The organism is Vreelandella sedimenti (genome assembly GCF_013416325.1).
In the GTDB taxonomy this organism is placed as follows: Bacteria; Pseudomonadota; Gammaproteobacteria; order Pseudomonadales; family Halomonadaceae; genus Vreelandella; species Vreelandella sedimenti.
In genome coordinates this window covers 57,672-100,055 of record NZ_JACCGK010000020.1, presented here as the reverse complement: position 1 = coordinate 100,055, position 42,384 = coordinate 57,672, and the positions used below count along the sequence as shown (strand labels likewise).

At 53.6% G+C, this 42,384-nt stretch carries 44 protein-coding genes and 2 tRNA genes (1 of these 46 cut by a window edge); 34 read left to right on the top strand and 12 right to left on the bottom strand.

Annotated features, from left to right (window positions below; genetic code table 11):
* The first annotated feature begins 93 nt into the window (after window positions 1-93).
* The 6 genes from HZU72_RS20115 (at window position 94) to HZU72_RS20090 (ending at window position 3,568) form a co-directional block, all read left to right on the top strand.
* Window positions 94-501, top strand: a complete 408-nt coding sequence (locus HZU72_RS20115) for a hypothetical protein (protein ID WP_180095264.1) — start codon at window positions 94-96, stop codon at window positions 499-501.
* A gap of 195 nt (window positions 502-696) precedes the next feature.
* Window positions 697-1,068, top strand: coding sequence for a GFA family protein (locus tag HZU72_RS23915; RefSeq protein ID WP_328738025.1), 372 nt, complete (start codon window positions 697-699; stop codon window positions 1,066-1,068).
* Window positions 1,069-1,130: 62 nt separating this feature from the next.
* Entirely contained in the window at window positions 1,131-1,460 is a 330-nt protein-coding gene (locus HZU72_RS20105; protein WP_180095258.1) for a DHCW motif cupin fold protein, read from the top strand.
* 253 nt (window positions 1,461-1,713) lie between these two features.
* Complete coding sequence (locus tag HZU72_RS20100) at window positions 1,714-2,136, top strand: GFA family protein (protein WP_180095256.1); 423 nt, start codon at window positions 1,714-1,716, stop codon at window positions 2,134-2,136.
* A 157-nt stretch (window positions 2,137-2,293) separates the two neighbouring features.
* Complete coding sequence (locus tag HZU72_RS20095; RefSeq protein ID WP_180095253.1) at window positions 2,294-2,860, top strand: macro domain-containing protein; 567 nt, start codon at window positions 2,294-2,296, stop codon at window positions 2,858-2,860.
* Window positions 2,861-3,112: 252 nt separating this feature from the next.
* Window positions 3,113-3,568 carry a GNAT family N-acetyltransferase gene (locus HZU72_RS20090; RefSeq protein WP_180095250.1) on the top strand — a complete coding sequence of 152 codons (456 nt, stop codon included), beginning with the start codon at window positions 3,113-3,115 and terminating at the stop codon, window positions 3,566-3,568.
* A 31-nt stretch (window positions 3,569-3,599) separates the two neighbouring features.
* Here HZU72_RS20090 and HZU72_RS20085 read toward each other — a convergent pair whose 3' ends face one another.
* The gene (locus HZU72_RS20085) at window positions 3,600-4,514 is read right to left on the bottom strand and encodes a LysR family transcriptional regulator (protein ID WP_180095247.1); all 915 of its coding nucleotides are present in this window, start codon (window positions 4,512-4,514) and stop codon (window positions 3,600-3,602) included.
* 158 nt (window positions 4,515-4,672) lie between these two features.
* Between HZU72_RS20085 and leuC the strand changes: the two genes are divergently transcribed.
* The 15 genes from leuC to HZU72_RS20010 all read left to right on the top strand — a co-directional run bounded on the left by leuC (window position 4,673) and on the right by HZU72_RS20010 (window position 21,794).
* A complete protein-coding gene (gene leuC / locus HZU72_RS20080; protein ID WP_180095245.1) occupies window positions 4,673-6,124 on the top strand; it encodes a 3-isopropylmalate dehydratase large subunit in 1,452 nt (483 codons plus the stop codon).
* Between the two features lie 3 nt (window positions 6,125-6,127).
* Window positions 6,128-6,775, top strand: a complete 648-nt coding sequence (gene leuD, locus HZU72_RS20075; protein WP_180095242.1) for a 3-isopropylmalate dehydratase small subunit — start codon at window positions 6,128-6,130, stop codon at window positions 6,773-6,775.
* 99 nt (window positions 6,776-6,874) lie between these two features.
* On the top strand, window positions 6,875-7,954 hold the full coding sequence (leuB, locus tag HZU72_RS20070; protein WP_180095239.1) for a 3-isopropylmalate dehydrogenase: 1,080 nt from the start codon (window positions 6,875-6,877) through the stop codon (window positions 7,952-7,954).
* Window positions 7,955-8,227: 273 nt separating this feature from the next.
* Complete coding sequence (gene asd / locus HZU72_RS20065) at window positions 8,228-9,340, top strand: aspartate-semialdehyde dehydrogenase (protein ID WP_022523215.1); 1,113 nt, start codon at window positions 8,228-8,230, stop codon at window positions 9,338-9,340.
* Window positions 9,341-9,518: 178 nt separating this feature from the next.
* Window positions 9,519-11,435 (top strand): type IV pilus assembly protein FimV, encoded by a 1,917-nt coding sequence (locus HZU72_RS20060; RefSeq protein ID WP_180095236.1) that lies wholly within the window; start codon window positions 9,519-9,521, stop codon window positions 11,433-11,435.
* Window positions 11,436-11,444: 9 nt separating this feature from the next.
* Window positions 11,445-12,383, top strand: coding sequence for a tRNA pseudouridine(38-40) synthase TruA (gene truA / locus HZU72_RS20055; protein WP_180095233.1), 939 nt, complete (start codon window positions 11,445-11,447; stop codon window positions 12,381-12,383).
* Window positions 12,380-13,018 (top strand): phosphoribosylanthranilate isomerase, encoded by a 639-nt coding sequence (locus tag HZU72_RS20050; protein ID WP_180095229.1) that lies wholly within the window; start codon window positions 12,380-12,382, stop codon window positions 13,016-13,018. Before truA ends, HZU72_RS20050 begins: the two co-directional genes overlap by 4 nt.
* Before the next feature lie 190 nt (window positions 13,019-13,208).
* Entirely contained in the window at window positions 13,209-14,396 is a 1,188-nt protein-coding gene (gene trpB / locus HZU72_RS20045; RefSeq protein ID WP_180095288.1) for a tryptophan synthase subunit beta, read from the top strand.
* A gap of 24 nt (window positions 14,397-14,420) precedes the next feature.
* Entirely contained in the window at window positions 14,421-15,224 is an 804-nt protein-coding gene (trpA, locus tag HZU72_RS20040) for a tryptophan synthase subunit alpha (protein WP_009286954.1), read from the top strand.
* Between the two features lie 94 nt (window positions 15,225-15,318).
* Window positions 15,319-16,338, top strand: a complete 1,020-nt coding sequence (accD, locus tag HZU72_RS20035; protein WP_180095227.1) for an acetyl-CoA carboxylase, carboxyltransferase subunit beta — start codon at window positions 15,319-15,321, stop codon at window positions 16,336-16,338.
* Entirely contained in the window at window positions 16,316-17,674 is a 1,359-nt protein-coding gene (gene folC / locus HZU72_RS20030) for a bifunctional tetrahydrofolate synthase/dihydrofolate synthase (protein ID WP_235976191.1), read from the top strand. The genes accD and folC overlap by 23 nt, the downstream gene beginning before the upstream one ends.
* Entirely contained in the window at window positions 17,661-18,383 is a 723-nt protein-coding gene (locus tag HZU72_RS20025) for an SPOR domain-containing protein (protein WP_180095225.1), read from the top strand. Before folC ends, HZU72_RS20025 begins: the two co-directional genes overlap by 14 nt.
* A gap of 3 nt (window positions 18,384-18,386) precedes the next feature.
* Window positions 18,387-18,962, top strand: a complete 576-nt coding sequence (locus tag HZU72_RS20020) for a CvpA family protein (RefSeq protein WP_180095222.1) — start codon at window positions 18,387-18,389, stop codon at window positions 18,960-18,962.
* Window positions 18,963-19,049: 87 nt separating this feature from the next.
* A complete protein-coding gene (purF, locus tag HZU72_RS20015) occupies window positions 19,050-20,570 on the top strand; it encodes an amidophosphoribosyltransferase (RefSeq protein WP_180095220.1) in 1,521 nt (506 codons plus the stop codon).
* Window positions 20,571-20,582: 12 nt separating this feature from the next.
* Window positions 20,583-21,794: an O-succinylhomoserine sulfhydrylase gene (locus HZU72_RS20010; RefSeq protein ID WP_180095218.1), complete on the top strand. Its 1,212-nt coding sequence runs from the start codon at window positions 20,583-20,585 to the stop codon at window positions 21,792-21,794.
* 114 nt (window positions 21,795-21,908) lie between these two features.
* Here the strand turns inward: HZU72_RS20010 and HZU72_RS20005 are convergent, their stop codons facing one another.
* Window positions 21,909-22,187, bottom strand: a complete 279-nt coding sequence (locus HZU72_RS20005) for a hypothetical protein (RefSeq protein WP_180095216.1) — start codon at window positions 22,185-22,187, stop codon at window positions 21,909-21,911.
* Window positions 22,188-22,538: 351 nt separating this feature from the next.
* On the opposite strand from HZU72_RS20005, the gene HZU72_RS20000 reads away from it, so the two are divergent.
* The 3 genes from HZU72_RS20000 (at window position 22,539) to HZU72_RS19990 (ending at window position 25,217) form a co-directional block, all read left to right on the top strand.
* Entirely contained in the window at window positions 22,539-23,096 is a 558-nt protein-coding gene (locus HZU72_RS20000; RefSeq protein WP_180095214.1) for a cytochrome b, read from the top strand.
* Between the two features lie 108 nt (window positions 23,097-23,204).
* Window positions 23,205-23,789 carry a YceI family protein gene (locus tag HZU72_RS19995; RefSeq protein ID WP_180095212.1) on the top strand — a complete coding sequence of 195 codons (585 nt, stop codon included), beginning with the start codon at window positions 23,205-23,207 and terminating at the stop codon, window positions 23,787-23,789.
* An 81-nt stretch (window positions 23,790-23,870) separates the two neighbouring features.
* Complete coding sequence (locus HZU72_RS19990) at window positions 23,871-25,217, top strand: MATE family efflux transporter (RefSeq protein ID WP_235976190.1); 1,347 nt, start codon at window positions 23,871-23,873, stop codon at window positions 25,215-25,217.
* Here the strand turns inward: HZU72_RS19990 and HZU72_RS19985 are convergent.
* The 4 genes from HZU72_RS19985 to HZU72_RS19970 all read right to left on the bottom strand — a co-directional run bounded on the left by HZU72_RS19985 (window position 25,214) and on the right by HZU72_RS19970 (window position 29,295).
* Window positions 25,214-26,698, bottom strand: coding sequence for an NCS2 family permease (locus HZU72_RS19985; protein ID WP_180095210.1), 1,485 nt, complete (start codon window positions 26,696-26,698; stop codon window positions 25,214-25,216). The genes HZU72_RS19990 and HZU72_RS19985 overlap by 4 nt on opposite strands.
* A gap of 134 nt (window positions 26,699-26,832) precedes the next feature.
* A complete protein-coding gene (locus tag HZU72_RS19980) occupies window positions 26,833-28,023 on the bottom strand; it encodes an amino acid aminotransferase (protein WP_180095208.1) in 1,191 nt (396 codons plus the stop codon).
* Window positions 28,024-28,362 carry a 4a-hydroxytetrahydrobiopterin dehydratase gene (locus HZU72_RS19975; protein ID WP_180095206.1) on the bottom strand — a complete coding sequence of 113 codons (339 nt, stop codon included), beginning with the start codon at window positions 28,360-28,362 and terminating at the stop codon, window positions 28,024-28,026. It lies immediately after the preceding gene.
* A 30-nt stretch (window positions 28,363-28,392) separates the two neighbouring features.
* Window positions 28,393-29,295: a GGDEF domain-containing protein gene (locus HZU72_RS19970; protein WP_180095204.1), complete on the bottom strand. Its 903-nt coding sequence runs from the start codon at window positions 29,293-29,295 to the stop codon at window positions 28,393-28,395.
* A gap of 243 nt (window positions 29,296-29,538) precedes the next feature.
* On the opposite strand from HZU72_RS19970, the gene cobA reads away from it, so the two are divergent.
* The 4 genes from cobA (at window position 29,539) to dcd (ending at window position 33,310) form a co-directional block, all read left to right on the top strand.
* Window positions 29,539-30,360 (top strand): uroporphyrinogen-III C-methyltransferase, encoded by an 822-nt coding sequence (gene cobA / locus HZU72_RS19965; protein WP_180095202.1) that lies wholly within the window; start codon window positions 29,539-29,541, stop codon window positions 30,358-30,360.
* 200 nt (window positions 30,361-30,560) lie between these two features.
* Window positions 30,561-31,757, top strand: coding sequence for a coiled-coil domain-containing protein (locus HZU72_RS19960; RefSeq protein ID WP_180095200.1), 1,197 nt, complete (start codon window positions 30,561-30,563; stop codon window positions 31,755-31,757).
* A gap of 174 nt (window positions 31,758-31,931) precedes the next feature.
* Complete coding sequence (gene apbC, locus HZU72_RS19955) at window positions 31,932-32,732, top strand: iron-sulfur cluster carrier protein ApbC (protein WP_180095197.1); 801 nt, start codon at window positions 31,932-31,934, stop codon at window positions 32,730-32,732.
* 11 nt (window positions 32,733-32,743) lie between these two features.
* Complete coding sequence (gene dcd / locus HZU72_RS19950; protein ID WP_040481325.1) at window positions 32,744-33,310, top strand: dCTP deaminase; 567 nt, start codon at window positions 32,744-32,746, stop codon at window positions 33,308-33,310.
* A 231-nt stretch (window positions 33,311-33,541) separates the two neighbouring features.
* Here dcd and purN read toward each other — a convergent pair whose 3' ends face one another.
* On the bottom strand, window positions 33,542-34,297 hold the full coding sequence (purN, locus tag HZU72_RS19945) for a phosphoribosylglycinamide formyltransferase (protein ID WP_180095195.1): 756 nt from the start codon (window positions 34,295-34,297) through the stop codon (window positions 33,542-33,544).
* Window positions 34,294-35,361, bottom strand: a complete 1,068-nt coding sequence (gene purM / locus HZU72_RS19940; protein WP_180095194.1) for a phosphoribosylformylglycinamidine cyclo-ligase — start codon at window positions 35,359-35,361, stop codon at window positions 34,294-34,296. The genes purN and purM overlap by 4 nt, the downstream gene beginning before the upstream one ends.
* Here purM and HZU72_RS24070 point away from each other — a divergent pair.
* The 3 genes from HZU72_RS24070 to hda all read left to right on the top strand — a co-directional run bounded on the left by HZU72_RS24070 (window position 35,360) and on the right by hda (window position 37,480).
* Window positions 35,360-35,482 (top strand): hypothetical protein, encoded by a 123-nt coding sequence (locus HZU72_RS24070; protein ID WP_268896487.1) that lies wholly within the window; start codon window positions 35,360-35,362, stop codon window positions 35,480-35,482. The two genes, purM and HZU72_RS24070, sit on opposite strands and share 2 nt — an antisense overlap.
* 163 nt (window positions 35,483-35,645) lie before the next feature.
* Window positions 35,646-36,776, top strand: a complete 1,131-nt coding sequence (locus tag HZU72_RS19935; protein WP_009286941.1) for an AI-2E family transporter — start codon at window positions 35,646-35,648, stop codon at window positions 36,774-36,776.
* Complete coding sequence (gene hda / locus HZU72_RS19930; protein WP_180095193.1) at window positions 36,773-37,480, top strand: DnaA regulatory inactivator Hda; 708 nt, start codon at window positions 36,773-36,775, stop codon at window positions 37,478-37,480. The genes HZU72_RS19935 and hda overlap by 4 nt, the downstream gene beginning before the upstream one ends.
* 126 nt (window positions 37,481-37,606) lie before the next feature.
* On the opposite strand, the gene HZU72_RS19925 is transcribed toward hda, so the two are convergent.
* Window positions 37,607-37,981 carry a phasin family protein gene (locus HZU72_RS19925; protein ID WP_180095279.1) on the bottom strand — a complete coding sequence of 125 codons (375 nt, stop codon included), beginning with the start codon at window positions 37,979-37,981 and terminating at the stop codon, window positions 37,607-37,609.
* 295 nt (window positions 37,982-38,276) lie between these two features.
* Between HZU72_RS19925 and HZU72_RS19920 the strand changes: the two genes are divergently transcribed.
* A complete protein-coding gene (locus tag HZU72_RS19920) occupies window positions 38,277-39,653 on the top strand; it encodes a class II fumarate hydratase (RefSeq protein ID WP_180095192.1) in 1,377 nt (458 codons plus the stop codon).
* 36 nt (window positions 39,654-39,689) lie between these two features.
* Here the strand turns inward: HZU72_RS19920 and HZU72_RS19915 are convergent, their stop codons facing one another.
* Window positions 39,690-40,760: an endonuclease/exonuclease/phosphatase family protein gene (locus tag HZU72_RS19915; protein ID WP_180095191.1), complete on the bottom strand. Its 1,071-nt coding sequence runs from the start codon at window positions 40,758-40,760 to the stop codon at window positions 39,690-39,692.
* 233 nt (window positions 40,761-40,993) lie between these two features.
* On the opposite strand from HZU72_RS19915, the gene HZU72_RS19910 reads away from it, so the two are divergent.
* Together HZU72_RS19910 and HZU72_RS19905 are read left to right on the top strand one after the other, a co-directional pair.
* Window positions 40,994-41,070 (top strand) — tRNA-Val (locus HZU72_RS19910).
* Window positions 41,071-41,092: 22 nt separating this feature from the next.
* Window positions 41,093-41,169: transfer RNA gene (locus HZU72_RS19905), tRNA-Val, on the top strand.
* A gap of 72 nt (window positions 41,170-41,241) precedes the next feature.
* Here HZU72_RS19905 and msrC read toward each other — a convergent pair.
* Both msrC and HZU72_RS19895 read right to left on the bottom strand, forming a co-directional pair.
* The gene (gene msrC / locus HZU72_RS19900) at window positions 41,242-41,721 is read right to left on the bottom strand and encodes a free L-methionine (R)-S-oxide reductase MsrC (protein WP_180095190.1); all 480 of its coding nucleotides are present in this window, start codon (window positions 41,719-41,721) and stop codon (window positions 41,242-41,244) included.
* 101 nt (window positions 41,722-41,822) lie between these two features.
* Window positions 41,823-42,384, bottom strand: partial view of a MetQ/NlpA family ABC transporter substrate-binding protein gene (locus HZU72_RS19895; protein ID WP_180095189.1) — the 3' portion only. 230 nt of this gene lie beyond the right edge of the window; the window shows 562 of its 792 coding nt (coding positions 231-792); the start codon falls outside the window, past its right edge; its stop codon occupies window positions 41,823-41,825.

Below are 42,384 nucleotides of genomic sequence, written 5' to 3'. Positions count from 1 at the left end.
AGCTGGGGGAGAAGGCTCAATGAGTATCAAATCACTGAAGGCGGACGCATGGGACGCGCTGCTTCGTTTTAAAGCTATAACTCAGAGTAAAGCATGGAATGTTTTCCAATACAGAAAATTGAGTTCACGAAGGCCAAGCTTCAGGGAGTAGCCGGAAACGCTTCTATTGAGATTAGTGTCGTACACTTTGAATTGAGCCTAGATGGGTATTCTGAAACTGTAGACACATTTATTCGCCTCGACTCTGTTCGTATTCCCGTAAATCCGGCAGATCTTAAGGGCAAGCAGTTTACATTTCCGATAAATCCGGTGTTTGGCTATATAGAGGGTTCTATATATTTCTTTGCAGCTCACAATCCGGTGGATGTAATTAAAATCGTATTTGGTGAGATTCAGATTGATAGTCTGCCAATTACGCTTGAAACAAATTGGATTCTTGAGTACGAAAGAACGGGCTTCAAAAATTTAAGAAAAACGGTGGTTACGAGTGTTGAGTTATAACAATGCCTGCCACGGCGACTTATCATTTATTCCGTAGCCACCGCGCTGAGTGTCTTGCCGTCATACCCAGGCTAATGGACGGATAAGGCTCTAAAATATTAAACTTGGGGATAGGATTTGGTGAACAGTGCGCCTCATAATATTAAAGGTCGGTGTCGTTGCGGGCAGGTTGAGTTTGAGGTTGGCGCAAAGCCCATGATCACAATGGCTTGTCACTGCACAGGCTGTCAGCAAATGACTTCAAGCGCGTTTAGCCTTAGTTCGCTATTTTCAAGCGCTGCCTTTTCGATTACAACTGGAGTGCCCGTTATCGGAGGGCTTCACGGTAATACATGCCACTTTTTTTGTGGGCATTGCATGAGCTGGCTATTCACACGTCCTGAATGTGGCTCGGCGCACATTAATCGGCTGCAGCGGCGCAATTTACGCTGCACTTCAATCACCCATGAGCCCGAACACAAGCGCCTGGTCACGACTTACTCAATATTGCGCAGTGTCGGAGTGCCGGTCGGTAAAAAAGATTATATGCTTCACCTGATGCCAAAAGTGAAACAAAGTGCAATCTAACCAGCGCTTCGCACTGGCTCCTGCGCAGCTCAAGCTCCGTTAAGTGCTTATCGAGAAGTAATTTGAACATTACAGATTTACCTTTCGGGGTCACGGATTGGTCTGAAGTTGAGAGGATTGAACACACCGGAGAACACGGCGTTGCTTATTGGAGGACTCGAAATTTCGGGGATATCCGGGTTCGTATGGTTGAGTACAGTCCTGGCTATCTGGCGGATCATTGGTGTGCTAAAGGGCACATATTGCTCTGCCTCGAAGGTGAGCTGCATACTGAGCTAGACGATGGTCGTTGCTTTGTTCTCACGCCTGGTTCGAGCTATCAAGTGGCCGACAATGCCGAACTTCATCGTTCTTCGACGGAGCAGGGAGCTAAGTTGTTCGTTGTCGACTAGCATCCCATAAGCACTCTTCCAACTGTTCCGCCTGCTTATAAGTCGCTTCCTGTAAAGCTGATCGTGCGGCTACTCGCCAGTAGGCTTCAGATGATTATTGGCCAGTGATGACTAACAGCTCACTCAAATCGAGGCCTGTATTGAGGGATTCATTTTGAGCTATCTTGGTCAAGGTTGCTAAAAAACCTCGTAGCTATTTTGGCTTTTGACGGTTAAACACGATCTAAGCGCTGTAGAACTGAAGGAGAGACACATGGTAACCAACACAGAGCTTCATGGGGCTTGCCTTTGCGGGATTGTCAGCATCGCCGTTACCACCAAAAGCAACCATGTCGGCGTTTGTCACTGCTCGATGTGTAGAAAGTGGGGTGGGGGGCCGCTGTTTGCGGTGGAGTTTGCCGGTGATGTGGACTTTAACGGCTCGGAGCATATAACTACCTTCAGTTCCTCAGAGTGGGCAGAGCGTGGTTTCTGCCAACAGTGTGGCACCCACCTCTTCTATCGCTTAAAGCAGGGTGGGCATTACGCGCTTCCCGTAGGCCTTCTTGATAGCGCGGATGATTGGAAAATAACCGAACAGATATTTATCGACCAAAAGCCCACCTACTATTCACTAGCAGAAAAAACCAAGCAGCTGACCGGGGAAGAAGTGTTTGCCCAATTTGGGGAGCAGTAGAGGCTCAGCTCATGGTGCACAAACTTCCGATCTCTTACTAATGCTGGCTTGAACCGGAGCTTGGGTTTGCCAAAATGAGGGTTATAACTGGCAGCACTTGGCAAGGAGTGCCTTCATCAGCGGCGCTACGTAATGCGTGGTAATCGACGGGGAGCTTATGAGCGACAAGAGCAGAATCAGCGTGCAGTGCGTGGTGGGCGATATCGCTCGACAATCCGATGTAGATGCCGTGGTTAATGCCGCCAATGCACAATTGAGAACCGGTGGGGGCGTTGCCGGGGCGCTTCATCGCGCTGCTGGGCCTGGCCTGGCCGAAGAGGGGCAGTCAATGGCGCCCATCAAGCTGGGCCAAGCGGTACTCACCGGCGGTCATAATCTGCCCAACCGCTGGGTGATTCACTGCCTGGGACCGGTATACGGCGTCGACAAGCCGGAGGATCAACTGCTGGCGGAGTGTTACCGCAATGCGCTGAAACTGGCCGATGAGCACGGTATAGAGCGGCTTGCTTGCCCGGCACTGTCTACCGGTGCTTTCGGCTACCCGGCGGAAGAAGCCGCTCAGGTGTGTGCGGCTACCCTCGAAGCCATACTGCCCAGCTTGCATAAAGTGCGCCTCATCCGCTTTGTGCTGTTCGACGAAGCCGCCCGGCATACCTTCCACCAAGCTCTGGCTCAACGCTTAACCATCGATCCGCCATTGGTGGTGATAGGCTCTAAGTTCTAAAAGGAGCATCACATTGAGCACGCTCAAATGCCTTCTAACCCTCGGCTTCTTTTTTCTCGCCAACGGGATCACATGGCTTATAGCTGGCCTAACCACTCATTTGACGACGCTTTGGTCGATTAGCCCCTCGTTTATTGTGCTTGGCATTGTCTGTTTAGCTATTTCCAAGTCTCGCAAGAGCGCTCATAACAGCGCTTCTTCCTCTTGAGGAAGTGGGCCTAAGTACGGTGTATTCGTTCAAGGTACTTGCGTATGTCGTTGTGCTTTAGAGAGACACGTTGTGACGATGTAGACGAGCTTTTCGATGTACGCAGTAAAACACGTGAAAATCCTATTTCCAGAACTAGATTGGCTCAACTAGGTATTACCCATGCTAGTAGCGTCGAAGGGTTTGAGTCGGGTGACCTTTATGGATGGGTATGTGTGAGCCATGAGAAAGTGGTTGGCTTCTGTACCGGGCAGATCTCCACTGGTAAGGTGTTAGTCCTGGCAGTGTTGCCAGCTTTTGAAGGTCTAGGGGTGGGCAAGCAGCTACTCGGCAAGGTGGTCGCTAAGTTACTCCAAAGTGGCAAAAATCCAGTGTGGCTGGCTGCTGATAGTAACTCTGCTGTTCGTGCCCATGGTTTTTACCGTCGATTGGGCTGGGAGCCTATCGGTCAAGTGTTAGAGAACGGTGATGAGATTCTAGAGTATCGTGGCGCTTCCTAACGCTATGGGTAAGCTCAAGGCTTACCAGGCGCTAGGGTGATGGGGTCTTACTTCGCGTATTTTCCAGCTCTTCGATCATCCGGCGCGCTGCATTGGAGAGCGTTCGATTGGTATGCACTAAATACCCTAACGGACGGTGGATGGGGGCAGTGTCCACTTCAAGCTCTACGAGCTCGCTATCGATCATCTTTTCCGGCAGCAGGCTCCAGCCTAATCCTACGCTACACATCATTTTCAGTGTTTCTAAATAGTTGGTCGCCATGCTAACGGGCAATTGTAGACTTGCCTCTGCAAAGCGTTGCGCAATTAGCGAGCCAGTAAAGGTTTTTGCCCCTGGCATGATGCAGTTAAAATCACATAGTGCAGAGAGTGATAATGCACCTTGGTCAGTATGTGCCTGGTTTTTTGCGTGAGAGGCGAGCGGGTGGTCAATCGCACAGGTAAAACAGAGCCGATCACGCCAAAGCTCTACGACCTGCAGCTGTTCATGAGGATGGGGGGCGAGAGTCACCACCGCCATTTCCAAAGTGCCATCCAGCACCCCCTGGTAAGCCTGCTCAGAATCCAGAAAGTGTAGGTCGAGTTCGACTTCCGGATGGCGCTGGGTGTACTGCTTTAATAGTGGTGGTAAGCGGTGTAGGCCAATATGGTGACTGGTGGCCAGGGTAAGCCTGCCGCCCACTTGGCCAGAAAGGTTGGCTAGTGCCCGGCGGCTGTCCTCAACGGTAAACAGGATGCGCCTCGCTTGGGGCAGTAAGACATTACCGGCTTCGGTTAGCGCAATACGCCGACCAATGCGGTCAAACAGCCGTGCACCTACCTGAGACTCCAAGGTAGCGATGCGTTTGCTAACGGCGGGCTGGGTAAGATAAAGCTGCTCTGCCGCGCGGGAGAAACTTTGCGTATCGGCGACAGCCAGAAAGGCTTGTAGGCTTTGGGTATCCACTTACGAATCCTTGAATAAGTATTCCTTTTTGGAATCTAATCTATGAATAACATGAATTGCTTTTATGCGCGAGTCGCGTAACACTCGTGATATCGCCATATAAGCAGCACGAAGAGGCTGCCATACTGAACTAGCAGGGCACCGCCCAGGAGAGCCATATGTCAGGTCAAACCCTTTACGACAAACTTTGGAATCAGCACTTGGTAAAGCAGCGTGACGACGGCACCGCGTTGATCTACATCGACCGCCAGCTGCTTCACGAGGTGACTTCGCCTCAAGCGTTTGAAGGCCTGCGTTTAGCTAATCGTAAGCCGTGGCGTCTAGATGCCAACTTGGCCACGCCTGACCATAACGTGCCGACGACCATTAAAGAGCGCGCCGAGGGCAACAGCGGTATTAAAGACCCGGTGTCGCTGATTCAGGTGCAAACCCTGGATGATAACTGCCTTGAGTACGGCATCGAAGAGTTCAAAATCAACGACCCGCGCCAGGGCATTGTGCACGTAGTTGGCCCCGAACAGGGCGCAACGCTGCCAGGAATGACCGTGGTGTGTGGCGACTCTCACACCGCGACTCACGGTGCCTTTGGCGCTTTGGCTCACGGGATTGGTACTTCGGAAGTTGAGCACGTCATGGCGACCCAGTGCTTGCTGGCGCAAAAAATGAAGAACATGCAGGTGCGCGTGGAAGGAACGCTGGGCCTGGGCGTAACAGCAAAAGATGTGGTGTTGGCTATTATCGGCAAGATTGGCACCGCTGGCGGCACTGGTTATGCCATTGAGTTTGCTGGTAGCGCAATTGCTTCGCTCTCAATGGAAGGGCGCATGACCGTGTGCAACATGGCCATTGAAGCGGGCGCTCGGGTTGGTTTGATCGCCGTTGACGAGACCACTATCGATTACCTGGCCAAGCGCCCCTTTGCGCCTACCGCAGAGCAGTGGGAAGCCGCCGTGGCAGATTGGCGCAATCTGGTTTCTGACGTCGATGCCGAGTTCGATAAAGTGGTTACTTTGCAGGCTGAAGAGATCGAGCCACAGGTGAGCTGGGGCACCAGCCCGGAAATGGTCACCGGTATTTCCGGCCAAGTGCCCGATCCTAGCGCTGCGCTGGATGAAACCGTTCAGCGCAGCCACACTCGTGCCTTAGAGTACATGGGTCTTCACGCCAATCAGAAAATCACTGATATCAAGTTGGATAAAATCTTTATCGGCTCCTGCACCAACTCGCGTATTGAAGATTTACGCGAAGCCGCCAAAGTCGCCAAGGGCAACAAGGTAGCTGATTCCATCAAGTTGGCCATGGTGGTGCCGGGTTCTGGCTTGGTGAAGCGCCAAGCTGAAGCGGAAGGTCTGGATAAGATCTTTATTGAAGCAGGCTTTGAGTGGCGAGAGCCGGGCTGCTCCATGTGTTTGGCTATGAACGCGGATAAACTGGGGGCCGGTGAACACTGCGCGTCTACTTCTAACCGCAACTTTGAAGGGCGCCAGGGCTACGGTGGCCGCACGCACCTGGTCAGCCCGGCCATGGCAGCGGCAGCGGCGATTGCCGGTCACTTTGTCGATGTTCGCAGCTTGCCCGCTAACGACGCCACTCACGCTCAGGAGGCTTAAACCATGAAAAAATTTGAACGTTTTGAAGGCGTGGTAGCGCCCCTTGACCGCGCCAACGTCGACACCGATTTGATCATCCCGAAGCAGTTTTTGAAGTCGATCAAGCGCACTGGCTTTGGCGTTAACCTGTTTGACGAACTGCGTTACTTGGATGAAGGCCAGCCTGGGCAAGACTGCTCACAGCGCCCGCTGAACCCTGATTTTGTCTTGAACCAGCCGCGCTTCAAAGGCGCGGAAGTACTACTTGCTCGGCGCAACTTTGGCTGTGGCAGTTCGCGTGAACACGCGCCTTGGGCGCTGGAAGATTTCGGTTTCAAGGTAGTGATTGCGCCTAGCTTTGCCGATATCTTCTACAATAACTCGTTCAAGAACGGCATTTTGCTGATTACCTTCCCGGAAGATGTGATCGATCGCCTGTTTGCCGAGGTGGAAGCCAATGAAGGCTACCAGTTGGATGTGGACTTAGAGAATCAGCGGGTCATTGCCCCGAGCGGTGAGATTTTAGAGTTTGAAGTGGATGAGTTTCGCAAGCACTGTCTGCTTGAAGGATTGGACGATATTGGTCTGACGCTAAAAGACGAAGACGCCATTCGTGCTTTTGAGCAGAAGCATAAAACTGCGCGCCCCTGGCTGTTCCGGCAGTCTGCCTAAACGCTTTCCAGTTTTCACAGTAAGCTTGATAGCGCGTTGCAACCCCATTGCAATGCGCAAAGCGGCCAAAGTCGCTCGATAACATGTTAAGGATTCAGCATGACTCATAAGGTATTACTGCTGCCGGGTGACGGTATTGGCCCCGAGATTGCTGCCCAGGCGGCACGTTTGTTAAAGGCGTGCCAAGAAGCGGGCTTGGATATTGAAGTGGATGAAGGTTTGGTGGGCGGCTCCGCCTACGATGTTCACGGCGAGCCGCTGCCCGCGGAAACTTTGGAGAAAGCCAAAGCCGCTAGCGCTATTTTGCTGGGTGCCGTGGGTGGCCCCAAGTGGGACAAAATTGAAGACCTCTCCAAGCGTCCTGAAAAAGGCCTGCTGGGGCTGCGTAAAAACCTTGGATTGTTTGGCAATCTGCGCCCGGCAATGCTCTACCCGCAGTTGGCCAGCGCCTCTAGCCTGAAGCCGGAACTGGTGGCCGGTCTAGATATTATGATCGTCCGCGAACTCACCGGCGGTATCTACTTCGGCCAGCCTCGTGGCATTGAAGTACGAAACGGCGAGCGGGTCGGTTTTAACACCTATATCTATTCTGAAAGCGAAATTGAGCGTATTGGCCGCGTCGCGTTTGAAATGGCCCAGAAGCGTGGCAAGAAGCTTTGCTCGGTAGATAAAGCTAACGTGCTGGAAGTGACCATCTTGTGGCGTGAAGTGATGGAGCGTTTAGCGCCGGAATACCCGGACGTCGAGCTTTCCCATATGTACGTCGATAACGCCGCCATGCAGCTAGTGCGCTCACCCAAGCAGTTTGACGTGGTGGTGACTGGCAATATGTTTGGCGACATTCTCTCTGACGCTGCCGCTATGCTGACCGGCTCCATCGGTATGCTGCCTTCTGCTTCGCTAAATGAAAGCGGGCAGGGCATGTACGAGCCATGCCACGGTAGCGCGCCGGATATCGCCGGTCAGAATGTAGCTAACCCACTGGCCATGATGCTTTCGGTAGCCATGATGCTGCGTTATTCGTTGGGTGAAAATGCCATGGCGGAGCGTATTGAAGCCGCCGTCGGCAGCGTGCTGGATGACGGTCTGCGCACTGCAGATATTGCCTCTGAAGGTATGCAGACCATTGGTACCGATGCCATGGGCGATGCGGTGCTAGCGGCGTTTGCTAAGCAGTGAGTAAAGTCGTCGGGCTACTCCGGCGATAGGTCTACGAGGGGGCGCTGTAAACCCCTCCCTGGGCGCTACATTTGCCACTGACCGCCATGGATGGCGGAAATGCCGTGATTGCATGGACGCATTTCACGGCCATGGCAAATGCCCCCCCCCTACGACCTATCCCCGGCGCCTTTGTTTGTTCCGCCATTAACATTAGCCGTTCAGTGCGGCTTCAAAATCACCGTAAAGAAGTGTGTATAATGTGAGTACTCATTCTTTGCAGGAGGACTTCATATGTTGAAAGTCGGTTTCGTGGGATGGCGCGGCATGGTGGGCTCAGTGCTGATGCAGCGCATGCAGGAAGATGGTGATTTCAACGGCATCGAGCCGGTGTTCTTCACCACCTCCCAGGTAGGCCAGCCCGGCCCCGACATCGGTGTCGACGTACCTCCGCTGAAAGATGCCTTTGATATTGAAGCGCTAAAAGCGTTGGATGTTGTTGTCACCTGTCAGGGCGGTGACTACACCAAGCCGGTCTATAAAGACCTTCGCAGTGCAGGCTGGAAAGGCTACTGGATTGACGCAGCCAGCACGCTGCGTATGGAAGATGAAGCGACGATCGTGCTGGATCCGGTTAACCGCAAGGTTATCGACGACCAGCTAGCCAAGGGCGCCAAAACCTTTGTGGGCGGCAACTGTACCGTGAGCCTAATGCTGATGGGCTTGGGCGGTCTATTTGAAGCCGATATGGTCGAGTGGATGACCTCCATGACCTACCAGGCGGCTTCTGGTTCGGGCGCTAAGCACATGCGTGAGCTGCTCAACCAAATGGGCCAACTGCGCGACAGCGTCGGCGAAGAGCTAAAAGATCCGTCAAGCGCGATTCTGGATATCGACCGCAAAGTAACGGCTGCCATGCGCAGCGGTGACTTTCCGACCGATAACTTTGCCGCGCCGCTGGCGGGTAGCCTGCTGCCATGGATCGATACTAAGCTGGACAACGGCCAGAGCCGCGAAGAGTGGAAGGGCAGCGTTGAGACCAATAAGATTCTCGGGCTCGACAACAATCCGATCCCCATCGATGGCCTATGTGTGCGTATCGGTGCGATGCGCTCGCACAGCCAGGCATTCACTATCAAGCTAAAGCACGATGTGCCGTTGGATGAGATCGAAGATCGTATCGCCAAGCACAACGAGTGGGTCAAACTGATTCCTAACGATAAAGACGCCACCATTGCTGGCCTAACGCCTGCGGCTGCCACTGGCACGCTACAAGTGCCGGTTGGGCGCCTGCGTAAACTGCAAATGGGCGGCGAATACCTCTCGGCATTTAGCGTGGGTGACCAATTGCTGTGGGGCGCCGCAGAGCCGCTGAAGCGTATGTTGAAGATTCTTCGCGAACAGTAATTGTTTATTGTTGTACGCCAGTCGAAAACGGGAAGCTGTTCGCAGCTTCCCGTTTTTTTGCGGCTAGTCATCTTGATAGTGGGAATAACGCCGTTATTTCGTTAAGTTATGACAAAAAGACTTAGTAAAATTATTTGGCATCAGCCGCTAAAAGTAAGTAGGTGATCAGGGAACATTCATGAAAAAATCACTGGCATGGATTACATGGCTCTCGTTGAGTGTAGTAAGTCCGATTGCGCTGGCCGTTGGTTTTGGGCAGGCGAGTGTCAGCTCATATCTGGATGCGCCTTTAGATGCTTCGATCCCTCTGCTCGAAAGCAGTGATTACGCCCTCGAAGAGATTCATATCAGCGTTGCCGAGCCACCAGCCTTTGCCTCAGCAGGCCTTGAATGGACGCCATTAGCGGCCAGCGTGCGCGTCCAGATTCAACAAGAGCAGCAGGGGCGCCGAAAGGTACGCTTAAGTTCGGATAAAACGGTTCAGGAGCCCTGGCTTGATTTGCTGTTAACGGTTGAGTTGCCAGACGGGCAACAGTTTCGTGACATAACCCTACTGTTTGATCCCCCAAGCTATGCTCAGGATCAAGCGCTTGCTCAAAATGCTGCCCCCAGCTCGTCATCTGTAAGCAGTGTCGTCACGCCCCCGGTTGCTCAGCCTATTTCGACGCCGCCATCGAGTGCCTATGTGGGGAGCGGCGATACTCTATGGAGCGTTGCCGAGCGTATTAAACCTGACGAGGTGAGCGTACAGCAGATGATGGTGGCGCTGCGGGAGGCCAACTCTGAGGTCTTTCCATCGGGCAACATAAATGACATGCGTGCAGGGCTAACGCTGCGGGTGCCTAATACTGAACGCATTCTGGCGCGCTCTCACGGTGATGCCGATGCTGCTATCAAAGCGATGAATGAAGCCTGGCAGCACCGCCGCAATGGCTTATTGCAAACAGTGGCGTTACCGAAGGTTGAAGCCGCCACGTCTGTTTCTGATATCCTGATAGCCGCCCAAGCGCTACCGGCTAACGAACCGAATAATCCTGATAGCGCGCTCGCCGCTGGTGGTCTTGAATCGGTCGGATTAGAAGCAGTCGATCAAGCCGGGGTTGAAGAAGCCGACCAGCCTGAAGAGTTAACGCGTTCGGAGCTGACCGAGCAACTGCGCCTAAGCCAAGCGACATTACAGCAGATTCTCGAAGAGCGTGAATTGATGCGCTCAGAACTTGACGAACTGCGTGGCGGGGTTGCCTCGTTAATGCAGGCGCTAAGCGATACGTTGGCTGCTCAAGAGCAACCTTCAGCGCCACTCATTGCTAGCATGGATGAGACGAATAGCCCGGGTGCGGCTGGCTTAATTGAGCGCTACCAGTGGCCGTTAGCTTTGGCCTCCATCACACTGCTGTTAGCGCTGTTGGTATGGTTACGTAAGCGCCGAAAGGAGACCTGGAAAGATTTTCCGCTGGCTGAACCTGTGGTTAAGCCAGCAGCTCAGCCTCGCGTAGAACCCAAGGCTGAGCACGATGCTCCTGCCGCTAACGCTACGCCGACATTAGATACCGATCAATGGCTGGTCGACGATCAAGGGCAGACGCCATCGCAAGACGACACACTAAACTATGAAAAAAGTCAGGCATCAGGACTCGCTAAGCAGGGGCGCAAGCGATGGTTAGGGCTAAATGCTGTTGCCGCTGACAGTTCTGAAAATGTCTCTTTAGCACCACCGCCGAGTTCTATGCCCAGGAGCCAACTGCTGGCTTCAATCCGTGCCGTTATTCCTGCCTCTGAGCCTGCGGCTGCGAATGCTCATGTGCAGCAAACCGACAAGCCTTCTGAAACAGCGGAGAATCCAGGCCATCGCTTTATCGATTACCACCCGCCGATCTTAAACAGTACTTCTAGCCGCACTTTAAACAGTCAGGGCGGCCTGCGTACCGAAACCCCCATGCAGCCTACGGTAGAGTTCTCCAGCGAGTCACATGCCGAACCGGTGCCTCCCGCGGAACAGCCACCTAGGCCAGTTGAAGAGGAATGGGAAATTGAAGAGGTAGCATTCAAGCCGCGAGGCCTGGATAATAGCGATCCTTCAAAATCTTCAAAATGATGTGGCTTGATGACGCTGTTCTATCACTTCGATGAGAAAATTCCGCTTACCGGCCGCTTGGCAATGGGTATCGAGTACGACGGTACCCGCTATTGCGGTTTTCAGCGCTTAAACCATGCCGCATCGGTTCAGGCATCGTTAGAGGATGCGCTGTCCAAAGTGGCCAATGAGACTATCAGGGTAAGTGCCAGTGGGCGCACCGATTCGGGGGTGCATGCGACCCGTCAGATCGTCCATTTTGACCCGCCGGTAGGGCGCTCCGAAAAAGCCTGGATCTTTGGCGCTAATACCCATTTGCCCCGCGACGTTGCTGTACGCTGGGTGAAGCCAGTGGGCGATGACTTTCATTCACGCCTATGCGCCCTGGGTCGCCGCTACCGCTACGTGCTGTTGAACCAGATCAGCCGCCCGGTATTGGAGCGTGCCAATGTGACCTGGTGCCGTGACCCGTTAGACGCCGATGTCATGCACCGGGCCGCCCAGGCGCTGGTAGGCGAGCACGATTTTTCCAGCTTCCGTGCCGCTGGGTGTCAGTCCAAAACCCCCTGGCGACATATGCACTTTGTGGACGTAAAGCGCTATGGCCAGTTGGTGATGATCGATATTCAAGGCAACGCGTTCTTACACCACATGATTCGCAACATTGCCGGGGCGCTGGTGAGCGTCGGACGCGGTGCCCAAGATGAAGCTTATATTGGTGAACTTTTAGCGCTTAAAAACCGTCGCAAAGGGGATGTAACGGCACCCGCCTGCGGGCTGCATTTTGTCGATTCGGTCTACGATGAGCGCTTTGATTTGCCTAAAGAGCCGTTGGGGCCGCATCTGCTCACATTTACTGGAGAGTGGACGGGAGAGCGCGAGCTTCCTGATACGCCACGGGTAGCCTATCGACGCAATCGCTCGTTGCGTAACCCGGCAGCTACCCCTGAACAGGAGGCGTCGCCATGAGTGCTTCCCCGCAAACCCGCACCCGAATCAAGTTCTGTGGTTTTACGCGTGGTGAGGATATTGACCTCGCCGTGGCGCTGGGCGTGGATGCCTTGGGTTTCGTGATTTGGCCAAAAAGTGCGCGCAGCGTGAATGTCGAACAACTGGCGGCGCTCTCTGCCCGCGTGCCTGCCTTTGTGACCCGCGTGGGGCTGTTTGTTGACCAGCCTGCTGAGCTCATTGAGCAGTGCTTGCCCTATCTCGATATGCTTCAATTTCATGGCAATGAAACGCCCGTTGAGTGCCAGCGCTTTTCGCTACCCTGGATGAAAGCGCTGCGCATGCGCGATGAGATAGATCTTACCCATGAGGCAGAGCGCTATCATCACGCTCAGGCGTTACTGCTAGACGCGTATCGACCGGGGACACCGGGGGGCACGGGGGAGACCTTTGATTGGTCTAGAATCCCCGCAAATCTTGCAAAACCTGTTATCCTCGCCGGTGGGTTGAGTGCTGATAACATTGCTGACGCAGTGCGTCAGGTAGCGCCTTATGCAGTGGATGTGTCCGGCGGTATTGAAGTCTCTCACGGCTGTAAAGATGCTGACAAGATGGCGTCTTTCGTGCGTCATGTGGCGTTAGCCGACACCCGCTAGCGTTTCCCGGATAAGTTTATGTAAGCCTAGTTTTTGTGTAATTTATGCGTATTGCTTATGGGTATTTTATCGAGCTACGTGTTTACGTCGATTCATTTATTGTTTGCCTGCTCTGGCGATCTTGTGAGGTATCCCTGTGACTGTTTCTGCGACGCCTACACCCAAAACCAAGTTCAGTGATTTGACCCGAATGCCGGATGCCCGTGGTCATTTTGGCCCTTACGGTGGTCGGTTTGTGTCAGAAACCCTGAGCTTTGCGTTGGAAGAGTTGGAGAAAACGTACTTAAGCCTGCGTGATGATCCCGACTTTCAGGCCGAGTTTGACTACGATCTTGCCCACTATGTGGGACGTCCATCGCCGCTCTACCACGCTAAACGCTGGTCAGCGAGTCTTGGGGGGGCGCAGATTTGGTTGAAGCGGGAAGATCTGAATCATACCGGTGCTCACAAGGTAAACAACACCATTGGTCAGGCACTGCTGGCCAAAAAAACCGGCAAGCCACGTATTATCGCTGAAACCGGGGCGGGCCAGCATGGCGTTGCCTCGGCGACTGTGGCCGCTCGCCTAGGGCTTGAGTGTGACGTGTATATGGGGGCTGAAGACGTACAGCGCCAAAAGCTAAACGTTTACCGTATGCGCCTATTGGGCGCTCGGGTCATTCCGGTAGAGTCCGGTACCCGCACTCTCAAAGATGCCATGAACGAAGCGCTGCGTGACTGGGTCACCAACGTTGACAACACCTTCTATATCATCGGTACCGTGGCGGGCCCGCACCCTTATCCGCTGCTGGTGCGCGATTTCAACGCGGTGGTAGGGCGTGAAGCGCGCCGCCAGTCGCTTGAGCAAATCGGCCGTCTACCTGACGCACTGATTGCCTGTGTGGGCGGTGGCTCTAACGCCTTGGGTCTGTTCTATCCCTTTGTGGAAGATGACGACGTGGCTATGTATGGCGTGGAGGCCGGTGGCGATGGCGTCGAAACCGGCCGCCACGCAGCACCGCTGGCATCCAATGCGCCGCGCGGCGTGCTCCACGGTAATCGCACCTACTTAATGTCAGATGAAGCCGGGCAGGTGTCGGATACGCACTCCATTTCAGCTGGCCTGGATTACCCTGGCGTAGGCCCCGAACACGCGCTTTGGAAAGACGTGGGGCGGGTTTCCTATGTGGCCGCTAACGATAAGGAAGTGCTCGAAGCGTTTCGCGAGCTGACCCACATGGAGGGCATTATGCCGGCCCTTGAGTCGGCCCATGCGCTGGCCCATGCCAAGGTGTTGGCGCCTACCATGCGTCCTGACCAGCATATCGTGGTTAACCTCTCCGGGCGTGGCGACAAAGACATCATGACCGTTGCTAAGGTTGATGGCATCGAATTTTAAGGTCAGCTTTTTTTAAGGGCGAGCATGAACCGTATTGATCAGCGTTTCAGTGAACTTAAGCAGCAGGGCCGCAAGGCCCTGATCCCTTACATCACCGCAGGTGATCCAGCACCTCAGTACACCGTTGGTTTTATGCATGCTCTGGTGGAAGCAGGTGCCGATGTGATTGAGCTAGGCGTGCCTTTTTCCGACCCCATGGCGGATGGCCCGGTCATTCAAAAAGCCTGTGAGCGTGCGTTAAAGCAGGGCACACGGCTGGTCGACCTTATGCAGATGGTCAAAGAGTTCCGCCAAACCGATACCACGACACCGGTTGTGTTGATGGGCTACTTGAATCCGATTGAGCGAATTGGCTACGAAAACTTTGCCGATCAAGCTGCCAGCGTGGGCGTTGACGGTGTGCTGATTGTAGATATGCCGCCTGAAGAGGCCGAAGAGATTGGGCCGCTGCTGAAATCGCGGGATTTAGCGGCGATTTTTTTGGTTGCGCCTACCACTTCTAACCAGCGTGCCGCTACAATATGCGCCCATGGCGAGGGCTACCTCTACTACGTTTCGCTGAAAGGCGTGACCGGTGCCGCCACCCTGAACGCAGACGATGTGGCCGAGCATTTGGCGCCGCTGCGGGGAATGACCGATTTGCCGCTATGTGTTGGTTTCGGCATCCGCGATGGTGTGACGGCCGCTGAAGTAGCTAAAGTCGCCGATGGTGTGATTGTAGGTAGCGCTTTGGTTAATCGCATCGCTGAAAGTGTCGATGCGCCGGAAACCATTGCGGGCCAGTTGAAAAGTGTATTAGCAGAGATGCGTACGGCGATGGATGCCTAAAGCGAATTGCTTTATCGCCTATACTGAATAGATTCACGACACTCATCGAGCCTGGTTCTGCCAGGCGTTGACGTATAACGGAAGCCTTTTTGATATGAGCTGGTTAGACAAGATCGTACCCTCCATGGGTCGCATCCAGCGTAAAGACCGTCGCGCTAGCGTGCCCGACGGCCTCTGGCGTAAATGTCCCAAGTGCGAAGCGGTTCTCTACCTCCCTGAGCTAGAGAAACATAACAGCGTCTGTCCCAAGTGCGATCACCATCTGCGCTTGACGGCACGCAAACGCTTGGACTGGTTCTTGGATAAAGCAGGACGCGAAGAGATCGCGGCGGAAATCGAACCCAATGATCGGTTGAAGTTTCGCGACTCTAAAAAATACAAAGACCGCCTGACCGCGGCGCAAAAAGATACTGGCGAGAAAGATGCGCTGGTCGCTATGCGCGGTGAGTTGGATGGTCTTCCGGTCGTTGCCGTTGCCTTTGAGTTCACCTTTATGGGCGGCTCAATGGGGGCAGTGGTCGGCGAGAAATTTGTTCGGGCCGCTTCCTTGGCGCTGGAAGAAAACATCCCGCTGGTGTGCTTTGCCGCTTCCGGTGGTGCACGCATGCAGGAAGCGCTCTTCTCTTTGATGCAGATGGCTAAAACATCCGCCGCGCTTGAAAAGCTCAAACAAGCGGGTGTGCCGTATATTTCTGTGCTCACAGATCCCGTCTTTGGCGGTGTTTCAGCCTCACTAGCCATGTTGGGTGACTTGAATATTGCCGAACCCAATGCCTTGATTGGTTTTGCAGGCCCCAGGGTCATCGAGCAAACGGTGCGTGAAACCTTGCCAGAAGGGTTCCAGCGCAGCGAGTTTCTGCTTGAACACGGTACCGTCGACATGATTCTTCATCGACATGAAATGCGTGCCCGCGTGGGTAGTGTGCTGCGTAAGTTAACCCACCATGACGCAACGCCGGTGAGTTCGATCAATCCTGATGATGCTGAGGTCGTTGAGCCTATCGTTGAGGAAGATACCTTGGCGGAAACCGCTGACGTCACGTTTGAGAAAGTTGAGGCGCCTCAGAAGGACACCACTTTCGTTAAGAGTGATGACCATTCGCGCAATGCCTGACTCTCTACAGACACCTTCTGTGCCGCTCTACTCTTTGCAACAGTGGCTCCAGCATTTGGAAACACTGCATCCGGTAGGGATTGATATGGGCCTGGAGCGGGTCTCGCAGGTGGCTAAACGGATGGGGCTGCTTTCAAGCCCCATCGCCCCCCGCGTTATTACGGTAGCAGGCACCAACGGCAAGGGCTCAACCCTTGCCATGATTGATAGCGTTGCCCGTGCCCATGGTTGGCGAGTGGGTACCTACACTTCTCCTCATTTATTGCGCTACAACGAACGCGTTAAAATCGACGGCCAGGAAGCCGACGACCAACTGCTGGTGCAAGGCTTTGAGCAGGTTGAGCAGGCGCGATTGCAGGGCAGTGAAATCAGTCTGACCTATTTTGAAGCGGGGACACTGTGCGGTCTGTGGTGCTTGTCCAATGCAACGCTTGATCTTGCGGTACTAGAGGTGGGACTGGGTGGTCGACTTGATGCGGTCAATATTATTGATGCGGACGTGGCCATTGTTACCACTATTGCTCAGGATCACGCTAACTTTTTAGGCACCGATTTAGCTCAGATTGGACGTGAAAAAGCCGGTATTTTTCGTGCCAATCGTCCTGCCGTGCTCGGTAGCCAAACGTTACCTTCCAGTGTCGCTGAATGTGCCCAGGTGCTAGCGGCGCCTATGTTTTGTTTGGGCCAGCAATTTGCCCATCAGGCGATGGCCTCTGAGCCTTCTCGATGGCGCTGGCAGGGACAGCATCCGGATGGTCAACGCATTGTGATTGACGAACTTCCCGAGCCGGGGCTGCCTATCGATAACGCCGCCACGGCCTTGCAGGCGCTTGTGCTTGCAGGGCTTGGGTTGGAAACAGTGCTCGTGCAAACTGCGTTGAGGTCTGTTCAGTTGCCGGGGCGGCTGCAATGGGTAGGGCCTTGGTGCCTGGATGTAGGTCATAATCCTCATGCTGCCGAGTATGTTGTTCGCCATTTGCCGCAACCTCCGGAAGGTGGTCGGCAGTGGGGCCTAATTGGCATGTTGAATGATAAGGATATAGACGGTGTCATACAGGCGTTAGCGTCTCGCATTAGTGATTGGGTGTGCGTGTCGCTGAGCGGGGAGCGAGGTTGCCAGGCAAGCGAGTTGTCGCAACGTATTATAGCTCAGGGAGGGCGGGTGCATTTTAGTGCTGATTCGCCGCAAGTAGGCGTCGATTGGCTGGCTCAGGTGTTAACGCCCAATGATCGTGTCTTGGCCACCGGGTCGTTCTTTACAGTAGCGGCACTGTTAGCTCGGCCACTGCCAACAGGCGCTGCGTCGCTTGATGGAGACGGAAATGAAATACGGTAAAACGGAACGCATTAGCGGTATTGTGATTCTACTCGCGCTACTGGCGATCTTTGTGCCGTGGCTAATGAGCGACCCCGCACCAAGGGAAGAACGTCCCCAGCCGAACTTTGTGATCGAGCAACCCGTTGAAGTGGAGCGCCGTGACGTTCCTGCACCGGAAAGGCCTTCAACCATCGGCGAGCCATCGCTATCGTCATCGCCTCGTAATGAAGAGGGCGATGTGCCTATCGATGTCGATCCGAGGTTGCCGGAAACCGATCAAATTGCTGCTTCTAATCAGTCGCCCTCCAGTCCCGAAGCGGCGGGATCCAGTGAACCGGATGAAGGGCCGGCGACCTCCGATAGCGACCCTATTGCTGACCTGATTGCCAGCAATAGTGGCAGCGGTCAAAGCAGCAGTGAAGGCTCTTCACAGGGCTCTTCACAACGTTCATCGCAAAGCTCCTCATCTAGCTCACCCACCCCCTCAGCAAGCGCTCAGGGAGAGTGGGCGGTGCAAGTCGGCAGCTTTGGAGAGCCCGGTAATGCGCAGCGCCTTAGCGAGCAGCTTTCGGGTGAAGGGTTTACTGTTTATCAGCGTGAGCGCGATAACAATATGACCACCGTCTTTGTGGGCCCTTATGCCACTTCTGAGGAGGGGGAGTCTGCCATGTCCTCGATTAAAGAGCGGGCCAATGTGCAGGGCCTGCTTGTTCGGGTAAGAGACTAAACGATGGCATTAACCTGGATTGATGCGGTGTTCTTGGCCGTGCTGGCGCTATCAATGCTAGCCGGATTCGTCCGGGGATTTGTTCGCGAGGCATTGGGTTTGGCCGCCTGGGTCGTTGCCTTAATGGTTGCCCGAGTACTCGCCGAACCGGTGGCCGAACTGATGAGCGGGTTTATCGATAGCTTTGATGCCCGCCTAGTGCTCGCTTTTATACTGGTGATCTTTGCCGTTATTTTGCTTTGCGGCATAGTCATTCGCTTGGTGCATGCGGCGATTGAGTGGGTAGGCATGGGGCTTTTGAACCGTGTGGCGGGGGCGGCTTTTGGTGTTGCTCGTGGGGCGGTTATTTTGCTTATTGCTACCGTGCTGATTACCCTCACGCCGCTGGCGGAACTGCAGGCATGGCAACAAGCCGAGCTGCGATCGACCTTTATTCAACTGCGCGATTGGGCGGTGAGCCAATTAGATCAGTGGGATCGTGAGCTGCCGGAGGCGCCATCGTCGCTGCGCGACATATCTCTACCTGAGCTGCGTCTGCCTAGTGCGACGGAGCGTGAGGTTATCCCGGCAGGTGATTGACCTGCTACTGAAGTCGATTCTACGAACGTTCGGGCTTTCTTAGGTATGTGACTTAGGTAAGCCATGGCATTAAGTGAGGTAACGTGAATGTGCGGTATAGTGGGCCTTCTGGGCAAGCAGGCGGTAAATCAGGGAATCTACGATGCCCTGACCGTACTTCAGCATCGTGGCCAGGACGCTGCCGGCATGATGACATGGAGCGAGGGACGCTTCTTACTGCGCAAGAGTAACGGCTTGGTACGTGATGTGTTTCACACCCGTCATATGGCCCGCCTAAAAGGTAATCTAGGCATTGGTCACGTGCGTTACCCGACGGCAGGTTCTTCAAGTGAAGCTGAGTCACAGCCGTTCTATGTTAACTCTCCTTATGGTATTGCACTGGCGCATAACGGCAACCTGACCAACTCTGAGCAGTTAAAGCAGGAGCTGTTCTCTACCGATCTGCGTCATATTAACACCAGCTCCGATTCTGAAGTACTGCTCAACGTCTTCGCTCACGAGCTGGGCAAGCAGGGTTTGCACCTGGAAGCCGAAGATATCTTCGACGCCGTTCGCCGTGTTCACCGTCGCTGTAAGGGTGGTTATGCCGCTGTCGCGATTATTAACGGCTTTGGCATGGTGGCGTTCCGCGACCCCTTCGGTATTCGCCCCGTGGTATTTGGTACCCGCGAAGAGGAGAGCGGGCAGGCGGTGATGATCGCCTCCGAATCCGTCGCCTTGGATGTGGGCGGTTTTGAACTGGAGCGTGACTTATCGCCTGGCGAAGCCATCTTTGTCGACATTGAAGGCAATATTCACACCCAGGTATGCGCTGACCGCCCCGAGCTACGTTCGTGTATCTTTGAGCACGTTTATCTAGCGCGTCCCGATTCGCTGTTGGACGGCGCCTATGTTTACGGCACCCGTATGCAGATGGGGCGCAAGCTGGGGGATCGCATTCTCAACGAGTGGCCGGATCACGATATCGACGTGGTCATCCCGATCCCTGATACGTCGCGTACCTCCGCTCTTGAAATGGCGCAGCACCTCGGGGTGACCTACCGCGAAGGGTTCATGAAGAACCGCTATATTGGCCGTACCTTTATTATGCCGGGGCAAACTCAGCGTAAAAAATCGGTACGCCAAAAGCTCAATGCTATAGACGTTGAGTTTAAAGGCAAAAACGTTTTGCTGGTGGACGACTCCATTGTGCGCGGCACGACCTGTAAGCAGATCATTCAAATGGCCCGCGATGCCGGGGCACGCAAGGTCTATTTTGCGTCAGCGGCGCCCCCGGTACGTTTCCCCAACGTGTATGGCATCGATATGCCTGCAGCGTCTGAGCTGATTGCTCATGGACGCAGCGAAGAGGAAGTAGGGGATTTGATTGGCGCTGACCGTATCTTCTATCAGAATCTGGAAGATCTAAAAGCGGCCTGCCGCGAAGTGAACCCGGAAATGGAAGAGTTTGATTGCTCGGTGTTTGACGGCAATTACGTGACTGGTGATATCGACGACGCCTACCTGGCCGCCTTGGAAGCTAGCCGTAATGATTCCGCCAAAGATCAAAGCGCTGGCGATCATGCCCTGGTCGATATGCACAATCAGGACGATGACCTGGACGATTAGGAGAGAAGTCTTATGCATGATGATAATCACCAGGAAGACGGTCACCAGGATGAGTGGTCATTAGAGACGCTGGCTATCCGTGCGGGCCATCAGCGCACCTTCGAGCAGGAGCACTCGGAGCCTATTTTTCCGACCTCAAGCTTTGTCTATGAAAGCGCCGCAGAAGCGGCGCGTAAATTTGGTGGGCAGGAGCCGGGCAACGTCTACTCGCGCTTTACCAACCCGACCGTGCATACCTTTGAGCGCCGCCTGGCGGCCCTTGAGGGTGGCGAGCGTTGTGTGGCCACCAGCTCGGGTATGTCCGCTATTCTCTCCACTGCGCTGGCGTTACTTTCCGCAGGGGATGAGATTGTGGCCTCCCGTTCGCTATTTGGCTCGACGGTTAGTCTGTTCGATAAGTATCTAGGTAAGTTGGGTATTACCACGCGCTATGTGGAGCTTTCCAACGTCTCAGCCTGGGAAGCGGCAATTACCCCTAAAACGCGGCTACTGTTTGCCGAAACACCCTCGAATCCGCTGTCAGAAATTGCCGATATTCCGTCCCTGTCAGCGTTGGCAAAACGTCACGATGCGCTACTGGCGATAGATAACTGCTTCCTTACCCCGGCACTTCAGCAGCCCTTGGCGTTAGGTGCTGACTTGGTAATTCACTCAGCGACCAAGTATTTAGACGGACAAGGCCGTGCAGTCGGTGGTGCCGTGGTAGGTAGTCATGTGCTGCTTGAGGAAGTGTTCGGCGTGGTGCGAACCTGCGGGCCTTGCCTGAGCCCCTTCAATGCGTGGATTTTTACCAAGGGCCTGGAAACCCTGTCGCTGCGTATGAAAGCCCACTGTGAAAACGCCTTGACCCTGGCGCGTTGGCTGGATGCACATCCGGCGGTTAAGCATGTGTTTTATAGTGGCCTTGAAGATCATCCCCAGCATGCTTTGGCCAAACAGCAGCAGAAAGGGTTTGGCGCGGTGCTCGGTTTTGAAGTGAAAGGTGGGCAAGAGGGTGCGTGGCAGGTGATTGATGCAACCCGAATGCTTTCGATAACAGGGAATTTGGGTGACGTTAAATCCACCATTACTCATCCGGCCACCACTACTCATGGGCGTCTGTCCGATGCCCAGAAAGAAGCGGCGGGTATTGTGCCAGGGCTGATCCGCGTGGCGGTAGGGCTTGAAAGTCAGCAGGATATCCAGCGCGATCTTGCTCGTGGCCTGGATGTTCTGGCTGGCTAGTAAATGTTAAGCAATCCTGCACAGTAACGAAAACCCACCTTTTGAAGGTGGGTTTTTCGTACTTTTGAAACCTAATGGGTCATATGCTGTGCAAAGACAGTGCCCTTATTTGTTTCAAGAAGCGTTGCGGTGAGGCAGATCTGACAGCGCAATCTGGTCTTCATTGCTGGAAGAGTGATTGTTGTGAGAGCTCGGAGCAACAACGGTGTTGCTTTTTGCATCGCCGTTGACCAAGGGCAAATCAGCCGGTGTCAGGTACACGTTTTCAGTGCCGTGATTCGCTGAAGAGCTAGGCTGAATAATCTGGTTAAGCTCGCCAGATCCTTGTTCAGCTAGAACGGCAGTAGAAGTCAATGTCATGGCAATAGCGGTGATAAGGGTCATTTTTTTCATGATTGGCGCTCTCTAATAGAAAGTTTATGTACCGTTTTTCGGTCATTTCTGGATGTCTTGTAGGACATGCGTCAATAGTAAGCGCGCAAACAAAATGATAAAATTGATTAAATTTGCTTTATTTGTTCGATTTTGTAGAATGGATTGGCTTTTACTTTTAGAAAGGCGAACTGTGAAAAATTGTTATCAGGTTAATCAATGGTTTTTACGAATGAAATATTCTGCTTTTTTCAGCGGTTTTCATTAGCTTCTAGCGGTAAGGTTCTGGTCGTGGGCGAATCGCGTAATTCAAGCTCTGATAAGCGCGTTGGCTAAGTTGAAGCAGCCATAGATAAAATGAGGAATAGCACAATGTGGCGTAACAGTCGCAACGGTTGGGGATTGATTAGTATTCTGTTTCATTGGCTAAGCGCGCTGACCATTATTGGTCTGTTTGCACTGGGCTGGTGGATGACTGACCTAGGCTATTATGACCCTTGGTATAATCAGGGGCCTTGGGTGCATCGCTCGATTGGTATCTTGCTGCTGTTTGCAACCTTTGCACGTTTGGTATGGCGCTTCGTCCAGCCGACACCCCACGCCGAGGGCAGCCGTTTAGAAACTATTGCGGCACATCTCGGTCATATTGCCCTCTATGTTCTTGTATTAGTGGTTATGGTGAGCGGTTACTTGATCTCTACCGCCGATGGACGTGGCATCAGTGTGTTTGGTTGGTTTGAGGTGCCGGCGTTGCTATATGACTTGCCCAATCAGGCAAGCCTTGCGGGCACCGTACACTGGTACAGCGCCCTGGCATTGATGATCATGGCAGCGGGACACGCCCTTGCTGCTGTTAAGCACCATTGGTTAAGTCGGCATAAAACCTTGGTACGCATGCTAAACCCAGCGCATAGCCGAGTTGGCAATTAAAACGCACCAAGTTAATGACGTTGTCTGTATACACGTTTTTCTAAACACTGCGGGTAAGATAATTGACTGCCCGCGGTGCCTATTAAGTAAAGCAAGGAGCAATTCAATATGTTCAAGAAGACAGCATTTGCATCCGCGATTGCCGCTGTAGCGCTCGTACCTTTGAGCCAAGCGCAGGCTGCTGATTATCAGATTGATACCGAAGGACAGCACGCTTTTGTCCAGTTTAAAATTTCACACCTGGGTTTCTCCTACATTCTTGGCAGCTTTGAAGAGTTTGAGGGTCAGTTTGCCTACGATCCTGAAGATCTCGATGCATCTTCTGCTGAAATCGAAGTGCAGGTGGATAGCCTGACCAGTAACCACGCTGAGCGTGATCGCCACATTCTGAGTAGCGACTTTCTCAACGCCAGCGAATTCCCGACCGCTACCTTTACCTCAACAGGCTTTGAGTCAACGGGTGATGATGAAGGCGTCCTGACGGGTGATCTGACCCTGCATGGCGAAACCCAAGAGATTGAAATGCCGGTTACACTGATGGGTGAGGGCGATGACCCTTGGGGTAATTACCGTGCTGGGTTCGAAGGCAGCACTACGCTGACGTTGAGTGATTACGGAATCGACATGAGCGATTTCCCTGAATCCATGCATGAGCTTGAGCTATACGTCACGTTTGAAGGTATTCGTCAGTAAAGAGTACTTTTAGTTAAGCGCCATCATCCCGTTAGGGGTGGTGGCGTTTTTGCGTTTAAGGCGAATAAAAGGAGAGTTGGCTTGGCAATTGTGATGCAGCAACGCGAGTTGGCGATAACCCTATGGCGGCAAACGTGGCCGATGGCCATCGGGGTGTTGGCGCTATTGGGTTTTCAACTTGTTGATAGCGCCTTCATTGCCCGATTAGGTACCGCACAGCTAGCGGCACAGTCGTTCACCTTTCCGCTGTCATTTCTGATTATCGGCATTCAAGTGGGTATGGGTATTGCCATTGCCGCGCTTATTTCCCGGGCGCTAGGCGCTGGGGAAGGTGAGCGGGCGAGGCGCTTAAGCAGTTTGGTGTTAATGGCAGGCGGTGGCGTGATCGGTCTATTGGCGATCATATTGTGGCTATTTCATGTGCCCATTTTTCGCCTGCTGGGTGCGGACGCAACCACTCTTTCGTATATCTACATCTACTGGGGGCCTCAGCTGTTATCTGCGTGGCTAGGGGCGCTGCTCTATTTTAGCTATAGCGTATTTCGCGCCCATGGGGATACCCGTTTGCCGGGCAAAATGATGGTGCTGAGCAGCCTTGTTAATCTTGTGCTCGACCCTTTGCTCATCTTTGGGGTAGGCGATTGGGAGGGCTGGGGATTGCCTGGCGCAGCCTGGGCAACTGCAATTGCCTTCTCAGTGGGTCTGTTGGTTACTACACGTAAACTGCTCAAACGCCAATGGGCATCGCAGCTAGGATTGTGGCTAGAGGCGAAACAGTCGTGGCGGCCGTTTACAGGCATTGCCGCCCCCGCAATGGTCAGCCAACTAATGCCGCCCTTGGCGGCGATGTTGGCAATCTCAGTGGTGGCGGGCCTGGGGGAAAGTGAAGTAGCGGCCTGGGGGTTGGCGAGCCGTTTGGAAACGCTTTCCCTGATGGTCATTCTGGCCATGACCATGTCGCTGCCGCCGTGGTTAGGGCGCTGCTACGGGGCCGGAGATTGGGGGCAGATTCAGCAGCTTATGCGCTTGGCGGTAAAGGTCGCGTTGGTCTGGCAGCTAAGCCTTGGCGTTGTATTGGCCCTGGGAGCTCCCTGGCTGGCCATGGCCTTAGCGGGCAATCCAGAGGTACAAAACGAGCTGACTCTGCTGATTCGCTTTCTGCTGCCTAGCTACGCAGCGTTGGGCGTTTGTATGTTAGTGGTTTCGGCAGGAAATGCCCTAGGTTGGCCGCTGCGAGCGATGCTGCTATCCAGCGCACGGCTGTTTATCTGCTATTTACCCTTCCTGTGGTTGGGTTCACAGTTCTTCGGTTGGTGGGGACTTGCGGCGGGCGCTGCCGTAGGCAACCTGTTGGCGGGCTTGATGGCGTGGCAGGTCATGCGACGCATTCTTTCCCGCCCGCATCGGCAGGCGGGATTCGTTAATTAACGCAGGCGCCCAGCTTCTTGAAAGGAGAAGTAGATAAACAGCAACGCCATGCCCAAATAGCCCATCACGAACTCTGGGGCAGCATTGAGTGACAGCTCGGGGGAGTGCATTAGTCCGACGAAGGAAAAGCCAGCGGCAATGGCGGCAAAGACGGCCGCGCGTCGGAACTGGTGATCAATTACCGAGACCGTCATTGCGCCCAGCAGAATGGCCATAAACATAGCCCCTTGGCCCATCACAACAATGGCACTGGATATGTCGGTGACGACTTCTCCAGCCCCGCGGTTAAAGCGTGTCATCACGTAGTTGGCGAAGTAGGGCAGCATGGCCAACGCCACGGCTGGGTAGTAGCGCGTGTCGTTGGCTTGAAACGCGGTGGCAATCATCGACATACCGACAAAGACCAAAATCGGTGCGACCACTGAAACTGGAATAATTGCGGCCAGGGCGGCGATTAAACCAAACATGGTGGCCAGCGCATATACGGCGCCGTTGAGAAGGCTGTAGCCCCGGCCTGCGCCCATCCACTTGGCCCCCACGGTGGCAATATAGACCGTGGTAGGAAAGACGCCGCCAAACAGCGCGCCAATCATGGTGCCTGCGCCATCGACCGCCTGACACTCCCGCACATCGTACTTATCGCCTGCGGCCTCCATCGCCTCAACGTTATTCATCGTCTCAATGGCGTTATAGAGCGTAATCGGCAGCACCACGGTGAGTACCGCCAGCATACTGGTCAGCAGTAATCCCAGCCCTTCAAACCAAGCTAGGTTGGGAAGTAATGGATAAAAACCCAAGTGTGTGAACGCATCGCTAAAGCGCTCGGTGCCGGCGTCGCCAATTAAATAGGCCATAGTGGTACCGACGATAATGGCGAATAGTGAGGTGGGGAGTTTAAACGGCATACTCACTCGTGCGACCAGCCCAACAACAATGATCGCTAGCACCAGTAGACCAATAATCGGCATTTCCAGTGTTTTGAATAGCATTTCACCGGCGATAAACGTCAGTGCGACACCAGCAACGGCGCCCAGCATGGCGGCACGCGGCAGGTGGTATTGAACCCAGCGGCCAATCACGCTGATCGCGGCTTCGATGGTGCCGCTAATAAAGCAGGCGGCGACGGCTACTTTCCAGGCCATTTCTGCATCACCGGTGAGCTGTTTGGCGGGTAGCAGTACGCCGAATAGAAACACAAACATAACCGGCGTTGAGATACCGTAAGAGAGGGCAGTTACATCGGCGCGGTTCTCCTTACGGGCCAGCCTTGTCGCGCTCCACGCATAGTAAAAATTACCGACCATTACCGCTACTGCCGCGCCCGGCAGCACTTGGCCATAGACAATGGAAGAGGGAAATCCCATGCCCAGCATGGTGATGGCGATAATGACAAAGTTGGCAATATTGTTTTGGAACAAGGCGAAGAACGCGTCGGTATCTTCTTTTTTGTACCAGGGATAGTGGGTGCTGGCAGCCGCCATGTAGGCCTCTTGATTATGTGTGTTGTATACAAGGCAACGCTGAGTGTGCCGAAGTATTGACTAATCGGTCAAGAGTCAAGACGCAAAAACGCCCAGGTAAGCCTGGACGTTTGTAGTGCAGCAATGCTTGCTAGCTAGTCGTTGACAGCGGCGATCGCTTTGGCCAGGTAGGGCAGGTTCTCATGGGAGAAGCCCGCTACGTTAGCGCGACCCGAGCGCACCATGTAGATGCCAAACTCATCGCGCAATCGGTCGACCTGTTCAGGTGTTAGGCCAGTGTAGGAGAACATACCGCGCTGCTCAGCTACACAGGCGTACTTCTCGTCAAGCCCGTAGGGCTTCAGCGCTTCGACGAAGTCGCGCCGCAGCGTATTGATACGGTCACGCATTTCGGTAAGCTCTTCACGCCATAGCGCAGTCAGCTCTGGATCGTGGAGGATCTCGCTGACGATAGCGCCGCCGTGTGCAGGCGGGTTGGAGTAGTTTTCCCGTGCCACGATCGCGACCTGTGAGCGAATGTTGTCCATCTGCTCGTTGTCTTTTGCCACCATGATCAAGCAGCCGGTACGCTCACAATAAATACCGAAATTCTTTGAGCAAGAGCTGGTGATGATCGCTTCGTCGAGGTTTTCCGCTAGTAGGCGAACGCCGTAAGCATCTTCGTCCAGCCCTTCGCCAAAGCCCTGATAGGCAAAGTCGATCAGCGGCAGTAGCTTGCGCTCACGGACGATCTCTAATACTTCCTGCCACTGGTTGTGGGAAAGGTCAAACCCGGTCGGGTTGTGGCAGCAGGCGTGGAGTACGACTACATCGCCTTCTGGAATGCTTTTTAGCGCTGCACGCATACCGTCAAAGTCGAGACGGTTATCGGGGTCAACGTACGGGTACTTGTGTAGCTCAATACCGGCCGCGGTAAAAATACCGTGGTGGTTGGGCCATGTTGGGTCGCTTACCCAGATACCTTTGCCCGGCAGCTGAGAGGAAATGAAGTCGGCTGCCAGACGCAGGGCGCCAGTACCGCCCGGCGACTGTGTAGCGCTGGCACGGTTGGCTTTGAGTACCGGTGAGTCAGCGCCGAATACCATAGGAAGTACTACTTCGCCATAGCTGGGTGCGCCATGAGAACCGATATAGGTTTTCGTCTTTTCATTCTTGAGCAGGCGAGCTTCTGCTTCCTTAACGGCGCGCATTACCGGCGTATTGCCTTGGGTATCGCGGTAAACACCAACGCCTAAATCCACCTTTTGCGGATTGGTATCTTTCTTGAAAGCTTCTATCAGCCCGAGAATGGCGTCTCCTGGGACTCGCTCAATATGCTCAAACATTTATTCGGCTACCTCGTCGGTTCTGGCGGCAAGAATGAAGTCATTAAGATGCAGGCCTTTAATAGCATGAGACCACCACGTGACGGTGGCTTTGCCCCACTCAGTCACGATAACGGGGTGATGACCAGCCTGCTCTGCAATATCGCCAACGCCTTGGGTAAACGCCAATGCGCTGGCAAAGTCACGGAATTTAAAACTTCGCGACAGCTTCATGATGCCATCGTGCTCGACAATCTGCCACTGGCTGAGGCTTTTTAGCCGTTCTTCGGCTTCATCTTTACTTAGTGGTTGAGCATTTTTGCTGCACGGTTCACAAATGGCGTCGGCTAGCCTTGTCATTGTTTGGCTCCTGCAATTGGGTATGCTCTATCAGCGTAGATGGCAAACGCAGTCGCGACCAACGTCTTTGGCGCTATACAGCGCCTGATCTGCCCGCTCGATCAGACTCGTAAGGGGTTCGCCACAGCGATATTCGGCAACCCCAATACTCAGCGTCACCTGGCCTGGCCCCATACCGAAATCGTATACACTGATGGCCTGACGTAAGCGGTCGGCAAGTGCATGGCATTGCTGCAGCGGCGTAAGCGGCAGCACTACCATAAACTCTTCTCCTCCCAACCGAGCCACCATGTCTTCGCAACGCAGCAGCGACTGGGCGTAGGTTGCCAACTGTTTAAGCACATCATCTCCGTGCAGATGTCCCCAACGATCATTAAGCCGCTTAAAGTGATCAATATCGATCATCATGATGGAGAGCGGTGTACCGTGGCGGGCGCTAAGCGATGCAACATGGGTTAAGTGCATCATTAGTTTGCGTCGATTGGGCAGTTGCGTCAGGGGGTCTGTATCGCATAGTTTGCGCAACCGCTGCTCTTCGCTGACTTGATCGCTAATATCCATCATTATGCCGTTCCACTGCACGCCATCGACGACGGGCTTTGGTTTGGCGCTAACCGCAATCCAGTGTGGTTTGTCTTGTGGAAACGGTAGCCTAAAGCGTGTGGTGAGAGGCAACATCCAGCGGGCCGAACGTTCGATAGCGGACATTATCTTGGGGTGGTCGTTGCCGGTCAGTTGCTCAACTAGCTGTCCTGCATTTTCGGCAAGCAGCTCCCGGTCAATATGTTTGAGAGCCACGCCGCCGCCCTCCAAGTAAGGGAACCGCATATGGCCATTGCGCGCGCGATGAAACTGAAAGATAACGCCTGGTATGTGGGGTACAAGGTGGTCTGCACTGACTCGCTCTGGTGCGTCTATATCATTCACGGGCATGCGTGAATCTCCAAACATATGCCAATTTAAATTCGATCGTGAAGATTAGCCCTAAATACGTAATCAGGATGTAAGCCATTGCAGACAAAATGGCTATTATCTATATTTTTTTAGAATATATATGTTCTATTTATGTATATTCGATTGCATTATAAGCAATAGACAAGGTGTTATTGGCATTTAGTGGTAAAATTAATTACTTTTTTGCATATTAAAAATCTTTTTTATTCCTGGGGTGGATTCTTGGAAGCAGGACGAGAGCAAACGTCTCAGCCATACGGCTTGGTAAGTCTAGTAGGCGCGGGCCCTGGCGACCCGGAGTTATTGACGCTAAAAGCGTATAAGCGCCTGCAGTCCGCTGAAGTGGTGCTGTACGATCGCTTGGTTAGCGATGAAATAGTCGCCTTTATACCGCCACAGGCGCAGCGATTTTATGTGGGTAAAGCACGCTCGCTGCACAGCGTCCCTCAAGAGGGGATTAATCAAGCGCTTGTAAAGTGGGCTCAGCAGGGTAAGCGTGTCGTGCGCCTTAAAGGTGGTGATCCGTTTATTTTTGGCCGTGGCGGAGAGGAGCTTGAGGCGCTGGTGGCGGCACAAGTGAGCGTGGAAGTCATCCCAGGGGTGACGGCGGCATCAGGCTGCGCGGCGTATGCGGGCATTCCTTTGACCCATCGCGACCATGCCCAGTCGGTGCGTTTCGTCACCGGGCATTTGCAGCAGGGGGAATGTGAGCTTGATTGGGATGCGTTAGCGCGGCCTGGGCAAACCTTGGTGTTTTATATGGGGCTAGGCACCGTACAAGTGATCAGCCAGGCGCTGGTTAAGCATGGTTTATCGCCAGACACACCGCTGGCGCTGATTGAACAGGGTACGACCCGCCGACAGCGTACCCACGTGGGAACGTTATCTGGATTACCAGATACTTTCTTGGCGGGCCACATTAAACCGCCTACGCTGCTAATAGTGGGCAGCGTAGTGTCATTGCATACCACACTGGATTGGTTTGATGCGCTGAGCGGAGAGGCCTCTGGTTTCCATGAGGGAAAGCATCCCCCTTCTGGCTAAAATAATAATCGTTCCGTTCTTGTAACGCAGTAGCAACATTTGTACACGATTTTGCAAACAGACTGGCTAGATACAGTGAGCTGTGTATGCTGAAGGGGGAGAGCATTCGCGGTTAGCGCATTACCTACATACTTGAGCATCGCGCAGCTGATTATCGTTAGCTTGGACAAACGTTAGCTAAGACCATAGAGGAACGCATAATGTCGGAAGCAAACCACTCGGATCACCAGTCGCCTGCCAACAAGCCAGAGCCGGCTAAAAAGTCGGACATGAAAACCCTCTTTCAAGATAACCGGGTAAAAGCGATTGCTGGTATCGCCGCCATTGCCGTTATCTGGGCCATTATGGCGCAGTCTAATGCAGGTTCTCGCCAGGATCGTGTCGATAGCTTAGAAGAGCAACTCGCCAGCGCTGAGCAGGAAAATAGCCAAATGAGCCAGCGCATTAGCGAAATTGAGGAAGCTGAAACCAATTTAGCCGCGCTGCAAGAGGAGATGGCGTCTCTTGAGGCTCAGCAGCAAGAAGCCAGCTCGTCGCTTGAGAGCACCCAAGGCAATGTCAGCGATGTGCAGTCGCGTTTAGAAGAGCTTGAGTCCGAGCGCGATGCGCTGGAAGAGGAAATTGCCTCTCTTAATGAGCAGGTAGAGAGCGCTGAGAGCGAGATGACTGCATTGCGCGAAGAGCGTGATCAAATCACCAGCACTCGGGATGAGGCGGAAAGCGCCCTCCAGCAAATAGAAGAAGCGCGTTCTAGTGCTGAAGAAGCCCGTCAGGAGGCTGAGACTGCCCGTCAGGAAGCGGAGCAGCAGCGTCAGCAAGCGGTTGAAGAGCTGGGCAACACTGAAGATGAGTTATCCTCGCTAGAAGACCAGATTAGCCAGTCAAATGAACAGCTAAGTGGCTTAGAAGAAGAAATTTCGAATGTTCAGAGCGAGCTTGATGAGCTAAAAAATGAGCGTGACTCACTCACAAGCGAACGCGATGAGTTGCAAAGTGATGTTGATTCGCTAACAGCGCTGCGCGAAGAGGAAGAGCAGAGCTTGAGTCAGGTGCGCAGTGAGCTGGATGACGTCATGGTCGCCCTGGATATGGGGCGTGACGAAGTGGCCAGCGTTGAGAGTGATATTGAGGAGCGTGAAAACCAGCTTGAGCGTTTAGAGAGCCAGCTAAGTGAATGGCGCGATGAGCTGTCGACGTTAGACAGCCGTTTGGCCGATGCAGAAGAGTCAGCAGGTGAGGCTGCGCCAGCTTCACAAAGCAGTTCTGCTGAAGGAGGATCTTCAGAAGGTAGCTCTTCAGATAGCTCTTCAGATAGCTCGTCAGAGGAGGGTTCTTCGAGTGAGAGCGCCAATGACAGCGATGGTGGCAGTGAAGAGTCTCAGCAAAACGCTGGCTAATCAGTGGCGAGATAGTAGTGCTGTAACGCACCTTTCTCGTTAGTAAAGTGAGGGCGGATGTCGGGGAACCGGCATCCGCCCTATTGTTGTTGGTTTATGATTTTGGCTGTGAGGCGTATCATTCACTCAACGTTAATTCAGATATTAAGAGCTTAAAACGAGGAGTGCCATTGAATGGATGGGGTTAAACATATTATTGCAGTGGCATCGGGCAAGGGAGGCGTGGGAAAATCCACCGTCACCGTGAATTTGGCATTAGCGCTGGCAGCACAGGGCTATCGCGTGGGTGTCCTGGATGCGGATATCTATGGGCCCAGCCAAGCACAAATGCTCGGTGTTAAAGAGGGTGTGCGCCCACAGGCGGCAGGCAATGACAAATTCCTTCCGCTCCAGGCCCATGGCATTCAGGCCATGTCGATGGCGTTTATGGTCAATACCCGAGAGCCAATGGTGTGGCGCGGGCCAATGGTAGTGGGCGCATTTCAGCAGATGCTGACGCAAACCCAATGGGATAATCTCGATTTTCTGTTGATCGATATGCCCCCAGGTACTGGCGATATCCAACTGACCCTGGCCCAGAAAGTGCCGGTGGCAGGGGCGGTGATTGTGACCACCCCGCAGGACATTGCGCTGTTAGATGCCCGCAAAGGGATCGAGATGTTCCGTAAGGTTAACGTGCCGGTGCTTGGCGTGGTGGAAAATATGAGCCTCTACCACTGCGAAAAGTGCGGCCATGAAGCGGCTATTTTCGGCACAGGTGGAGGCGATAACATCGCTCAGGAGTACGATACCCAAGTACTTGGACGCCTGCCGCTGACGCTCTCTATCCGTGAGCTGACAGATTCGGGACGCCCCAGTGTGGTATCCGAACCTGACGGGGCGGTGAGTCAAACCTTTGCGACTATTGCACAAAAAGTCGCTGAAGCGGTTAGCGCGAACCAAGGCGACGGCCCAACTATTTCCTTTAGTGAGTGATAACGACATAAATGAGTATCAAATCTGATAATTGGATTCGTCGCATGGCTAAAAGCGACGCGATGATTGAGCCGTTTGAAGCCGAGCAAGTGCGCTATGTGAACGAACAGCGCGTGATTTCCTACGGCACCTCAAGCTACGGTTACGATGTGCGCTGCTCAGACGAATTTAAAGTCTTCACCAATATTCACTCAGCGATTGTTGATCCCAAAGCGTTTGACGCGAAAAGCTTCGTCGATATTAAAGGCGATGTCTGTATTATTCCGCCGAACTCTTTTGCGCTGGCGCGCACGGTGGAGTATTTCCGTATTCCCCGTAACGTGCTGACTATTTGCCTGGGGAAATCCACTTACGCGCGCTGTGGCATTATTGTCAACGTGACGCCGCTGGAGCCCGAGTGGGAGGGTCACGTTACGCTGGAATTCTCTAACACCACCAATCTGCCGGCAAAAATCTATGCCCATGAGGGTGTGGCGCAGATGCTGTTCTTAGAGTCCGACGAAGTGTGCGAAACCTCGTATAAAGACCGGGGCGGAAAGTATATGGGGCAGCGCGGCGTTACTCTGCCACGCACTTAATGCTGGAATATACGATTGCTTGTGCAAACTCGATAGTGAGGGCAAGGGCAGGTTGAAACGAGGGTCTTTTTCCATGGCCGTGAAAGGCATCCATGCAATCACGCATTTCCGCCATCCATGGCGGTCAGATGGAAAAAGTAGCGCCCAGGGAGGGGTTCACAGCGCCCTCGTGGAAATCTGCGTTTGGCATCAAAGCAATTACTTGATGCCAAGCGCAGTAGTATTACCTATTCAGTCTTGCGACTCTTCGTCGAGCTCCTCATCAAGCTCTTCTGCAGCATCAGCGTGGGAAAGGCGCATACCGTGTTCCGGTAGCAGATGACCGTCCATTTTGGCGCCTTCGGCACTGAACTGCAGCCTGCCTTCCAAAAACCACTGCACTGCAATCGGGTAGATTAGGTGTTCCCGGGAGCGAACCTTCTCTTGCAGTGTTTCCGCGGTGTCGTCAGCGTTGACCAGCAGCTCCGCTTGCAGTACCACAGGGCCACCGTCTAGCTCTTCGGTGACGAAGTGAACGCTACAGCCGTGGCTGGCAACACCCTCTGCCAGGGCGCGGGCGTGAGTGTTGAGCCCTTGGTAGTCTGGCAGCAACGAAGGATGGATATTCAGCATTCGGCCCAGAAAGCGTTGCACAAAGCGCGGCGTCAAAATGCGCATAAAGCCCGCCAGAACAATCAGATCCGGCTCGTGGCGCTCAATGACTTTAATCAAGGCGCCGTCATAAGCTTCGCGGCTATCGTATTCCCGGTGGGGTAGCGCAACTGCATCAATGCCCGCTTCGTGGGCGCGCTTTAAACCATAGGCGTCGGCGATATTGGAAATGACCGCGACAATCTCGCCACCGCCTAAGCGGTCGTGGGACTGAGCATCAATCAATGCCTGAAGATTGCTACCGCTGCCAGAGATAAGCACGACAATGCGGCGTGCGCCGAGAGGCTCTGGTGTTACGTCTTTAATGGTATCGCTCTGGTAGTCCGTATTGGTCATGCCGAGAGGTTCTCCAAAATAACGGCGTCCCCTTGGCGTTCAACGATCTGCCCTAGACGATAAACGGATTCGCCTTCGGCTTCCAGGTGCGCCATTGCCTGTTTTGCTTGATGCTGCGGCACCACAACGACCATCCCAATACCGCAATTGAGCACGCGGTGCATTTCAGTTTCATTCACGTTTCCATTGGCCTGTAGCCAATCAAACACGGCTGGTCGCTGCCAACTGGCAATATCAATATGCGCAGCGAGGTTGTCCGGTAGCACGCGAGGAATGTTTTCAAGCAAACCGCCACCGGTGATGTGTGATAACGCATGCACGGCAATCTCGCTACCGCGCATCAAGGCGAGCAGTGATTTGACATAGATACGGGTGGGGGCCATCAGCGCATCGCCAAGGGTTTTACCGCCGATGTCGGTCTCTAGCGAAGCGTCGCTGACCTCAAGGATTTTACGAATCAATGAGTAGCCGTTGGAGTGTGGCCCGGATGAGGCAAGCCCTAATATGACATCGCCTGCGGCCACTTTGCTGCCATCTAAAATGTCTTCTTTTTCAACTACGCCCACGCAAAAGCCCGCTAAATCGTAGTCGCTGCCTTCGTACATACCCGGCATTTCAGCGGTTTCGCCGCCTACCAGGGCGCAGCCAGCCAATTCGCAACCAGCGCCAATGCCGGTGACAACGTCAGCAGCAATATCCACATCAAGCTTACCCGTGGCATAGTAGTCAAGAAATAGCAGCGGTTCGGCGCCGGCCACGATAAGGTCGTTGACACACATAGCGACCAAATCGATACCAATGGTGTCGTGCTTGCCAAGATCCATTGCCAGGCGCAGCTTGGTGCCGACGCCATCGGTACCTGAGACGAGCACGGGCTGCCGATAGCCCGCGGGGATCTCGCATAGCGCGCCAAAGCCGCCAAGCCCGCCCATGACTTCGGGGCGAGTCGTGCGTTTGGCAACGTGTTTAATGCGATCAACAAGGGCGTTACCGGCATCGATATCGACGCCTGCATCCTTATAGCTGAGGGAAGGAGTAGCCGAAGAAGAAGAGGTCTCGGTCATGACAGATCCTGTGAAGCAAATAGCGGTGCTGGTAGTGCTGGCGAATTGGCCAGTGCTGGGCTTAACTTTGGCGGATTGTAACACTCAGCGACGCTGGCCGCACCGCCGTCGCGCAGTATGAAAAGCAGACAAGCGACTTTCGCTCATTTGCGGCATAGTAGTGGCGGGTGAAAGTTAGTAGTAGCGAGTGAAAGTTAGTAGTGATAAGTAGAGTGTGTCGTGATCAGTGCCATAGTAACGATAAGTGATTATTAGCGGATTAAATCCACGTTTGAGAGGGAACTATGCGGAATTCTTGGTGGGGCGTCCTATTTTTGGTGGTAATAGGCGGTTTAATTTATTTGTTAGACGCGGCGCTGATGCCTTTTATCGCTGGGATGATTCTCGCTTACTTAGCTGATCCGCTGGCTAACCGTTTCCAGCGCTGGGGCATGAATCGGCCGTTCGCGGTGAGCAGTGTGTTTTTAGTACTGTTGGTCGTCCTCGTGGCGAGCCTGTTGATATTGATCCCGTTGCTTGTTCAGCAGCTTAAACAGCTGGGCGAAGCTATTCCGGGTATCTTCAATTGGGTAGAAAATACGCTTGCTCCTCAAGTACAAGAGTGGACAGGTTATGACTTGACCGCGGAGTTAACCAACGCGCGCGAGACGCTGGTCGAAAACTGGCGCGATGCTGGTGGCTACCTAGCCCAGGCGCTAGGCCAAATTGGCCGCTCCGGTATGGCGTTTGCCTCTTGGATCACCTATGTGGCACTTATTCCTGTGGTGACCTTCTATTTGCTTTTGGACTGGAACCGCCTGCTGACCAATATTGCCAATCTCGTGCCACGCCAGTGGGCGGATGATACCTTCCGGTTGGCGCGTCGCTGTGATGAAGTGTTGTCATCGTTTCTACGTGGCCAACTGCTGGTCATGCTCTGTTTAGGGATTATTTATGCGGTGGGCTTAACGTTGATGGGGCTCAACTTTGGCCTATTGATCGGCTTTGTGTCCGGACTGGTGAGCATCGTTCCGTTCCTGGGCTTTATTGTCGGCTTGGTGATTGCCCTTGTTGTGGCGCTGTTTCAGTACGCTACCTGGTGGGCGGTGCTTGGCGTTATCCTGGTGTTTAGTATTGGCCAAATGGCCGAGAGTGTGATTCTCCAGCCTAAATTGTTGGGCGATAAGATTGGCCTGCATCCGGTCGCGGTTATATTCGCCGTGCTGGCAGGTGGTAATCTGTTTGGCCTAACAGGGGTGTTGTTGGCACTGCCTGTTGCCGCGGTGATTCTAGTGCTGCTAAAAGAAGTAAAAGTTCGCTATCAGCATAGCGAGTTATACGACGAACAAAATACTGATAAACATACGCCAATCATTGAGGTCAGCTCTTCACATAACGATGAGCTGGGTCATCATGATGGACGGGAGTCACCATGAGCCGAGCACCGGCACAGCTTCCCCTGGGAATTGGTCTGCGTGATGACGCGACCTTTGATAATTATCATGTGGCGCGTGCAAATACGCCGCTGGTAGAGCACCTTACCCAGCAACTTACCCCGGGGGGGGAGCAGTTCCTCTATCTGTGGGGCGCACCAGGGGTAGGGCGTAGCCACCTTTTACAGGCGGCGTGTCATGCGGCGTCCGATGCAGATAAACGTGCACTGTATCTCCCCCTGGATGACTTGGGCCACTTTCCGCCATTAATGTTGGAAGATATCGAGCGCCTGGATCTGGTCGCCATTGATGACCTGGAATGCGTGATTGGTCGCAAGCGCTGGGAGGAAGCACTGTTCCATGCTTTTAACCGGCTAAGAGATGCTGGCAAGAAATTAGTGATTGCCGCCAGTGCTTCACCGCGTCAATTGAACGTAGTTCTACCGGATTTGGCTTCGCGCCTGACCTGGGGGGTAACTTTTCATGTTCATCCATTGGAGGATGACGAAGAGCGTTTGGCAGCGCTAAAGCTGCGCGCCAGCGTGAGAGGAATGCAGCTTCCCGATGATGTTGGGCGCTATATCTTGCATCGTGGCCCCCGCGAGCTAGGTGAACTGTGTCGCGCGGTGGAGACCCTGGATAAAGCATCGCTCTCAGCCAAGCGCAAGCTTACTATTCCCTTTGTGAAATCCGCCCTCGGTTGGTGAAACGGCTGGTATAGAAATGCTAAAGGCAACGACTAAAACGCCCCTGTCAGCGAGAGCCGACAGGGGCGTTTTATAAAACATGCTTGCTAGCTTACTGTTTCAATAAGCGATTAAGCGATTAAGCGATTAAGCGGTTTTGCTCAGCTTGCTAGCAGCGGTTTGCGCCTGCTTAACGTTGTCTTCGGTAATTTTCTGGCTTTTCTGGATAAAGTCCTGCTGCAGAGATACTACTTTATCGGTATCGCCTTTAACGCGCTCAGCCAACTCTTTAGCTACCTTCTGCTGGCCTTCCATGTAGCTACGCAGGCCCTCTGCATCTTTCACTTCCATCATTTGGCGCATTTGCGCAATGCCGGTGTCGACATAAGCTTTGCTGGCGTCCATCTGAGCGTTGATCATTTTTTCGCTGTAATCGATGCTCAGCGCCATGTAAGCGCGTACTGGCGCCATGAACATGTTGTCAAACTGCTGAGTCATTTCGTTAGTATTTAATGTACGCATCATCATACCCTCCTGGGGTTAGTCTTGCCAAAAGCAGCTATCCAGAGGTTGGCGCTGCTTATTTAATTGGGTAGCTTTATTTATAAGCTATCTTGCGGTGCAGCATAGCAACTGTTTTTGTGCAGTGCAACATTTGGTTTTTGGCATTTTAAAGTGCTTGGGCCAGGGTCTGTTTGCCTCTATGGTCTAACCAGCTAGCTTAAAGGTATTGGATGTGGCTTTAGCGAGTGAACGATAGATCGGCTATGCGCTCAGAGAAGCATCACTACTAATCTTACTGGTGGGAGAAAGAGCAATGGCAACACGGATGGAACGCGATAGCATGGGCGAATTGGAAGTGCCTTCTGAGGCCCTTTATGGGGCACAAACCCAGCGGGCAATCAATAACTTCCCTGTCTCTCATTCGCCCATGCCCCCGGCCTTTATTCACGCAGTTACACGTATCAAGCTAGCGGCAGCCCGGGCTAATCAAACGCTAGGAGGGCTTGATAGTGCGCGAGGGGAAGCGATTCAAAAAGCGGCGCGAGAAGTGTTAACGGGCAAGTATGATCAACACTTTCCTATTGATGTGTTTCAAACCGGCTCAGGTACCTCCACCAATATGAACGTCAATGAGGTACTGGCAACATTGGCAAGCCGTGAGGGCGTTGAGGTTACCCCGAACGATCACGTCAATATGGGCCAATCCAGCAATGATGTGATCCCCACGGCCATTCACCTGTCAGCTGCCATCGCAGTGCACGAATCACTCCGCCCAGCCCTGGTTCATCTACGCGACACTATCGACCAACGCGCCAGTGAGCTGAGCCATGTGGTAAAAACCGGTCGTACTCACCTCATGGACGCCATGCCGCTGCGTATGGATCAAGAGCTGGGTGCCTGGTCTAGTCAGCTAAGTCAGGCCATTGAGCGCTTTGATAGTGCAATGAAACGGCTGTGCCGATTAGCTCAAGGCGGTACGGCCGTGGGTACCGGCATTAACGCACCTATCGGTTTTGCTGAGCAGGTCGCCCAAGAGCTGAGCGAACAGACCGGGTTGATGTTTACCCCTAATGACAGCTTCTTTGCCAGCCTCTCCTCTCAGGATGCTGCGGTAGAGCTCTCGGGGCAGTTGAAAGGCTTAGCCTGCGTGATTATGAAAATAGCCAACGACCTGCGCTGGATGAACTCGGGGCCGCTAGCTGGGCTGGGCGAGATTGAGCTCGAGGCATTACAGCCCGGTAGCTCAATTATGCCTGGGAAGGTTAATCCTGTTATTCCTGAGTCAGCCGCCCAGGCCGCTGCACAAGTTATTGGCCTGGATACCGCGATTACCGTGGCCGGGCAGAGTGGTAACTTTCAACTGAACGTGATGCTGCCGTTGGTGGCTTCCAACTTGCTAACATCTATAGGCTTGATGAGTAATACCGCTCGATTGCTGGCTGATCGTGCGATTGCCACCTTTAAAGTGCGTGAAGATAACCTGGAAAGCCCGCTGGCCAGAAATCCCATTTTGGTAACGGCGCTAAATGGAGTGATTGGCTACAACGCCGCCGCCGCTGTGGCCAAAGAGGCTTACCAAGCGGGTAGGCCAATTATTGATGTAGCTGAGGAGAAAACTGACCTTGACCGGGAGACGCTAGAGCGGCTGCTGGATCCGGCCGCGTTAACTCACGGAGGCATTCCTGAGTAACACGTTTAAGGTCAGCTATCTTTAGGCCTCCCGGGTTCAGGTTTCCTGCTTTTCGGTTTTACCTTCCTGAATCGTTTCGCTGGCCTCACTGCGCTCCTCGGCATCGGCTTCAGGCGTTTCATGCTCATCTTGACGCGAGGGGCGGTAGCAAAAGGTGGCCAGTATCGGGAAGTGGTCGGATCCGAAGTAACTCAGGCGCTGCATGCCGACTAAGGTGAAGTGTTCGGTCACAAAAATGTGGTCAAGGGGCCAGCGCAGCACGGGATATTTGGCGTGGAAGGTGCTGAATAAACCACGTCCCCGGCGTGGGTCGAGCATGCCGCCAACGCGGCAGAAAAGTCGCGTAGTGCGCGACCACGCTACATCGTTCAGATCCCCGGCGACCAAGGTTGCTTGGGGGTCTTCATGAATTTTCTTGCCGACCAGTAGCAGTTCAGCATCCCGCCAAAGGGATTTTTCACTCTCGCTGGGGGCCGGTGGACGGGGATGTAGCGCGTAAAAGCGAATGCTATCGCCGTTAGCAAGCGTCACTCGGGTATGAATAGACGGGATGTCGTCCTGAATTAGCCACTCCACCGAAGTGTTAGAGAGCTCCAGGTGCGAGTAAAGATGCATGCCGTAAAGGTTGTCGAGCGGGATTTTAACGCTGTGCGGCCACTGCTCTGCGAGCGCCGGATCTAACTGATCTTGCCACCACTGGTCTGACTCCAGGGTCAGTACTATGTCGGGCTGATGCTGTTTGATCATATCTATCAGCGCTTGGGCCTGTCGGTTAGGGGTCAGCACGTTAGCGATCAGCAGCGTGATCGTTTTATCTGAATCGTTACTCTTCGCCGCCTTGACCTGCACCGGCCAAAGCGGTGTCCAGGGCAGAATATAGTAGATTTGAAACAATAAAGTGATGCCGGAGGTGAGCAGGGCTACCCATAGCCAAGGGCCAGGCTCAACGAAGATAGCGGCTAATAGCCAAGTGATTAAAGCTAGGAAAGCGATCTGCAGGCGTGGAAATTCAAAACTGCGGATCCACCACCAGTGTAAATGTATTCTTGCAATCAGCGTCGCCAATAACAGTACGACCGCTATGCTTCCTAGCAAAATACCCAGCATGGTTTATCTCCCTATAGAACACCCAGTACATTGAAGCGCTAAGCCTAGCGCTAGAAGCTTGCAAGTGTCGAATTGAACATCTATTCGTAATGGGGTTAAGGCTGGCGAGAGAGGGCGCGCAATGGAAAAGAACTTGCAATTCAGTGATAAGAGCGTAAGATATGCATCCGTTGCAAGGCGCGCGGCTATCCAGTAGCACACCTCAGATAGCGCAATAGAACAGATAGCGCAATAGAACCATAGCTCAGTTGGTTAGAGCGCCACGTTGACATCGTGGAGGTCGGCGGTTCAAATCCGCCTGGTTCTACCAGCCTTATGCCACACCTCTTTTCAGGACCATAGCTCAGTTGGTTAGAGCGCCACGTTGACATCGTGGAGGTCGGCGGTTCAAATCCGCCTGGTCCTACCAGATGACATCAAAAGCACTCCGGCATTTATTGCACGGGGTGCTTTTGTATGGGTGTTTTAACGTTTTTTAGTTTTAGCCTTCAATTAAGTCGGGCAGCACTGTCTGACGCATAAATGTGGCGACGAGTGCTTCAATGCCTGCTTGGTCTTGTGGGGTAAAGCGCGCTTTGAGAGGGCTATCCAGGTCAAGTACGCCCCATAGCGTTCCATTGACCGCAATGGGTACTACTAGCTCGGAGCGCGAATTGGCATCACAGGCAATATGATCAGCCACGGCATGCACATCGTCTACTCGCTGGGTGATTTGCTGGCGTGCGGCTGCACCGCACACGCCTTTACTGAAAGGAATAGGATGGCAGGCAGGTTGCCCCTGAAAAGGGCCTAAACCTAACACACCAGGCTGACGCTGAAGATAAAAGCCCACCCAGTTTAAGTCGCTTAACTGCTGCTGAATAAAGGCGCAGGTTTGAGCGCTATTAGTCAGCCAGTCACGTGTGTCGAGTAGCGCTTCAAGCTGACGATTGAGGAAAGGGTAGTCAACACTGTTTTGCATAAGGTGCTCCTATTCTACTAACGCATCAGGCCGACACGCTTGCAGAAGGGGTTACCTATGCGTGTCGGCCTGATGTCATTTATTGGTGCGAGTGCTTGGTATTACTCGATCCAGCCAGGTACCGCCGCACCTTTAAAGAGCTCTTCCGCTTTTTCGATTACTTCATCGCGCTGATAGGCGTCGACCAACTGACGAATCTTTTCACGCTCTTCGTCACCACCGCGAACCGCGATCAGGTTGACGTAAGGAGACTCAGGGCCCTCTTTAATCAAGGCGTCATCCAGGCTTAGGCCAGCAGGCTGAGCGAAGGTGTTGTTGATGAACGCCATGTCGACATCGGGCAGCACGCGGGGGAGCTGGGCGGCTTCAATTTCGCGGAAACGAAAGTCGCGGGGGTTTTCAGCGATATCGATCGGTGTTGATTCGAGAAATTCTGGATCGTTAAGGGTGATCAGGCCTTCGTTGTGCATCAGGATAAGCGCGCGACCTTCATTTGAAGGGTCGTTGGGCAATGCGATTTGTGCGCCGTCAGGCAGGTCGTCGATACTATCGTATTTTTCTGAGTAAGCGCCAATAGGGTAGACGAAGGTGTAACCAGCGATTGCCAGGTCATAGCCACGATCGTCGACCATCGACTGTAAGTAGGGCTCATGCTGATAGGCA

Bases quoted from the DNA above. Each gene is read 5' to 3' on its own strand.
- HZU72_RS20115 (WP_180095264.1), top strand. From the start codon at position 94: ATGGAATGTTTTCCAATACAGAAAATTGAGTTCACGAAGGCCAAGCTT.
- HZU72_RS23915 (WP_328738025.1), top strand. From the start codon at position 697: ATGATCACAATGGCTTGTCACTGCACAGGCTGTCAGCAAATGACTTCA.
- HZU72_RS20100 (WP_180095256.1), top strand. From the start codon at position 1,714: ATGGTAACCAACACAGAGCTTCATGGGGCTTGCCTTTGCGGGATTGTC.
- HZU72_RS20095 (WP_180095253.1), top strand. From the start codon at position 2,294: ATGAGCGACAAGAGCAGAATCAGCGTGCAGTGCGTGGTGGGCGATATC.
- HZU72_RS20090 (WP_180095250.1), top strand. From the start codon at position 3,113: ATGTCGTTGTGCTTTAGAGAGACACGTTGTGACGATGTAGACGAGCTT.
- leuC (WP_180095245.1), top strand. From the start codon at position 4,673: ATGTCAGGTCAAACCCTTTACGACAAACTTTGGAATCAGCACTTGGTA.
- leuD (WP_180095242.1), top strand. From the start codon at position 6,128: ATGAAAAAATTTGAACGTTTTGAAGGCGTGGTAGCGCCCCTTGACCGC.
- leuB (WP_180095239.1), top strand. From the start codon at position 6,875: ATGACTCATAAGGTATTACTGCTGCCGGGTGACGGTATTGGCCCCGAG.
- asd (WP_022523215.1), top strand. From the start codon at position 8,228: ATGTTGAAAGTCGGTTTCGTGGGATGGCGCGGCATGGTGGGCTCAGTG.
- HZU72_RS20060 (WP_180095236.1), top strand. From the start codon at position 9,519: ATGAAAAAATCACTGGCATGGATTACATGGCTCTCGTTGAGTGTAGTA.
- truA (WP_180095233.1), top strand. From the start codon at position 11,445: ATGACGCTGTTCTATCACTTCGATGAGAAAATTCCGCTTACCGGCCGC.
- HZU72_RS20050 (WP_180095229.1), top strand. From the start codon at position 12,380: ATGAGTGCTTCCCCGCAAACCCGCACCCGAATCAAGTTCTGTGGTTTT.
- trpB (WP_180095288.1), top strand. From the start codon at position 13,209: ATGCCGGATGCCCGTGGTCATTTTGGCCCTTACGGTGGTCGGTTTGTG.
- trpA (WP_009286954.1), top strand. From the start codon at position 14,421: ATGAACCGTATTGATCAGCGTTTCAGTGAACTTAAGCAGCAGGGCCGC.
- accD (WP_180095227.1), top strand. From the start codon at position 15,319: ATGAGCTGGTTAGACAAGATCGTACCCTCCATGGGTCGCATCCAGCGT.
- folC (WP_235976191.1), top strand. From the start codon at position 16,316: ATGACCATTCGCGCAATGCCTGACTCTCTACAGACACCTTCTGTGCCG.
- HZU72_RS20025 (WP_180095225.1), top strand. From the start codon at position 17,661: ATGAAATACGGTAAAACGGAACGCATTAGCGGTATTGTGATTCTACTC.
- HZU72_RS20020 (WP_180095222.1), top strand. From the start codon at position 18,387: ATGGCATTAACCTGGATTGATGCGGTGTTCTTGGCCGTGCTGGCGCTA.
- purF (WP_180095220.1), top strand. From the start codon at position 19,050: ATGTGCGGTATAGTGGGCCTTCTGGGCAAGCAGGCGGTAAATCAGGGA.
- HZU72_RS20010 (WP_180095218.1), top strand. From the start codon at position 20,583: ATGCATGATGATAATCACCAGGAAGACGGTCACCAGGATGAGTGGTCA.
- HZU72_RS20005 (WP_180095216.1), bottom strand. From the start codon at position 22,187: ATGAAAAAAATGACCCTTATCACCGCTATTGCCATGACATTGACTTCT.
- HZU72_RS20000 (WP_180095214.1), top strand. From the start codon at position 22,539: ATGTGGCGTAACAGTCGCAACGGTTGGGGATTGATTAGTATTCTGTTT.
- HZU72_RS19995 (WP_180095212.1), top strand. From the start codon at position 23,205: ATGTTCAAGAAGACAGCATTTGCATCCGCGATTGCCGCTGTAGCGCTC.
- HZU72_RS19985 (WP_180095210.1), bottom strand. From the start codon at position 26,698: ATGGCGGCTGCCAGCACCCACTATCCCTGGTACAAAAAAGAAGATACC.
- HZU72_RS19980 (WP_180095208.1), bottom strand. From the start codon at position 28,023: ATGTTTGAGCATATTGAGCGAGTCCCAGGAGACGCCATTCTCGGGCTG.
- HZU72_RS19975 (WP_180095206.1), bottom strand. From the start codon at position 28,362: ATGACAAGGCTAGCCGACGCCATTTGTGAACCGTGCAGCAAAAATGCT.
- HZU72_RS19970 (WP_180095204.1), bottom strand. From the start codon at position 29,295: ATGCCCGTGAATGATATAGACGCACCAGAGCGAGTCAGTGCAGACCAC.
- HZU72_RS19960 (WP_180095200.1), top strand. From the start codon at position 30,561: ATGTCGGAAGCAAACCACTCGGATCACCAGTCGCCTGCCAACAAGCCA.
- apbC (WP_180095197.1), top strand. From the start codon at position 31,932: ATGGATGGGGTTAAACATATTATTGCAGTGGCATCGGGCAAGGGAGGC.
- dcd (WP_040481325.1), top strand. From the start codon at position 32,744: ATGAGTATCAAATCTGATAATTGGATTCGTCGCATGGCTAAAAGCGAC.
- purN (WP_180095195.1), bottom strand. From the start codon at position 34,297: ATGACCAATACGGACTACCAGAGCGATACCATTAAAGACGTAACACCA.
- HZU72_RS24070 (WP_268896487.1), top strand. From the start codon at position 35,360: ATGACAGATCCTGTGAAGCAAATAGCGGTGCTGGTAGTGCTGGCGAAT.
- purM (WP_180095194.1), bottom strand. From the start codon at position 35,361: ATGACCGAGACCTCTTCTTCTTCGGCTACTCCTTCCCTCAGCTATAAG.
- HZU72_RS19935 (WP_009286941.1), top strand. From the start codon at position 35,646: ATGCGGAATTCTTGGTGGGGCGTCCTATTTTTGGTGGTAATAGGCGGT.
- hda (WP_180095193.1), top strand. From the start codon at position 36,773: ATGAGCCGAGCACCGGCACAGCTTCCCCTGGGAATTGGTCTGCGTGAT.
- HZU72_RS19925 (WP_180095279.1), bottom strand. From the start codon at position 37,981: ATGCGTACATTAAATACTAACGAAATGACTCAGCAGTTTGACAACATG.
- HZU72_RS19920 (WP_180095192.1), top strand. From the start codon at position 38,277: ATGGCAACACGGATGGAACGCGATAGCATGGGCGAATTGGAAGTGCCT.
- HZU72_RS19915 (WP_180095191.1), bottom strand. From the start codon at position 40,760: ATGCTGGGTATTTTGCTAGGAAGCATAGCGGTCGTACTGTTATTGGCG.
- msrC (WP_180095190.1), bottom strand. From the start codon at position 41,721: ATGCAAAACAGTGTTGACTACCCTTTCCTCAATCGTCAGCTTGAAGCG.